The organism is Paenibacillus sp. Marseille-Q7038 (assembly GCF_965111595.1).
Window position 1 is genome coordinate 57,672 of record NZ_CBCOOM010000002.1, and the last position, 57,671, is coordinate 115,342.

General features: G+C 41.8%; 56 protein-coding genes (2 of these 56 cut by a window edge). 24 read left to right on the forward strand and 32 right to left on the reverse strand.

The features are described from left to right. The 4 genes from ACWPWY_RS17360 to ACWPWY_RS17375 all read right to left on the reverse strand — a co-directional run. Positions 1-2,260: the 5' portion of a heavy metal translocating P-type ATPase gene (locus tag ACWPWY_RS17360; RefSeq protein ID WP_454192968.1), read on the reverse strand. 179 nt of this gene lie to the left of the window's left edge; only the first 2,260 of its 2,439 coding nucleotides appear in the window; the start codon lies at positions 2,258-2,260; its stop codon lies off the left edge, out of view. Positions 2,261-2,415: 155 nt separating this feature from the next. Then, on the reverse strand, positions 2,416-2,616 hold the full coding sequence (locus ACWPWY_RS17365; protein ID WP_454192969.1) for a copper ion binding protein: 201 nt from the start codon (positions 2,614-2,616) through the stop codon (positions 2,416-2,418). Between the two features lie 62 nt (positions 2,617-2,678). Continuing rightward, on the reverse strand, positions 2,679-3,089 hold the full coding sequence (locus ACWPWY_RS17370; protein ID WP_454192970.1) for a metal-sensitive transcriptional regulator: 411 nt from the start codon (positions 3,087-3,089) through the stop codon (positions 2,679-2,681). 245 nt (positions 3,090-3,334) lie between these two features. Next, a complete protein-coding gene (locus ACWPWY_RS17375) occupies positions 3,335-4,024 on the reverse strand; it encodes a type 1 glutamine amidotransferase domain-containing protein (RefSeq protein ID WP_454192971.1) in 690 nt (229 codons plus the stop codon). A gap of 73 nt (positions 4,025-4,097) precedes the next feature. Here ACWPWY_RS17375 and ACWPWY_RS17380 point away from each other — a divergent pair, with 73 nt between their 5' ends. Continuing rightward, complete coding sequence (locus tag ACWPWY_RS17380) at positions 4,098-4,427, forward strand: MerR family transcriptional regulator (RefSeq protein WP_454192972.1); 330 nt, start codon at positions 4,098-4,100, stop codon at positions 4,425-4,427. Positions 4,428-4,576: 149 nt separating this feature from the next. Here the strand turns inward: ACWPWY_RS17380 and ACWPWY_RS17385 are convergent, their stop codons facing one another. From ACWPWY_RS17385 to ACWPWY_RS17410, 6 genes are all read right to left on the reverse strand, one after another. Further along, complete coding sequence (locus ACWPWY_RS17385; protein WP_454192973.1) at positions 4,577-5,308, reverse strand: nucleoside phosphorylase; 732 nt, start codon at positions 5,306-5,308, stop codon at positions 4,577-4,579. 1 nt (position 5,309) lies between these two features. Next, complete coding sequence (locus tag ACWPWY_RS17390; RefSeq protein ID WP_454192974.1) at positions 5,310-5,981, reverse strand: sulfite oxidase-like oxidoreductase; 672 nt, start codon at positions 5,979-5,981, stop codon at positions 5,310-5,312. Between the two features lie 25 nt (positions 5,982-6,006). Beyond that, positions 6,007-6,930: an ABC transporter permease gene (locus ACWPWY_RS17395; RefSeq protein ID WP_454192975.1), complete on the reverse strand. Its 924-nt coding sequence runs from the start codon at positions 6,928-6,930 to the stop codon at positions 6,007-6,009. Continuing rightward, a complete protein-coding gene (locus ACWPWY_RS17400; RefSeq protein WP_454192976.1) occupies positions 6,914-7,981 on the reverse strand; it encodes an ABC transporter permease in 1,068 nt (355 codons plus the stop codon). The genes ACWPWY_RS17395 and ACWPWY_RS17400 overlap by 17 nt, the downstream gene beginning before the upstream one ends. Continuing rightward, entirely contained in the window at positions 7,978-9,480 is a 1,503-nt protein-coding gene (locus ACWPWY_RS17405; protein WP_454192977.1) for an ABC transporter ATP-binding protein, read from the reverse strand. Before ACWPWY_RS17405 ends, ACWPWY_RS17400 begins: the two co-directional genes overlap by 4 nt. 158 nt (positions 9,481-9,638) lie before the next feature. Continuing rightward, on the reverse strand, positions 9,639-10,679 hold the full coding sequence (locus ACWPWY_RS17410) for a BMP family lipoprotein (RefSeq protein WP_454192978.1): 1,041 nt from the start codon (positions 10,677-10,679) through the stop codon (positions 9,639-9,641). 264 nt (positions 10,680-10,943) lie between these two features. Between ACWPWY_RS17410 and ACWPWY_RS17415 the strand changes: the two genes are divergently transcribed. From ACWPWY_RS17415 to ACWPWY_RS17425, 3 genes are all read left to right on the forward strand, one after another. Further along, positions 10,944-12,320, forward strand: a complete 1,377-nt coding sequence (locus ACWPWY_RS17415; protein WP_454192979.1) for a hypothetical protein — start codon at positions 10,944-10,946, stop codon at positions 12,318-12,320. A gap of 148 nt (positions 12,321-12,468) precedes the next feature. Further along, entirely contained in the window at positions 12,469-13,068 is a 600-nt protein-coding gene (locus ACWPWY_RS17420) for a DUF5317 domain-containing protein (protein WP_454192980.1), read from the forward strand. Positions 13,069-13,305: 237 nt separating this feature from the next. Beyond that, complete coding sequence (locus ACWPWY_RS17425) at positions 13,306-15,168, forward strand: bifunctional diguanylate cyclase/phosphohydrolase (RefSeq protein WP_454192981.1); 1,863 nt, start codon at positions 13,306-13,308, stop codon at positions 15,166-15,168. Between the two features lie 81 nt (positions 15,169-15,249). Here the strand turns inward: ACWPWY_RS17425 and ACWPWY_RS17430 are convergent, their stop codons facing one another. Beyond that, positions 15,250-15,420: a hypothetical protein gene (locus ACWPWY_RS17430; RefSeq protein ID WP_191799918.1), complete on the reverse strand. Its 171-nt coding sequence runs from the start codon at positions 15,418-15,420 to the stop codon at positions 15,250-15,252. A 370-nt stretch (positions 15,421-15,790) separates the two neighbouring features. Between ACWPWY_RS17430 and ACWPWY_RS17435 the strand changes: the two genes are divergently transcribed. Both ACWPWY_RS17435 and ACWPWY_RS17440 read left to right on the forward strand, forming a co-directional pair. After that, on the forward strand, positions 15,791-16,633 hold the full coding sequence (locus tag ACWPWY_RS17435) for a sensor histidine kinase (protein ID WP_454192982.1): 843 nt from the start codon (positions 15,791-15,793) through the stop codon (positions 16,631-16,633). Continuing rightward, positions 16,630-17,286, forward strand: a complete 657-nt coding sequence (locus ACWPWY_RS17440) for a response regulator (RefSeq protein ID WP_454192983.1) — start codon at positions 16,630-16,632, stop codon at positions 17,284-17,286. Before ACWPWY_RS17435 ends, ACWPWY_RS17440 begins: the two co-directional genes overlap by 4 nt. A gap of 70 nt (positions 17,287-17,356) precedes the next feature. Here the strand turns inward: ACWPWY_RS17440 and ACWPWY_RS17445 are convergent, their stop codons facing one another. Both ACWPWY_RS17445 and ACWPWY_RS17450 read right to left on the reverse strand, forming a co-directional pair. Beyond that, entirely contained in the window at positions 17,357-17,755 is a 399-nt protein-coding gene (locus ACWPWY_RS17445; protein WP_454192984.1) for a TIGR02328 family protein, read from the reverse strand. Between the two features lie 17 nt (positions 17,756-17,772). Next, positions 17,773-19,023, reverse strand: coding sequence for a DUF445 domain-containing protein (locus tag ACWPWY_RS17450; RefSeq protein WP_454192985.1), 1,251 nt, complete (start codon positions 19,021-19,023; stop codon positions 17,773-17,775). A 519-nt stretch (positions 19,024-19,542) separates the two neighbouring features. Between ACWPWY_RS17450 and ACWPWY_RS17455 the strand changes: the two genes are divergently transcribed. After that, on the forward strand, positions 19,543-20,007 hold the full coding sequence (locus ACWPWY_RS17455) for a hypothetical protein (RefSeq protein WP_454192986.1): 465 nt from the start codon (positions 19,543-19,545) through the stop codon (positions 20,005-20,007). A 57-nt stretch (positions 20,008-20,064) separates the two neighbouring features. Here the strand turns inward: ACWPWY_RS17455 and ACWPWY_RS17460 are convergent, their stop codons facing one another. Then, a complete protein-coding gene (locus ACWPWY_RS17460; RefSeq protein WP_454192987.1) occupies positions 20,065-20,280 on the reverse strand; it encodes a hypothetical protein in 216 nt (71 codons plus the stop codon). 118 nt (positions 20,281-20,398) lie between these two features. Further along, positions 20,399-21,163 (reverse strand): 2,3-diphosphoglycerate-dependent phosphoglycerate mutase, encoded by a 765-nt coding sequence (gene gpmA / locus ACWPWY_RS17465; RefSeq protein ID WP_454192988.1) that lies wholly within the window; start codon positions 21,161-21,163, stop codon positions 20,399-20,401. A 303-nt stretch (positions 21,164-21,466) separates the two neighbouring features. Between gpmA and ACWPWY_RS17470 the strand changes: the two genes are divergently transcribed. The 3 genes from ACWPWY_RS17470 to ACWPWY_RS17480 all read left to right on the forward strand — a co-directional run bounded on the left by ACWPWY_RS17470 (position 21,467) and on the right by ACWPWY_RS17480 (position 22,941). Then, positions 21,467-22,282: a transporter substrate-binding domain-containing protein gene (locus ACWPWY_RS17470; protein ID WP_454193885.1), complete on the forward strand. Its 816-nt coding sequence runs from the start codon at positions 21,467-21,469 to the stop codon at positions 22,280-22,282. Positions 22,283-22,357: 75 nt separating this feature from the next. Next, positions 22,358-22,666: a hypothetical protein gene (locus ACWPWY_RS17475; RefSeq protein WP_454192989.1), complete on the forward strand. Its 309-nt coding sequence runs from the start codon at positions 22,358-22,360 to the stop codon at positions 22,664-22,666. A 119-nt stretch (positions 22,667-22,785) separates the two neighbouring features. Then, a complete protein-coding gene (locus ACWPWY_RS17480; RefSeq protein ID WP_332085622.1) occupies positions 22,786-22,941 on the forward strand; it encodes a hypothetical protein in 156 nt (51 codons plus the stop codon). A 107-nt stretch (positions 22,942-23,048) separates the two neighbouring features. On the opposite strand, the gene ACWPWY_RS17485 is transcribed toward ACWPWY_RS17480, so the two are convergent. Then, positions 23,049-23,798 (reverse strand): Crp/Fnr family transcriptional regulator, encoded by a 750-nt coding sequence (locus ACWPWY_RS17485; RefSeq protein ID WP_454192990.1) that lies wholly within the window; start codon positions 23,796-23,798, stop codon positions 23,049-23,051. Positions 23,799-23,991: 193 nt separating this feature from the next. On the opposite strand from ACWPWY_RS17485, the gene ACWPWY_RS17490 reads away from it, so the two are divergent. The 3 genes from ACWPWY_RS17490 (at position 23,992) to ACWPWY_RS17500 (ending at position 26,346) form a co-directional block, all read left to right on the forward strand. Then, on the forward strand, positions 23,992-24,450 hold the full coding sequence (locus tag ACWPWY_RS17490) for a GAF domain-containing protein (protein WP_454192991.1): 459 nt from the start codon (positions 23,992-23,994) through the stop codon (positions 24,448-24,450). A 134-nt stretch (positions 24,451-24,584) separates the two neighbouring features. Then, a complete protein-coding gene (locus tag ACWPWY_RS17495) occupies positions 24,585-25,238 on the forward strand; it encodes a response regulator transcription factor (protein WP_454192992.1) in 654 nt (217 codons plus the stop codon). Further along, positions 25,231-26,346 (forward strand): PAS domain-containing sensor histidine kinase, encoded by a 1,116-nt coding sequence (locus ACWPWY_RS17500; protein ID WP_454192993.1) that lies wholly within the window; start codon positions 25,231-25,233, stop codon positions 26,344-26,346. The genes ACWPWY_RS17495 and ACWPWY_RS17500 overlap by 8 nt, the downstream gene beginning before the upstream one ends. Before the next feature lie 90 nt (positions 26,347-26,436). On the opposite strand, the gene ACWPWY_RS17505 is transcribed toward ACWPWY_RS17500, so the two are convergent. Beyond that, positions 26,437-26,919, reverse strand: a complete 483-nt coding sequence (locus ACWPWY_RS17505; RefSeq protein WP_454192994.1) for a hypothetical protein — start codon at positions 26,917-26,919, stop codon at positions 26,437-26,439. 323 nt (positions 26,920-27,242) lie between these two features. Here ACWPWY_RS17505 and ACWPWY_RS17510 point away from each other — a divergent pair, with 323 nt between their 5' ends. The 3 genes from ACWPWY_RS17510 to ACWPWY_RS17520 are packed head-to-tail and all read left to right on the forward strand — an operon-like array spanning position 27,243 to position 28,902. Continuing rightward, positions 27,243-27,743: an Lrp/AsnC family transcriptional regulator gene (locus tag ACWPWY_RS17510; RefSeq protein WP_454193886.1), complete on the forward strand. Its 501-nt coding sequence runs from the start codon at positions 27,243-27,245 to the stop codon at positions 27,741-27,743. 13 nt (positions 27,744-27,756) lie between these two features. Beyond that, the gene (locus ACWPWY_RS17515) at positions 27,757-28,344 is read left to right on the forward strand and encodes a chromate transporter (protein WP_454192995.1); all 588 of its coding nucleotides are present in this window, start codon (positions 27,757-27,759) and stop codon (positions 28,342-28,344) included. A gap of 3 nt (positions 28,345-28,347) precedes the next feature. Next, positions 28,348-28,902 carry a chromate transporter gene (locus ACWPWY_RS17520; protein ID WP_454192996.1) on the forward strand — a complete coding sequence of 185 codons (555 nt, stop codon included), beginning with the start codon at positions 28,348-28,350 and terminating at the stop codon, positions 28,900-28,902. 76 nt (positions 28,903-28,978) lie between these two features. On the opposite strand, the gene ACWPWY_RS17525 is transcribed toward ACWPWY_RS17520, so the two are convergent. Continuing rightward, complete coding sequence (locus ACWPWY_RS17525) at positions 28,979-31,354, reverse strand: Ig-like domain-containing protein (protein ID WP_454192997.1); 2,376 nt, start codon at positions 31,352-31,354, stop codon at positions 28,979-28,981. 1,026 nt (positions 31,355-32,380) lie between these two features. On the opposite strand from ACWPWY_RS17525, the gene ACWPWY_RS17530 reads away from it, so the two are divergent. Then, on the forward strand, positions 32,381-33,157 hold the full coding sequence (locus ACWPWY_RS17530; protein WP_454193887.1) for an MBL fold metallo-hydrolase: 777 nt from the start codon (positions 32,381-32,383) through the stop codon (positions 33,155-33,157). Positions 33,158-33,241: 84 nt separating this feature from the next. Here the strand turns inward: ACWPWY_RS17530 and ACWPWY_RS17535 are convergent, their stop codons facing one another. Then, a complete protein-coding gene (locus ACWPWY_RS17535; protein WP_454192998.1) occupies positions 33,242-33,691 on the reverse strand; it encodes an Lrp/AsnC family transcriptional regulator in 450 nt (149 codons plus the stop codon). 117 nt (positions 33,692-33,808) lie between these two features. On the opposite strand from ACWPWY_RS17535, the gene ACWPWY_RS17540 reads away from it, so the two are divergent. Further along, a complete protein-coding gene (locus tag ACWPWY_RS17540) occupies positions 33,809-34,363 on the forward strand; it encodes a cysteine hydrolase family protein (RefSeq protein ID WP_454192999.1) in 555 nt (184 codons plus the stop codon). Between the two features lie 240 nt (positions 34,364-34,603). Here the strand turns inward: ACWPWY_RS17540 and ACWPWY_RS17545 are convergent, their stop codons facing one another. After that, on the reverse strand, positions 34,604-34,945 hold the full coding sequence (locus ACWPWY_RS17545; protein WP_454193000.1) for a winged helix-turn-helix transcriptional regulator: 342 nt from the start codon (positions 34,943-34,945) through the stop codon (positions 34,604-34,606). A 351-nt stretch (positions 34,946-35,296) separates the two neighbouring features. Between ACWPWY_RS17545 and ACWPWY_RS17550 the strand changes: the two genes are divergently transcribed. The 4 genes from ACWPWY_RS17550 (at position 35,297) to ACWPWY_RS17565 (ending at position 39,199) form a co-directional block, all read left to right on the forward strand. Continuing rightward, a complete protein-coding gene (locus ACWPWY_RS17550; RefSeq protein ID WP_454193001.1) occupies positions 35,297-36,169 on the forward strand; it encodes a hypothetical protein in 873 nt (290 codons plus the stop codon). A gap of 53 nt (positions 36,170-36,222) precedes the next feature. Continuing rightward, positions 36,223-37,065: a Sir2 family NAD-dependent protein deacetylase gene (locus ACWPWY_RS17555; RefSeq protein WP_454193002.1), complete on the forward strand. Its 843-nt coding sequence runs from the start codon at positions 36,223-36,225 to the stop codon at positions 37,063-37,065. Between the two features lie 22 nt (positions 37,066-37,087). Further along, positions 37,088-37,669, forward strand: coding sequence for a hypothetical protein (locus ACWPWY_RS17560; protein WP_454193003.1), 582 nt, complete (start codon positions 37,088-37,090; stop codon positions 37,667-37,669). A gap of 63 nt (positions 37,670-37,732) precedes the next feature. Next, positions 37,733-39,199, forward strand: a complete 1,467-nt coding sequence (locus ACWPWY_RS17565) for a nicotinate phosphoribosyltransferase (protein ID WP_454193004.1) — start codon at positions 37,733-37,735, stop codon at positions 39,197-39,199. Positions 39,200-39,266: 67 nt separating this feature from the next. Here ACWPWY_RS17565 and ACWPWY_RS17570 read toward each other — a convergent pair whose 3' ends face one another. Further along, the gene (locus tag ACWPWY_RS17570) at positions 39,267-39,545 is read right to left on the reverse strand and encodes a hypothetical protein (RefSeq protein ID WP_454193005.1); all 279 of its coding nucleotides are present in this window, start codon (positions 39,543-39,545) and stop codon (positions 39,267-39,269) included. Beyond that, positions 39,532-41,475 (reverse strand): hypothetical protein, encoded by a 1,944-nt coding sequence (locus ACWPWY_RS17575; protein ID WP_454193006.1) that lies wholly within the window; start codon positions 41,473-41,475, stop codon positions 39,532-39,534. Before ACWPWY_RS17575 ends, ACWPWY_RS17570 begins: the two co-directional genes overlap by 14 nt. A gap of 162 nt (positions 41,476-41,637) precedes the next feature. Between ACWPWY_RS17575 and ACWPWY_RS17580 the strand changes: the two genes are divergently transcribed. Both ACWPWY_RS17580 and ACWPWY_RS17585 read left to right on the forward strand, forming a co-directional pair. Then, on the forward strand, positions 41,638-42,675 hold the full coding sequence (locus ACWPWY_RS17580; protein WP_454193007.1) for an immunoglobulin-like domain-containing protein: 1,038 nt from the start codon (positions 41,638-41,640) through the stop codon (positions 42,673-42,675). Positions 42,676-42,779: 104 nt separating this feature from the next. Next, on the forward strand, positions 42,780-43,526 hold the full coding sequence (locus tag ACWPWY_RS17585; protein WP_454193008.1) for an alpha/beta hydrolase: 747 nt from the start codon (positions 42,780-42,782) through the stop codon (positions 43,524-43,526). Positions 43,527-43,621: 95 nt separating this feature from the next. Here the strand turns inward: ACWPWY_RS17585 and ACWPWY_RS17590 are convergent, their stop codons facing one another. The 10 genes from ACWPWY_RS17590 to ACWPWY_RS17635 all read right to left on the reverse strand — a co-directional run. Then, a complete protein-coding gene (locus ACWPWY_RS17590) occupies positions 43,622-46,687 on the reverse strand; it encodes a glycoside hydrolase family 2 TIM barrel-domain containing protein (RefSeq protein WP_454193009.1) in 3,066 nt (1,021 codons plus the stop codon). A 157-nt stretch (positions 46,688-46,844) separates the two neighbouring features. Continuing rightward, the gene (locus ACWPWY_RS17595) at positions 46,845-47,669 is read right to left on the reverse strand and encodes a carbohydrate ABC transporter permease (protein ID WP_454193010.1); all 825 of its coding nucleotides are present in this window, start codon (positions 47,667-47,669) and stop codon (positions 46,845-46,847) included. Then, the gene (locus ACWPWY_RS17600) at positions 47,666-48,538 is read right to left on the reverse strand and encodes a carbohydrate ABC transporter permease (RefSeq protein ID WP_191800315.1); all 873 of its coding nucleotides are present in this window, start codon (positions 48,536-48,538) and stop codon (positions 47,666-47,668) included. The genes ACWPWY_RS17595 and ACWPWY_RS17600 overlap by 4 nt, the downstream gene beginning before the upstream one ends. Positions 48,539-48,736: 198 nt before the next feature. Then, entirely contained in the window at positions 48,737-50,038 is a 1,302-nt protein-coding gene (locus ACWPWY_RS17605; RefSeq protein WP_454193011.1) for an ABC transporter substrate-binding protein, read from the reverse strand. 254 nt (positions 50,039-50,292) lie between these two features. Next, positions 50,293-52,110, reverse strand: coding sequence for a cache domain-containing sensor histidine kinase (locus ACWPWY_RS17610; RefSeq protein ID WP_454193012.1), 1,818 nt, complete (start codon positions 52,108-52,110; stop codon positions 50,293-50,295). Further along, positions 52,107-53,681 (reverse strand): response regulator transcription factor, encoded by a 1,575-nt coding sequence (locus ACWPWY_RS17615; protein WP_454193013.1) that lies wholly within the window; start codon positions 53,679-53,681, stop codon positions 52,107-52,109. The genes ACWPWY_RS17610 and ACWPWY_RS17615 overlap by 4 nt, the downstream gene beginning before the upstream one ends. A gap of 183 nt (positions 53,682-53,864) precedes the next feature. Next, positions 53,865-54,863 carry a FecCD family ABC transporter permease gene (locus ACWPWY_RS17620; protein WP_454193014.1) on the reverse strand — a complete coding sequence of 333 codons (999 nt, stop codon included), beginning with the start codon at positions 54,861-54,863 and terminating at the stop codon, positions 53,865-53,867. Next, positions 54,863-55,870 (reverse strand): FecCD family ABC transporter permease, encoded by a 1,008-nt coding sequence (locus tag ACWPWY_RS17625; protein ID WP_454193015.1) that lies wholly within the window; start codon positions 55,868-55,870, stop codon positions 54,863-54,865. Before ACWPWY_RS17625 ends, ACWPWY_RS17620 begins: the two co-directional genes overlap by 1 nt. 21 nt (positions 55,871-55,891) lie before the next feature. Continuing rightward, entirely contained in the window at positions 55,892-56,857 is a 966-nt protein-coding gene (locus tag ACWPWY_RS17630; protein WP_454193016.1) for an iron-hydroxamate ABC transporter substrate-binding protein, read from the reverse strand. A gap of 253 nt (positions 56,858-57,110) precedes the next feature. Then, positions 57,111-57,671, reverse strand: partial view of an NAD-dependent epimerase/dehydratase family protein gene (locus ACWPWY_RS17635; RefSeq protein ID WP_454193017.1) — the 3' portion only. The gene runs 228 nt beyond the window's last position; only the last 561 of its 789 coding nucleotides appear in the window; its start codon lies off the right edge, out of view; the stop codon is at positions 57,111-57,113.

A 57,671-nucleotide genomic window follows, 5' to 3' on the forward strand; every position in this document is an offset into this window, starting at 1 on the left:
TCATCATAATTGCATCAGGAATACTGTTCAGATCACCGCGCATCAGCGTAACATCTGCTGCTTCCATCGCTACATCGGTTCCCGTTCCCATCGCCATGCCTGTATCTGCCGTTACAAGGGCAGGTGCATCATTGATGCCGTCGCCCGCCATCGCTACTTTTTTGCCCGTCTGTTGAAGTTTTTTCACTTCTTCGGCTTTGCCTTCCGGAAGTACTTCAGCCAGTACATGATCAATACCCGCTTCCTTAGCAACCGCTTCTGCCGTACGTTTGTTATCACCTGTCATCATAACCACTTCAATACCCATTTCTTTTAGACGCTGCACAGCAGCACGGGAAGTTGGTTTAATCGTATCAGCGACAGCAACGGTTCCTGCCCATTTGCCATCTATACTCACCAGCATTGCTGTTTTTCCTTTTTCCTCTAGTTGCTGCATACCAAGGTCAGCCATCTTACTGTCAACTTGATGCTGTTCTAACAATCGGCGTGTCCCGATAAGCAGCTCTTTTCCGTTAACCTTAGCTTTTACCCCGTAGCCAGGAATATTCTCAAAATACTCTGCTTCTGGAAAACGAATGCCTCTAGCCCCAATTCCCTGCACGATCGCCTGTGCTAGTGGATGCTCTGAAGCATTTTCGGCAGCAGCAACAAGGGATAGCAGTTCCTCTTCCGTTAGATCCTCGCGAGTAATAACATCCGTTAATTTTGGTTTTCCTTCCGTTACCGTTCCTGTTTTGTCGAGCACAACAATCTCTATTTCTTGTGCATGCTCTAAATGTTCTCCACCTTTAAACAAAATGCCATATTCAGCCGCTCTACCTGAACCCGCCATAATAGAAGTTGGTGTAGCCAGACCAAGCGCACACGGACACGCAATAACGAGTACCGCAATGGCTTTCTCAAGGGCATTTGCAAACTGTCCTTGTTCAACGAAGAAGAACCAGATCGCAAAGGTTAATACCGCTATTCCTACCACAATCGGTACAAAAATCCCGGAAATAAGGTCGGCAATCCGTTGAATCGGTGCCTTTGAACCTTGCGCTTCTTCCACCACTTTAATAATTTGGGCAAGAGCTGTATCCGAACCCACTTTGGTTGCCCGAACAGTGAGAGCACCGTTTTTGTTAATCGTAGCACCAGATACATTGTCCCCTGGTTTCTTGTCTACAGGAAGGCTTTCCCCGCTGAGCATCGATTCATCCACAGATGAGGAGCCTTTCTCAACGACTCCATCAACCGGAAACTTCTCCCCAGGTTTAACGATAAATAAATCACCTGCAATCACTTCTGATGCTGGAATCGCCTTCTCTTCCCCATCACGTATAACAAGAGCTGTTCTTGGCGCTAATTCCATTAGACTGCGGATTGCCTGAGATGAGCGTCCTTTCGCTACACTCTCAAACCATTTTCCGACGAGAACGAGCGTAATCAGGATGGCACTTGTCTCATAGTACAGCTCAGCACCATGATGTCCGCCCTCTATTGTCCACACAATACTCAAGTAAAGGCTGTAAAAGTACGCTGCCGAGGTTCCGAGAGCAACGAGAACGTCCATATTGGCGCTCTTGTTTCGAAGAGCACCATAGGCACCTCTATAAAATTGCCACCCAATCACAAATTGGATTGGCGTTGCAAGAATCCACTGGAACCAAGGATTCATGAACAGGTCAGGTACATACATCCATGAGGTGAACGAGAAATGGCCTACCATTGCCCACAATAATGGGATGGACAGGATTGCAGAAATGATCCACTTCCATTTTTTACGCTCCAGCTCTTTCTGACGAAGATCTGCTATATCTTCCTTCGCTTGCTGCGGAAGAGCTCCATAGCCTAGCTGCTCCACCTTTTTCACAAAATCGGAAGAACTTGCGGTGCCGGAAGCATATTCGATATGGGCTGTTTCCAGTGCCAAATTCACGTTCGCTTTCGTAACCCCAGGCATTCGGCTAATTCCTTTTTCAATCCGGGTTGCACATGCAGCACAGGTCATTCCCGTGATGTTTAGATCCACACTCTCGACAGCCGTTCCATATCCCAGGGAATCTATTTTATTCTTCAGATCATTTACACCAACCGCTGCAGGGTCAAAAGTAACCGACGCTTGTTCTAGCGCCAGATTGACATTCGCTTCCTTAACCCCCTCCATACGTGATAACCCCTTCTCAATTCGGGTTGCACAAGCAGCACAAGTCATACCTGTTATATTCAGTTTGGTTTTTTTATTATTCGTATTATTTGCTTCTGTCAATTCATTCATTACATTTCATCTCCTTTATACCCCATAGGGGTATATGTGTGAGGTAAAAAAAGCAGCCTTTAGTTGACCGCTCTGTATATTATAGTAAAGATAGAGCAGAAACGATCAACGTTAGATGCTGACCGTTTCTTTACTATGTTCATTTTAGAAGTCGATTAAACGACGTCATATCCTTGATCTTCAATCGCTTGTTTCATTTGATCCACTGTTACTTTTTGCTCGTCGTATTCGATACTTACCTTACCTGCAGCAAGATCCACATTCCCTTTCGCGCCAACACTTTCAAGAGCACCTTCTACTGCTTTTACACAGTGACCACAAGACATTCCTTTTACATTCAATGTTACGTTACTCATTATGTTTTCCTCCTTAAGGTTAGTGTTGAGCTCTACATTAGACTAAAAACAGTAAAAATCATTTACTTCATTAACTTCTTAACCGTAACCAGCAGCTCATCAATCACTTCGGAGTCTCCGGCCTGTATGCGTTCAATAACACAACTCTTCATATGACCTTCCAGCAAAAGCTTTCCAACTCCATTCAGCGCAGATTGTACAGCTGCTATCTGAGTAAGTACATCGTCACAATACGTATCACGTTCGATCATACCCTTGATTCCTCGGACCTGTCCTTCAATCCGATTCAGTCGTGAAGTGAGAATATTCTTCATCTCATCCGAGTGATGACTATGTCTTGGTCCATCGTTGCCTTGAGGCGAATGAGCATCATGACATGCGCTGACTGCAAGAGCCCCTTGTGGCGAACAACAATCCACCGTTTTATTCGTTAGTTCCTCATTGGGAGTATGGTCTACCTTGGACTCTTCCATTCCCATGACCTCCTTCGTCTCTCTGAAGCTATTGTATTATACCCCCATGGGGTATGTCAACATGGATATCTTTTTATAAAAGTCATAATAGATTTATTAAAGAAATGAAAATGACAAAAGGCATTGGAATTAATATTCCCAATGCCTTCTGTTTACCATACTAGGCACCCAAAATAGGTTGCCGATTATTCATCGATCAAAAAGTTACTTCAATAATAGTGATCTGTGAAACCACCAATAAGATATTAACGTTTTGAATTCAACAATTTAATTACTTCTTCTGCGACTTCACCACCGGAAGCCGGATTTTGGCCGGTTACAAGATGACCATCAACCACAACGAATGATGACCAGTCCGTTCCTTTTACATAATTAGCCCCTCTTTTAACAAGTTCATCTTCTGTTAAATAGGGAACCACTTTGTCCAATTCAATAGCTCTTTCTTCACTATTAGCAAAGCCTGTAACCTTTTTATTAGCAATCAGATACTCTCCGGCCTCATTCTTAATGTTCACTAAACCAATAGCGCCATGGCACACTGCGGATACAATGCCACCATTTTCGTATATTTTTATAGCAACCTCTTGTAATTTTTTATTATCAGGGAAGTCCCACATTACACCGTGTCCACCTGTATAGTAAATAACATCATAATCTTCCGGATTAATATCTTCTGCAGCTAGAGTCGTGCCTAACTTATTTAAAAAATTGTTATTTTGGTAATATTTCCAGTCTAGTTCTGTCATTTGGTCTTTCTCTAAACTATGTGGATCGATAGAAGTATAGCCTCCGTTAGGGCTAACATAATCGATTTTATATCCTTCATTCTCCATTTTGTCTGCAAAGTGAACTGCTTCCCCTAACCATAATCCCGTTGCCCGCTCTAGATCTGGATATTTGGATACGTTGGTTACAACAACTAAAATTTTTCCCATTATGTTCACTCCTATTTGTATGATAATATGATTGTACGTGTTAAACCTTACTTTAAGTCAAGGAGGGGAAATTATGTATTCAATTCAGAAGGCCAGCGCCTTTTCCCAAATACCAGCAAGCTCAATTAGGTACTATGAAAAAATAAAATTATTACCTGCATTAAAAAGAAACACAAACGGAGTTCGTGTATTTGATGATAAAGACATTGAAATCTTGAAACTAGTAAAATGTTTTAGACGGCTAGGAATGCCTATTCAAGATATAAGAGAAAATATCTCGAATATAAACTTAGAATATGAAAGTATAGATACGAACGCTATTTTGTTACAACACAAAAAGAGTCTAGAAGAGCAAATCGTCATTCTAAACTCTTATATCGAAGAAATTGAAAACAAGATGTAACTTCGCAGATATATATACAACACAGCCTGTGTTACCGCAACTTGCTTGGTAGTACATACCATGTGGAACAGACCGATCCGGTGTAACGGAAGTCGGTCTTTTTAATCTACTAGCTGAATTTTATCTACTACTAATGAACACCTTTGGTTTTACGTATCTTGCTGAGCAAGAGTTACCATCGCTTTCAGCGCAGCATTCATCTCACGCTCTACAGCATCACTCACCACATTCGTATGTGGATCATACTCCGCTGCCAAGTCCTGATCAGCAAAACCGTCAATCGCTACGATCGCTCCAGCCCGCGCACCCCGTAGAGAGCTGATCACAAACAGAGCAGCTATTTCCATCTCCGCGGCAAGCGCACCTGCCTGTTTGAATTTCTTATGCGGAATTTCCTCAACTCCGTTAAAGAAAGCATCCACGGTTACGGTCATCCCTTTTCGAACCACACCCTGCATGGTCGTAGCAGCGTTATACAGAGCATTTGTCACCTCGTGATCTGCCACCGCAGGGAATCCATCCGGGACGAGCTGTCTTGTAAGGCCATCCGTACGAATCGCCGCTGTACTCACCACAAGACTACCTGCAGGTACATCTACGGTATAAGAACCTGCCGTTCCTACTCGAATCAAGGTTGTCACTCCGGCGCGAATCAGTTCTTCAAAACAAACAGCTGCTCCTGGGCATCCCACTCCATGACTTACCACAGCGATAGGAACACCTTCATACTCACCCACAAATGTACGGTATTCCCGGCTGAATGCAAGTTCTCTTGCTCCGGTCAGCTTATCGGCTATTTTTTCTGCACGGAATGGATCTCCACATACGACTGCGTATCGCGGCATATCTTCGGAATGAATCTGTAAAATGGGCAGTAACATATTAATCAAACTCCTTCTTCATCCACTCATCTTCTGGAATCGGCAGTTCCTCATCTGAGAAACGCTGCTCCTGAAATGGGTCAGCTGTATTATGAAATCCGTTGCGCTCCCAGAATCCATGGCGATCTTCGGTCATAAACTCAAAACCGCGAATCCACTTGGCACTTTTCCAAAAATAAAACTCAGGGACCACAAGACGCAGCGGCCAACCATGCTTTGGTGTTAAATCCTTGCCATCATATTTGAAAGCGAGCAGCACATCATCCCGAAGCAGTGCTTCAATCGGTAGATTCGTCTCGTAATCTTGATCCGCATGAATCATAACGTATTTTGCTTCCGGCTTGATTTTGAAATGTTTCATAAAGTCAGTGAACCGAATACCTTCCCAAGCCGTATCAAATTTAGACCAGCGAGTAACACAGTGAATATCACTCACCGTATTTATCATCGGAAGCTGTAGAAGGTCTTCATAAGAGAAACTCACTTCTTCCTCCACTTCGCCGTATACACGTAAATTCCACGTACTCATGTCATACTCCGGAACTTCCCCTTCATGCAGTATAGGAAATTTCTCGGTCAGGACCTGTCCCGGCGGCAGACGATGAGCTAGAGATTCATCAATATTCACCTTCGGTGATTTCGTTCCTTTTAGGCGCTCTGCTTTGCTTTTCATATGGTGTTGCTCCTTTCTGTGCTTGTTACCTCGAGCTTCCGCCCGCTTTCTGTGCATCCTCAGCATAACTCTTGTTCTTGAAGAAGAACATCGCGGCAAGTGTAATCACATAAGGAAGCATATTCGTAAAATGGGATGGAAGGGAGAAGCCTTGCAGACGAATTCCCAGTGCCTCCATAAAACCAAACAATATACTGGATGCCATAACAAGGATTGGACTGGATTGACCGAGCATGGTAGCAACGAGTGCAATAAATCCACGTCCTGCTGTCATTCCTTCTGTAAACATCGTCACTTGTCCAAGTGACAACTGTGCACCGGCAAGTGCACACAGTACGCCGCACATCAGTACAGCAAGGTATTGTGTCCGGCGAACGGGAATGCCGAGACTTTGCGCAGCAATCGGATTTTCCCCAACGGAGCGGAGCCGAAAGCCGGATACTGTTTTAAATAAATAGAAATGAAGAATGAAAACGAGAATAATAGCAAAATAGACAAGCGGTGTATGACCGGATATAACATCACCAAGCCAAGGAATATTTTGAATGAACGGAATATCCCATTTTGGTAAACCAATCATATCCTTATCGTAGTAAGCGCCTTTGACATCAAAAATAGCTCGTAAAGAAAAGGTCGTCAGTCCCGCCGCCAGAAAGTTGATGGACAAACCGACAACGATCTCATTTGCTTTTAGATTAATACTGACATAGGCAAACACGAGCGAGAAGAACGATACAATGAGAATAGCAAAAATAATGGCAAGTACAACGTTATGAAATAAATAATTACCTACAATAGAAGAAAAGGCTCCAATTAGGACGAGTCCTTCCAAACCTACATTGAACAAACCAACGCGGGAACATAATGCTGCTCCGAGCGCAGCAAGCAAGATCGGTGTAATCGAACGCAAGGTTGCATTAAATAAGGCTGCATCAAGAAGCTGTTCCATTTGTTTTGTTCCCCTTTCTCCGTTTTAGGAAGCTATAGCCGATTCTCGCAGACACAAAAAGAGTCAGTACTGCCTGAATTACACTTCCTACCTCAAGCGGTACCTCGGTATTCCGTTCCACACCCATAGATCCAGTCTGAAGAGCGGACAGCAGGATCGCAGAGAAAGCCGTACCGAGCGGATGTGATCCAGCAAGCAAAGTCGCCATAATTCCACTCCATGCATAACTCGCACTGCTTAGTGATCCATCAATATACCGATACTGGGTACCTAGAACTTCTCCAGCACCTGCGATTCCCGCCAGCGCACCACTGACAACCATGGACAACATCATCATTCGTATTCTTTTTACACCGCCAAAAGCAGCAAAGGAAGGATTACTTCCGAGCATCCGAATCTCATATCCCGGTACTGTTTTTTGCATAAAGAAGTAAATGACGACGGAAGCGATAATTGCAATCACGAATCCCGCATGAAGACCCATGCCTTGGAACAGTTTAGGCAGCCATACACTTTGATCAACCATAGGCGTTTGTGCCATGGCAGCGGACCCCGTTGTATCCTTGAGCGGATACGCAACCATATATCCAGCAAATAAAGTAGCTATGTAATTAAGCAGCAGTGTGGTAATCAGTAAGTTCATACCGAACCTGGCATCCAGCCAGCCTGCAAAAAGTGACCAGATTCCGCCGACAATCGCACCGGCAAGAATGGAAACAATCGTGACAAACCAGCCAGGACCTGGCAAATAGAGTGCAGTAAGTGCTGAAGCTAAAGCTCCCAATAGCATCTGCCCTTCAGCCCCCATGTTAAAAAATCCGGCTTTAAAAGCAAGGGCAACCCCAAGCCCTATCAGAATAATTGGGGTGGCTCGTGACAGTGTATTAGTGAAGAAATAGAAACTGCCAAAGGCACCTTTCCACATTTCTCCGTAAGTTTCAAATACGTTACCGCCCACAATCAGGATGGCAACTGCTCCAGCAAGCAAGCCGATCAACACGGCAAGCAGCGGCTGGATTAAACTTTTCAAATTATTCTTCAACATGCTCATGCTTGTTGTTTCCCCCCTGCCATCAGTAAACTGATGCTCTCTTCGGTCGCATTCTCAGTAAGAAGCTCCCCTGCGATTTCTCCCTCGTACATGACAACAACCCGATCGGAGAGTTGCAATATTTCTGACAATTCGGAAGATACAAGTAATACCGCGGCCCCTTGATCCCGCTGATGGAGCAGTTCTTTATGGATGGTCTCCATTGCCCCAATATCAACTCCGCGGGTCGGTTCAGCAGCGATAAGGAACGGGGCTTCATGAGCGAATTCCCGGGCAGCAATCAGCTTTTGCAGATTTCCTCCGGAAAGATACTGTGCTTTTGTCTCGACAGAACCTGTCTTTACTCCAAAGCGCTGAATCCATTCTTCTACTTTCTTACGTACCTTACGTGAGGATATAACCCCTTTGTTCTGCAGAGCATGATGGTGACCCATCATTCCATTGTCAAGAACGGACGCATCTTTTGCAGCTCCCCACATATAGCGGTCTTCTGGTATATGGGCAAGACCTGTTTCCCTAATGTTGCGAACAGACATCCGGGTAATTTCTTGGCCTGCTAAGCGAATCGATCCTTCACTAACCGGTCTAAGTCCAGCAATCGCTTGGATCAGCTCCGATTGACCATTCCCCGAGATTCCTGCGACTCCAATAACTTCGCCTGCATGAACTGTGAGGTTAATATCTCGAAGTGATGTTTGTTCTTTGGAACCTTTAATTGATACTCCTTCGATCTCAAGGACTGCATCCCCAGGGTGAAAAGGCTTTTTCACCATACGCACCAGTTCTCTGCCTACCATAAGTCTCGATAGCTGCTCTACATCTGTGTTTTTTGCCTCAAGTGTTCCCGTAACGACCCCATCTCGAAGTACCGTGATGCGGTCAGACACTTCCATGACTTCCTGTAATTTGTGCGTAATAAGGATGAAACTTTTGCCCAGCTTCGTTAGAGCACGAACATTAATAAGAAGCTCCTTTACTTCGAGCGGAGTAAGTACAGCAGAAGGTTCATCGAGAATAATGATATCTGCACCCTGGTACAATACTTTCAAAATTTCGACCCGCTGCTGCATACCAAGAGAGCAATCCCCCGCTTTTTTCCCAGGGTCCACCGGCATACCATATTTTTCGCCGAGTTCCATGACAATTTTGGCAGCCGCATTTCGATCAAAGACACCGCCATTTTTGGCTGGTTCACGACCGATCACAATATTCTCAGCAATTGTAAAGGATGGGAACAACATAAAATGTTGATGAACCATGCCGATCCCATTTGCGATAGCTTGTGAAGGAGTTGAAAAACTCACTTCCGTGCCGTTTACCCGAATACTTCCTGAGATCGGTTCTTCCATCCCGTAGAGAATACGCATCAGCGTGGTTTTCCCTGCACCGTTCTCCCCAACAAGTGCATGTACCTCGCCTGCTTTTAAGTCAAAGTTAACTTCTTTATTTGCTGTAAGTGTTCCATACTTTTTCGTAATCCCGCTCATTTCTAACAGCACGCGTATCCTTCCCCCTTCTCCTCTTAATGAAGAAAAAACCGACTACCTGTGTTGGGCAGCCGGCCAAATCTTGAAGAACTAACAATCAATCCGAGCTCTAACATAGCTGTAGTAAAGCACTTCTTACGTTTATACGTTGATTGGAAAATCATCATTACTTAGTTGCTTTGAAGCGGATCCGTGACTACAATCTCCCCAGATACAATCTGATCTCTGATTGCCTTCACTTTATCAACCACTTCTTGACCAATGAATGGACTCAGCGGGGATTCACTATCTCTTGTTACAAAAGTAAGTCCCACGCCGTCTTCTTTCAGACCATAACTTACATAGCCGAACTCAAATGATCCATTTGCAAAAGCCTTCAACTCTTCATAAGCAACGGAGTCTGTTGATTTAAGTTGTGAAAGAACAATATGCTCTGGGTCTTCTACCGTACGGTCTGTATCTTGACCGGAAGTATAGAAGCCTTTTTCTTTCGCTGCTTCAAATACGCCAAGGTCACCTACTGCGGAAGCTCCGGCAATAAAGTCAGCTCCTTGATCCGCTTGAACAATCGCCAGCTCTTTTGCTTTGGCAACGTCATTAAATCCACCTGCATAGTTAATTAGGAATTTCGCATCCGGGTTAACGGAAGCAAGTCCTTCTCTAAATCCTTCTGTATACTTCTTAATCAAAGGAATATCTTGAGCGGCAATCATGCCGACAATATTTGTTTTTGTTGCGAGGCCTGCTGCAGCCCCAAGAAGATAAGCACCTTCGTATTCTTTAAAGCCAACGCTTCGAACATTAGGTAGGTCAACTACAGTGTCAACAACGGCAAAAGACTTGTCCGGATTCTCGGCAGCCACTTTGGTAAGTGCATCTTCTGCTTGATATGTTGCTGTCATGATGAAATCATAATCCTCTGCTACAGCAGCACGAAGATTTTGTTCGAACGCTGCCGGGTCTGTCGATTCGATCGTCTTTACTTCGATCCCGAATTCTTCCCCTGCTTTTTTGAAACCTTCATCCATCTGTACGAAGAACGGATTGACACCAATTTTTTCAGGAAGTACAAGAACTGCTTTTTTTGAATCTTGCTCAGAAGCGGATGCGCCTTCAGACCCAGCTTTATCTTCACTGCTATCACTGCCGCAGGCAGCTAATAAAATGGAAAGCATTGAAATAATCAACACAAACGAAAGAGTTCTTCTCATAGTGACCTAATCCCCTTTTCCTATTTTCATAGTTCAATAATACGAACATTGTCGATGTATGTCAACGAATCTTTCGGTATTTACTATGTATGACGTTAAAAAATGTAAATATAAGCTATGGTTAATTAATGTAAGGCGAATGTTTGATTGACACCATTCTGAACCTAGTGGTAAGATGATCCCTAAATTTAGAAGATTAAACATACATAAATGGTAGGTTTAGTAGGATTATAACGCATTCAATCCAACTTGAGGAGTGTTCTTATGAAAAAAGTTTTATTAAAAACGGTTATTGCAGCAAGCGTAGCCCTTACGGTACTTCCCTCTACATCCATCTATGCTTCCATCCCAGTCACCAAAGCAGCATCCCTATCTACGGTAAGTCAGTATGCTGGAGCAGACTCAATCGAAGGTTATGTGCAATTTCTCAGTAACAAGTATGGGATTTCGTTTGGAACAGAACCAACAAAGGGCCATTTTATTGAAGCAGTTGCAAAAGTACTTCCTATAGATGTAGAGGGCGAAAATCCTGTGTTTACAGATATCGATTCCTCTGATCCGCTGTACCCATCAGCTGCTAAACTCTACAAGGCTGGGATCATTACAACAACCACAGTCCATGCGGATACGAAACTGACTCCAGTAGCAGCACTTTACATCGCAGTGAAAGCAGCTGGAATCCAGGAGCTTAGCTATACCTATCCATCAGCTAAAGTAGAAGCTTCTCTTAAAAAACTGGGTTTCTCTCCTTCACGCATTCAAGGTAAAGCTGCCTCCGAGATTGCAGCCGCGGTGGATACAGGTCTTCTCCCAACTTCCTTATATAAGGAAACCGTAACAGCCAAACAAGCTTCAAGTGAATATACAGCAGTTCTACTTGGACAAGTGCTCGAACTAAACGGAAATTATAAACACAGCATTGGTAAATCCAGCGATGCAGACATCTATTCCAAGCTTAGTGATGCTTATAACACATCCGATTTGATCTCTGCCCCCGATCTTCGTGCAATCGTAAATGAAGCACTGGAGAACAACGAAGTTACAGGTTATAACCTGAAGGATGCTAGGTTTAATTCTAATTTCATAGATTCATTAAAACTTACGTATGGTCATGATGATATTAAACATGCGAAGCAGTTAATCGGACTTTTGCGCAGCGAAGGAATTCAGGCGGATATTCAGTTCCAGCCTAAAACCTCAGCATTCATCTTCTTAAAAGAGTGGGGAGAGCCTAAGGAGAATGAAAATTATAAAGTAGAACAAATAGCGAATGGAAACTATATTGCTTACGCGAAAGAATACGATCTTGATTTTGAATTTAACAATTTTGATGATAAAAGCCGATTCAATGATATAGTGCTTGCTTATGCTAAAAAGAATAGCGATGAACAGAAGGATCTTCTATATGGATCTTGGTGGCAGCCGCTGTACTACTCGACAACAGCCCTTTCGAACTATAACGTCATCGTAAACAACAAGATTGCGAAAGGAAATTACTATGCTCAATCGTTTACTTTAGAAGAAAATGCAGAGAAAGTATCCGCTGCATTTAAAAAACTTGCCCCAGATGCCGATATATCTAGTTATAGATTGTGGGTCGATGTACCTTTCTATAACTATTTACAAGGTGGAGTCGAGTAATTCTCTAGTAATTCCTTAACACGCAAACAACAATTTTAGTATCGGACGAAATAACTAAAAAATATTTTGAAAAAAAGAAGGAATTTGTATATACTAGTCGAATATATCTATTTGACTGGAAAAAAATACGATATACGGAGATTAATACATGGTCTATGATGGTATAATTCTTGGACTTCTCGTCGGATTGTTCAGAGGCGGTCTAAAGAATGGTCTCATGCAGTTTGGTCAGATTAAGTTAAAGGGCGGACTTATCTTCCCGATCCTTCTACTCATTCAGTTTCTTATTTTCCGCTTTCAAGGAGATGCCTCCTGGTTAGCACCGGCTTCAGGATATTTCTTTATGTCCATTTACGTTATTGGGATGGCGTTTCTGTGGATGAATCGACAAAACAAAGGCTTTACGATCATTCTTGTCGGTGTTTTTCTTAATTTTCTTGTGATGGCTGTCAATGGCGGCCGGATGCCTGTATCACTCGATGCAGCCCAAGTATTGGGGCCATATTACACAGACCTTCTATCTAGCGGCGATGCAGTGTACAAGCACTATATGCTGGATGCCTCTACAAGATTGTCGTTTCTCGGGGATATTATTCCTCTCTCTAATCCTTATCCACGAACTCAGGTTATTAGTGTCGGAGATGTCGTTATGAACCTTGGCATTTTCTTGTACATCCAGAGTATCATGGTTCCCAAAAAGGATACTGAAGATCAAGATCTCGCACCTAGTTTACATACATCTAACTAATTTTTAAGGAGGATACATACTATGAAAAAAACTAACATTGCTCGCATCATCATGAATGCGGTTATCGTAGCTTCTGTTGTTGTTGCACTTACTTCTGGTTTTGCATTAGGTTAAGAACATGACGTTTTAAAGAAAAAAACAGGCCACCTAGCCTGTTTTTTTCTTTATCTATCAAATATTGACAATCTCATGATAAAATATGAATAGATGACGCAATTAATAGGAGACTGTAGGTTCATGGCAAAAAATTTTTCAAAAATAAAAGAACTAGATATTAGCCATTGGTATATCGCTTTCTTATGTCTTACGGGGATATTAACCTTTATATGGACTAACGGTTTCTCTTTTATTAATTATAGCAGTGAAGAATGGGTGAAACTTTATGTAATGTTAGGAGCAGCCCTAATTCTCAATAGCCTTACATTTCGGCTGCCCCCTGAGGGAAATGTTATTTCCTTTGATTCTTCCATCTATCTCGCGTGTATGTTTATATACGGAAGTCAATTTACACTCGCAGTGCTGTTACTCTGTTCTTTATCCTACATTATTTACAAACGTAATGTTCCTTGGTGGAAGAAACTAACTAATTTTTCTCTATACTCAATAATGATTGCTGTTTCATTTCAAGTTTTCCTTGCTCTTAATGGCACACTAGGTCCTGTAAATGATCACAATTTAGCTTCTTATATTTTAGCCCTTACTAGTTATTTTGGAATAAATACAATTGGTCTATTTATTTATTATTATCTCTTATACCGTAAAGATTTAGTTAATACGTTAAAAGGTTTCGTTAAGGACACCATACTTGTATACCTTTGTATGTTAATCCTCTCTCTTGTATTATGTGTCTTGATTGTAAATAATGGAACGCTTGGTCTCATTCTTTTTCTGAGCCTGGCCATTATGTTATCACATGCTTTCCGTCAATTATTCTCCATGTATCATCAAATACTGAATCGTTCTAATATTGATCAGCGTACAGCACTCTATAATCATAGTTTTTTTGAAAGTTCGCTTGATTATCACATTATAGAAGCTAAAGCTAATGATAGACCCCTTTCACTAGCCATGATCGATATTGATGATTTTAAAAAATATAATGACAGCTTCGGTCATTTAAAAGGTGACCTGCTCATCAGTTTTCTTGGCTCTATGTTGAAAGAGGAAACAAAAGACACTTCAATTGTAGCTTCCCGTTATGGCGGTGAAGAGTTCACTCTTCTTATGCCGGGATACGACTTTGAAAAGGCTCGACATTTTGTTGATAAGATGAGAAAAAAACTAAACGATACTCCTTTTGATGGTGTAGAAGTTTTTCCACATAAATGCTTATCTTTTTCCGCAGGAATCGCTCAGTACAGTATAGACCTATATGATAAATCGCAGCTTGTGGACCATGCCGATAAAGCACTGTACTATGCTAAGAAACAAGGAAAAAACACCGTACATACTTATGGCTGCGACTTAATTATGGAAGACGAACTAGATTTGTCACAAGAAGTAAATTACATCGAGCAACAACTCAACTTATTTATGTACAAAGATATAGATACATTCAAGCACTCAAAAAGGGTGTACAAATATGCATTAGATATGAGCAGTATTCTTACATTAGACAAAGAAGAAAAAAGAGAGTTTGTCCTTGGTGCGCTGATTCATGACATCGGAAAACTCGAGATCCCGTGGGGCGTCTTGAACAAAGAAGGAAAACTCACTCCTGAAGAGTGGGAGACCATTAAACAACATGTTACATGGGGAAAGAAAATTGCGCTTACCGATCCACGTTTTAGAGATTTAATTCCTTATATTGAGCTCCATCATGAGCGTTTTGATGGTAAGGGGTATCCTCATGGACTGAAAGGGAAAGAAATCCCTAAACTATGCCGGATGCTCACCATCCTGGATTCTTTTGATGCCATGACTACAGAACGGCCTTACCAGAAAACAAAAACGCTGCAAGAAGGTATTATTGAGCTTCGAGCTTGTGCCGGAACCCAGTTTGATCCAGAGCTAGTTGAGATCTTTATTTCCTACATCCTTGCCCAGTCACCGAAAAACGATCTGAATTTGCAAAAAGAGACTGCTCCTTATATGTTATAAAAAAGAATAGAACCCGGATTCATCAGCTTCTGCAATCGCCAGAAGCTGATGAACCCGGGTTCCTTTTGTATTAGTAAGTATTTAGCGTCTTTCTGTGTTCAACTCATGTGAAGTTTGATAGAGTTCTTTAATCATTTGTTGTAAAAACATGCTTTGCTGTCTTGTAATGCCCTTTTGATTTTCCCGAATTAGCAATTGCTCAATATTTTTCTTCAGTAGTTCACTGCGACGTTCCAACACTGCTAGACTCATGTTTCTACATACACTCCTTTTAATTCCTCTAATTTAGTAACCCTCATAGCTGCTGAATGAGAATAACTTGGATTGAAGCACCTCGTAATCAGCAACATCAATATTACCATAAGTATACAGAAGGACGGGGTACAAAGGAAAATTGCATTCTGCGTAAGAATACAGCATAACAGGAAGTGAGCAAGGTTGACTCTTCCCTATTGCCTTTTTTTCATACACATCCTTCCATATACTTGAAATCACGCACCATGTTTCTATTTACCCCTTCTCCCCGGACTGAAACTAACCCCTTTGCTTCATTTAGAAGGTATAATAAAAATAGGTAACGTAATTTTTTTGATTTTCCCTATGATAAGGAGTACGGCTGCTCATGAGCTATAAACATATAAAATGGATGATTCTTATCATCCCTACGATTACGGTCGGTCTATGGGAATACATTAGACATCAGTTTCTTATGCCCTATCTCTCGATGGAAGCCGGGAATTGGCTGACACCTATCATTATTTATCTTGTCAGCGTAACCCTGCTCAATAAATTATTTCAGGTCATGGAACGTGCTCAGGCTGAATTAGAGAAAGAAAAAGCGGCAAAGTCTGCTCTTGAGGCTAGAGAACAACTGGCAAGAGAATTGCATGACGGGATTGCTCAATCTTTATTTTTATTATCGGTACAAATGGATAAAGCGGACCGCAATTTGTCTGGTTCTGCTCATCAAGGTGAACTGCGAGATGCAAGAAAAACAGTGCATGAGATTCACCATTATGTGAGACAGGCCATAGCTCAGCTCAAGGTTCCGCCCGATTCCGGTGATCTTCCTGCACATCCTCAGCAGATGCTTAGACAGATTGAGGATCTAATTTACACCAGTCGTCTTGAATCGAAAATTAGCTGGAATATACCAGATGAGGACTTAACCACAAAAGAACAAATTGAACTAATCGCTTGTATTAGGGAAGCCGTTCTCAATATCCGCAAACATGCCAACGCAGGCTTTATTCAAATTACGGGTCAAGGAAATAAGGCATCGTGGACCGTATCCATTATGGATGATGGATTAGGATATAAGGGTGACCCTTGGGGCAGACCGGATCGATATGGCCTCAGGATTACGAAAGATCGTGCCGCTGAAATGGGCTGGGATTTTGCTTTTTATAACCAAGAACAAGGCGGGACGTGTATGACCATAATGAAAGGAGGACCGGATTCATGAACAATACACGAGTCCTGATTGTAGATGACTCTGCTCATGCGCGGGCAGCAATCGAGGCTATTTTATCAGAGGACCCTTCATTTGAAATTATAGGGAAGGCTACCAGTGGTGAGGAAGCACTCCGCCTTACTGAGGAATGGATGCCTGACCTCATTCTGATGGATATTAGAATGCCCGGTATGGATGGGCTGGAGGCAACGAGGCTGATTAAGCAGCGCTATCCCTATGTCATCATCGTGATGGTAACCGTCTCGGATGATGTGACCCATCTATTCGAAGCACTTAAACAAGGCGCTCAAGGCTACCTATTTAAGAATCTCTCTTCCTCGACCTGGCTGGAATACCTGAGAGCCATTGTATGCGATGAAGCCCCTCTCAGTCAGGAACTTGCCTATCAGATTCTGCAGGAATTCCCCAAAACGATGAAAACGGACGATAACCGTCCTCCCTTAACCAATAGAGAAAGAGAAATATTAAATTGGGTAGCATCTGGAAAAACGAACCGAGAAATAGCTGATGCACTTGGGATATCCGATCAAACGGTTAAAAATCACTTGAAAAACATTTTACAAAAGCTACAACTTGAGAACCGAGTTCAGCTTACCCGTTATGCAATTGAACAAGGACTGGTGGAGCGAGATTTCCCCCGATAAGCCCACAAAAAGAGCGCAACAAAAAAGCAGATCTCAATCATTCGTTGAGATCTGCTTTTTTTAATGTTATCTAGATCGCGGATCCTTTGTTCTTTTCCGCTATCACAATATAAATTCCTTTTGAAGCCAGGTTCTGCGTACATTCTTCCATATAGGCATCGTCATGCTCATCGTAACGGCCATACTCATCAAGTGAAGCTATGAATGCTTCTTCCCATGGCTCGCTCTGCTTTCCACGATACAACGGGTCTTCCCATAGAATGTCGACGTTGTACCCCCTGTTTTTCATTTCTTCAATGATAAGCAGATGATATCTAACTAATTTCATAGGGTGATATTCAAAAACATAATTTACGGTAGCGTGCTTCTTCCCCCAGCCTTTTCCGCGAAGTGCACAGCACTCCCGGTGCTGACCGAGCAGCTGAGCTCTGGGAAGTTGCCCAATCAAGTCTTCATGCCATAGGCGCATATTATGAACCCCTTCCTCTATACAAGAAGGATTTGAAGAACAGTGAGTACAACACCAATCAAGAATCCAGTAACTGCCCCATTAATCCGAATCCACTGCAGATCTTGCCCCACTTTATCTTCGATCATTTCAATCAGCGTATCATTATCCATTCGATCTACATTTTCTCTTACCAATGTTCCGATCTTAGAATGGTTGCGTTCTACAAGGTTTGTTACACTGTTTACGATTTTGTGATTAATGCGCTGTATCAATTCATCGTTAGCCTTCACTTCGGAAATAAGGGATTCAATGATAGGCAGTACGTGATCCGATACATATTTTCCATCTTCCATATATACAAGTGCCTGATCGCGTAGCTCCTGCATTTTATGTAACACCGTCATCTCCGCATCCCAATTGTCGAGAAGCGAGTCTTTCCAATCACTCAGCCCTGATACCACTTTATCTGAATGAGCTAGCTTGACCAGCTGTCCCCGTATACCTGCTAATACCTGATGTCGATTAGGGTGTCCCTCATATTTCAGATCCTGAACCTGTTCGTATAAAAAGCGCTGCAAAATTCCGCCAAGACGCTCTTCATTGAGATAACCCATAAGTGCATTCATGGCAAATTGCATAAGCCCATTTACTTGCACAGAGTTCAGAGCCTTCATTCCCATCTCACCAAGTGAATACATCGCTTCCGGTTTCATTAGCCATGCTTCTGCTTGGTCCAGTCCGTAATCAAGTGCAATTTTATCGTAGCCTTTGCTGGTAATCTGCTGTTCTGCTTTGGCTAGCAAAGAAGATACATCCATTTGCCCAATCTGACGTTTCATCTCGTTTGCCACGAGTGGAGCAATACGTTCCAGAGGAAGCGTAGCTACAATCCGTTTAGCGATGATATCAATGGCATCCTTAGTTCCCTTTGAATGCAGTTCTTTCTCTGCCATTTCAAGGATCATTTCACTGATCGGCATTCCTGATATTTTAGCGGAGATACTTTCCTTATTCAGTAAATTATTTTCTACAGCAGATACCAGACCATCGGTCATCTTATCCCGATTCTTCGGAAGAAGTGCCGTATGTGGAATCTTTAAACCGAGGGGATGGCGAAATAATGCAGTGACTGCAAACCAGTCTGCCAGTCCCCCCACGAGACCTGCTTCAAACGCCCCAATGAGAATTTTCCCGGTCAGGCTTCCATGAAAAGGCAAGGAAGCAGCAAACCCAGCTCCCATGATGACTAAGGACCATGCTGCTGCTTTTTTCGTCTGTTTAACCATATTTCTAGACTCCTTTGTATATATCTTAACTTTCATTTACTGTCGATATTCCACGATATGTTAAAGTTAGTATTCATCTTATCACCACAATGGCTATATTCCAAACCTGCTGTAACTACGCTCGCTAAAACGATGTTACTTTAAGCTCTATACGAAATTTTTATTCCTACTTAAGCCCTCTGTACCCATTTTCTTTTATGTATGTAAAGTAGGATTTATTCAAAAAGACAACGCTTTCACTGGACGTACGAAGGATGGGGACCCTATAATAGGCTCGAGGACGAATCTTAAGAAGACTTTCCTTCTTTTCTCATTAAATTCTAATGTTGCTCTTTCTTTATTCTCATTTAGCAAAGGTAATATGAATTTGTAAGCAAGTGAGACATGAAGAAACAAACGTATTGGTGAACAAGATTTTTAGTTTCTGTAATATCCTAATTATCTGATTCATAGCGATTCGTTGACCAGCATTTGGTGTTATGTGATTACATGAATTTTCATTGAGAGGGGAATATTATTATGCCTGATAATAAAATTGAAGATTTTGAGGTAGAGAAAGTATTCGAAAACCGTTTGCATGAGCGTCTAGCCTTTACTTTTAAGGTCAAAGAACAGGAATTTAAAGGGCATTACCATAACAATGAGATTCAATGGCTTAACCCTAGCCCCATACAAATGCTTGATGAATGTACTGTAGAACGTATTGAAGCGACCGTACATTCCTTTATGCAGCATTACTTGGTATTAAATGATATTCAAGAGATTGAAATCACACCTGTATTTGAGGATACTCCGCATGAACGTCATAAAGTTTCGATCCATGTACAAGGTGAGGAATATAAAGGCTTAGTCCACAATGGAGAGATTCAGTGGTTCCATCCACAGCCACTACAAAACCTTGATAAAGATACGGTTCAGGCCTTAGAGACAGAAATCCAAGAAAAAGTAGAACAACACGAACAAGATAAGTATGAAAATAAATAGGATAAAAATCAAAAGAGGAGATCTCTCTTGAGAGTCCCCTCTTTATAACGTTATGCCCTAAGAAGCACAGCTCTCACATTCTACAAAGTGGCCAGCTGCATCCATTATTTTCAGGAGGCTTCCTACAATCACATCTTCTATCTCTGTAAATTCGAGGTCGGCAATCCGATCACGAATTGCATCTCTTGCCTTCTCTTCTGATTCGGCAACCCAGCTGAATTCACTTTTGAATCCAGTAGATTTTAGTTCATACTCGAACAAATAACGGTTCATGTAAGTCCCTCCATTCTAATGATCCCTACCCTGATTTATATTATGAATAAAAATAGGATAAGCTCCATTTTATATGGTCCGCTCTACCTTGTCCACTTTAAAAAAAGAACCTCATGATTTATGCAGGAGGTCCTTTCGTCGTGCTCTCTTTACTTATATGTTTTGGAATGATTCCCGCTGGAAGAGGTCCTTCCATACCCAGATAGTAATGACGTATTGGCTTTAGCTCTTCATCCAGTTCATAAACCAGCGGTATTCCAGTTGGAATATTCAGATCGATAAGACTATCGCCTTCAAGATGATCCAAATGCTGAATTAAAGAACGCAGCGTATTGCCGTGAGCTGCAATAATAATATGCTTGCCCGAGCTGAGATCAGGTGCAATCCGTTCCTTCCAGTAATCCAGCACCCGCTGCTCGGTATCCAGTAGATTTTCGGTGCGCGGATACTCACCTTCCTTCATCACTCGGTACTGCGGAAGGGAAGCTTCATATCTAGGATCATCCAGAGAAAGCTCAGGAGGACGTACATCAATCGATCGACGCCAGGATAATACCTGCTTCTCTCCATACTTCACGGCTGTTTCTGCTTTATTAAGTCCTTGTAAAGCTCCATAATGCCGTTCATTCAGTTTCCATGTCTTATAGACAGGAATCCACATCATATCCATTTCGTGAAGGATGATCCCTAATGTACGGATCGCACGCTTGAGATAGGATGTATATGCTTCATCAAATACATAGCCATTTTTCTTCAGAATAAGTCCTGCCTGCCTTGCCTCTTCAAGCCCAGCTTCCGACAAATCGACATCGGTCCAGCCTGTAAAGCGATTCTCCAAATTCCATTCACTTTGACCATGGCGGACCAGTACAATTTTAATCATTCGTTCCCCTTCTTTCTGCTAAACACGTTCGCTTGTTACCAATTACCCTATATGAATTCGTTCATAACTCATTCCCGAATATTCCCACTTATAAACAAAAGGGAGCATCCATCTATGTTTTGTCTTACTTGACATAAACATTGCTCTGATCCCAAAAGGTATTGTATTATCTTAGTTGTATTTACTATATAATTCCTATTTGGATGATGTGCCTTTTCAAGCAGATGAATTATTCCGCCGGTTCCTGAGCCGGCTTATTTTCTCAATGTCCAGCCTAAACCTAAGGAGCTGAGTTTCATGGTAATGAACAAAATAGCGACAAAATGGCTGCTTTTGTTCCTGCTTTCTTTTACCATACTTCTCTCAGGATGCAATAACTCGGATTTATCTGATGAAACCGTTGATCCAGCAGAAGTATTTGACACCGTTGCCGTCATTCAAGAGCGCGGGAAAGTAATTGCCGGGGTTCGATTCGATACTCGCCTGTTCGGACTAAAAGATCCTGGATCTGGCAAGGTGGAAGGGCTTGATATTGACATGGCAAGAGCACTAGCCAAAAAAATTCTCGGGGACGAAACAAAAGTAGAACTAAAAGAGGTCACTTCCAGCACACAAATCCCCCTGTTAAAAGATGGGCAAATTGATGTCATTATTGCGGCAATGTCGATTACGGAAGATCGCAAAAAGGAAGTCGATTTTAGTGATGTTTACTTCTATGCCGGTCAATCTCTCCTCGTACCAAGGGGCAGTCCAATTACTGGATTAGACTCTTTGTCTTCAGATACTACGGTGATTGCTGTAAAAGGCTCTACTTCGGTGAAAAGTATAGAAGATAAGGTGCCTGAAGCAAAAGTTGTCGAATATGATAACTATCAAGAAGCATTTAGTGCGCTTACGTCTGAGCAAGGAGATGTGCTCACAGCGGATAATTCCATTCTGCTTGGGATGATGCGCGACGATACTAATTTTGAAATGGTCGGCGGGCTTTTTACAAATGAGTCTTACAGCATAGCCATTCATAAAGGCGATCAAAAGATGGTGGACACGGTTAACGAAATGTTGAAGGAATTGAAAGAAAGTGGAGAGTATACGAAACTCTATGAGAAATGGATTGAATAGCCTCCTAGTGAAGCCAATTAGTATGCGTCTCCCTGAATCTGTCCATACTTCTAACAAAAAGGAGGACTCACTCACGTGAACACATTTATGATTGCTGGCTTTATTCTATTTCCCTTTGTACTGAGCGGACTTTCGTTACTATATAGACCTTTGCAGCGCCTATTACACTTTATCGCGTTGTTCTGCATTTATCTTGCTGGTATCTCTCTTCTACTTGCTATTTATCATACGAATGCGAGCGGAACTACGTTCACTACTCAGGTTCATCATATTTTGCTGGACCCCATGTTGCTTATTCCTGGTGCCTTTTTAGGCATCTACATCCCGTTTCTCATCATTACTTATTTACTTCTTCCTAAAAAAGTAAGGAAAAACAACGATTAATGTTTGCATTTCCAAGAGAAACCATGCATAATAAAATTATTGATAATGATTATCATTATTGCGAGTTGTCTTACGTAGATAACCTGCACATTTTATTATAAAGGGGACTTAAGGACAGAATGAACATATCGGCAACCAAAACGAATTTGAAACTTGACGATTACTTGGACCTTCTCAATCTGGCAGTGTCCATCGGCGATGAAAAATGGCAAAAAGAAATTGTACGTAAATTGTCCTATACTTATCCTTCCAGCAAGCTGGTCTCAAATAAATAATTCCATTCTATTGTAGAGGAGCTATATGCTCTTTCTAGAATAAAAACATAGAAAAAGACACCAGCAGGTGTCTTTTTTATTTGCTCTATGCGCTATGATTTATGAAGTTACATCCGGCAAATTTTTGGCGAGCAAAGATTTCCAGCCGGGCAGCCGCAGATCTGATGCAGCTCACTGAGTTCACGAACAAGAATCCGTCCCTGCGATACTTCAACGATCCCTTGCTCTTTCCAACCACTCAGCGTCTTCGTTACATTCTCTCTCGTTGCTCCAATAAGCTCCGCTATATCTGCATGATTGAGTTTTTTAGTGATTAAAACTCCTTCGGGCGTCATCTTACCATAACTGTTACATGCTCTTACCAGTACCGAAGCGAGCGCGCCCGCTTTACCATTCATCAAAAGGTCACGCAGTTTATACTGTAGTATTCGTTGTGCGGTGCCCATCAAGCGAATAAATTCCAGAGCCATCTCCCCGTTTTGGCTAAGGTAGATCTCCAAGTTCCGGACCATGATGACACCCACCATGCCCGCTTCTACCACTTCTGCTTCAAATCCGTGAAATTCTCCTTCGATTCCTCCAAATTCCCCTACCAGATCATCTGCCTGCATGAACGAAAGAATAATCTCTTTCCCGTCCTCATTCGTCTTCGTCAGCTTCACACGGCCCGACTTCATGTAGTACAGCGCCTCTACCTCATCACCTTCATAAAACAGTCGATCCCCGACATTGATCGATTTAAGCTGCATCAAACCTTGGAGACCCTTTTTCAGTTCAGCTTCCCCTTGGCTAGTCTCATTCCCTCCGCACATGGTCACCTCTACCTCACGTCCTCTTCTGGCTAATACTAATGTCATCTTAAATCGCCCCTCGCTCTTCTAATATCTCTATTGTACTTAATCCCCCCATATTAAGGATCAGGGAATCACCTGATAAAAGTGCTAAAATTCCCCTAACTTTCTAATTTGGCTAAGATCTAGTGACATAATTCACAGCCTGTTTCTCGAAAACGAGTAATCTTAGTTTCATAAATCAAAACCAAAGGATGTGATGATGATGCAATGCTTATCCCCTGCAGAAGAGTACATTGTAGAGCAGCTGCAACATAGTCTACACGCAGACTTCACCGCCATCTTGCTCCTCTCCAAAACAGACGGAAAGCTGCATGTCATCTTTCAGACGGGAAGCCGCAGTAAGCGCACATCAAAACTAGCTTTTAAAACAAACGAAGGCATTGCAGCTCCTGTCTTCAAGTCAGGCCGCAGTTTTATCTCCAGTATGACTTCAGATCAAGCTTCTCTGTTGTTTCATACCTGTCCTCTCCTGCTTGCAGAGCGGCTTACCAGCATTATTTCTGTTCCACTCTTGCAGGATCAAACAACGTTTGGGATTCTCATTACTGGTCTTAGAAACCATTCTCGTACCTTTCAACCGAGTGAGATTCAAGTGGTACAACTCGAAGCCGACCTCCTCTCCTCTTCTATGACAAACATACTGAATGTGATATAACATGGTGAACCATTTATGTAAAAAAACGATGGTTTAGCTCTCTTTTTACGCAAAGATCGGTGCAGCCCTACTCTAACTGTAGTAAAATGTTACATACATCACACCGGACCTTGAAGGAAAGGGAGGAAAACCATTTGATTCGTATCGTGATTGCTGACGACCATATTGTAGTACGCTCAGGACTATCTGCTTTGCTGCAAGGGAAGCATGAGATTGAAGTGATTGGAGATGCAGCAGACGGAGACGAAGCTATAGCCAAAGCGGAAGAGCTGAATCCGGATGTTGTACTCATGGATTTCAGTATGCCCCCTGGCAAGGATGGTCTTACTGCAACCGCTGAACTAAAACAAAAAATGCCTCATGTCGGCATATTGATTCTAACCATGCATGATGATGAAGAGTATTTGTTCCGAGCCATTCACGCAGGTGCTTCCGGCTACATACTCAAAAGTGCTCCTCATGAGGAACTCATTGCGGCAATCCGCTCTGTAGCTGATGGGACTGCCTATTTATATCCAAGTGCAACCAAGAAGCTTATGAAGGAATACTCTGATATGATTCGTCGGGGAGAATCAGAGGGCCCTTTTGAAACTCTATCCGATCGCGAAAAAGAGATTATGGCCTGGATCGCCAAAGGGTATTCCAATAAGGAAATTGCCGAGCAGCTTATTATCAGCGTCAAGACGGTTGAATCCCATAAGAGTAATCTCATGGATAAACTCGGTCTAAAGAGTAGACCTGAGCTCGTCAAACTTGCAATGAAGAAAGGGCTCATGACTTATGACTGATACACAAAGCTTTACGTCTCCTTTTCAGAACTATTCCATTGATAAACTTGTAAATGAAGTAGAGCACCACATAGAGAACGATACAGTGAAGGATGAAGTGAAAAGCGCTCTCCAGGAGCTTACCGATCTTAAGATTGCCCTAGATGAATCATCTATTGTCGCTATGACAGATACAACGGGTAGAATTCAGTATGTGAATGATAAATTTTGCGAAATATCCAAGTACTCAAGAGAAGAACTGCTCGGGAAGGATCATCGTATTATCAATTCGGGATATCACGATGCTGCTTTTATGAAGGAGCTCTGGACGACCATCCGTAATGGTAAGGTATGGCAAGGGGAAATTCGCAATACAACCAAGGATGGAGATTTCTACTGGGTAAATACGACGATCGTGCCGCTGATGGATGAACAAGGAAAACCCAAAAAGTATTTGGCGATTCGTAATGAAGTAACGAGACTGAAGCAGACGGAAGCCGAGCTGCAATCTATGATGACCAAAGTCATCCGGATTCAAGAAGAGGAACGGAAACGTTTCTCCAGAGAGCTTCATGATGGGATTGGGCAAAGTCTCTACTCTCTCGTCATTCAGCTGGATCAACTCACTTCAAATGATTCGGTTGGTAAATCCGACTTACAACCTCTACGTGAACAGGTGACTGCGATCATTGAGGATGTAAGAGGTCTAGCTTGGCAGCTTCGTCCTTCCGTATTAGACGATCTTGGTATCGTTCCTGCGATCCGTACCTATATTGAAAAGTTCATAGGTTATTATGGCATTGATGTCTGCTTTGAGTGTCACTTACGCCGCAGACTGCCCCATAACCTGGAACTGGCGATCTATCGAATCATCCAAGAAGCACTGACCAACATCGCTAAACATGCCGATGCAGAAGAAGCGAAGGTTACGATCGATGACCGTGAAGCGAAACTGCTCGTCACGATCAGTGACAATGGAGAAGGGTTTACCGTTGGAGCAGCCGGCAGTGAAGCGGGAGTCGGCCTTTTTAGTATGGAAGAAAGAGCGAGAAGCGCAGGCGGCACGTTGACCATCACTTCAACTCCTGAAAAAGGAACAACCATCACCATCATTTTTGCTAAAGAATAGACGTGCATGCTATTAATTTAAAGAAACCAATGAGTCATCCGAATTTAGGTGACTCGTTGGTTTTTATTTTTTTAACAATTCGTATTTGTATTAATCCGTTCTATGATTTGAATACTCTTCAAATTCTTTAAACAGTTGATCTTTCATTGTTCTTGCTTTCACATTATCTAGGGAGCTAATATCCATATAATCCATAACTTTCTTTGTTTGTTCCATTAGAAATTCACGATCATCGTTCGTATTGAATCCATCATTAACCATTGAGTTAAAATTAATTTCAAGCCCTTCTAACATTGACCTTACGAATCTTCCATAATCCGCATATTTATCACTATTGGCCAAGCTAATTAAACCTTCGTTCAAGCCCAATAAATTAGTGATCGAACCATATAATTGGTGCAATGGCTCCGTAGTGTTATTCAGCTTAATTTGTATATTAGTCATGTATTCTTTTTGTTTATCAATTATCTCCTCTGCTTCAGAGCTGTTATTAAAGAAATGATAAGATAATACCAGAGCTACTACTCCCACGAAAACGACAAATACAATAAATCTTACATTTTTTCTAATCATCTACTTCTCCTTTATAAGGACTAACCCCCGGAAATATTGTAATTAACAGCTCACTAATATTACATAATAATATTAATTCTTCAAGGAATACTATGGGTTTTATTTGGTTCCCAAATATCTGTACTCCAAAACATCAGCTCTTCGGTCCATTGGGTCGGGGAGCTAATTTGCTTAATTAATGTTCAAATATACAAATAGTAAGAAATATATTATATAAATGAACAAATCGAACTCAAATCATTGACTCATCTTACGAAAAGTTATAAATATAGGTATATAAATTACATAAAGATCGTTTTGAATTAATGAAAGGTGGTCTAATGATGAGTGAAGATTGGATAGATCAGGTTTTCCCACCTGAGATACCCGGCATGCATAACCTCGATGACATTGATCGCAAAATACTAGCAGCCCTGCACCAGAACAGCCGTATATCCTATACCGATCTCGGTCAGCAGATTGGCTTATCCCGCGTTGCTGTTCAGGCACGAATTAACGCACTTTCCGAGAAGGAAGTCATCGAACGCTTTACGGTTGTGATTAATCCGGTGAAAGTAGGCTTATCTGTATCTGCCTTCTTTAATGTAGATATTGAGCCGCAGTATTTGGATGAAGTGGCAGAGAAGCTTGACCGAGAGCCGGCGGTTACCAGCCTGTATCATATGACAGGTCCGAGTACGTTACATATGCACGGCATCTTTGCAGATATGGAAGAGATGGAACATTTTCTACTAGAGAAAGTATATAAAATGCCCGGGATTGTGAAGGTAGAATCCCAGCTGCTGCTCAAACGCTACAAGAGCCGCATGGGCATGCGCTTATAGGAGGATATCAGTAATGAATATACAACCTTATAAAGAATTGTTCATTGGGATGGTGAGAACTGGTATTTTGGGATACGGGGGCGGACCCTCTGTTATTCCCCTCATCCGCTATGAAGCAGTTACCCGCTATAAGTGGATGGAAGATGAAGAATTTGGAGAAACCCTCGCTCTTGCTAACGCCCTGCCTGGTCCGATTGCAACTAAAATGGCAGCGTATCTCGGCTATAAGCGAAAAGGAGTCTCCGGTGCCATTGTCTCGGTGCTTGCTCATATCTTGCCATCGAGTATTGCCATTGTTGCTCTGCTCGGGGTGATGTACACCTTAAAAGACTCCAAATATATTGCAGGAATGATTGCAGCGGTAAGACCCGTTATCGTCGTTATGCTTGGTATTATGGCTTATGAGTTTGCACTGAAGGCATGGAAAGGTCTTGGAAAAGGATTTGCCATCCTGTTTGGAGTTCTTGCGTTTATCCTGCTCCAGTTGCTACAAATCCACCCAGGGATTGTAGTTATGCTCTTCCTTGGTTATGGCATGTTCCACCTAAACCTCGTGCAGCGATACAAACGTGACAAACAAAGCGATAAAGGGGTGTCATAAACTGTGGAGCAACTACAAACTTGGTGGGAACTGTTCTGGGGATTTTTTGTAGCCAATGTGCTTGGTTATGGAGGCGGTCCCGCATCCATTCCACTGATGCAGGAAGAAGTCGTGAACCATTATGCTTGGATGACAAACGAACAATTTGGTGATGTGCTGGCCATCGGAAATGCCCTGCCTGGGCCCATTGCGACCAAAATTGCTGCATTTGTCGGATATCAAGTAGCCAGCTGGCCGGGATTCATTATCGCTACCCTCGCTACTGTCGTTCCTTCCGCAACCGCACTCATTTTACTGCTTAGCCTACTTAATAAATACCGTACATCTAACGTAGTAAAAGGAATGACACTGCTTGTTCAACCTGTCATTGCTGTCCTCATGATTTTACTGACATGGGAAATGGGGATTGTCTCTATCGATACGATTAATGTGTGGCAAACGTTGATTATTGCTGGGATTGCACTATTTATACTCACAAAGACAAAGCTTCATCCCGCATTTGTGATCCTCATTGCTTTTGCGTATGGAGCGATTGTCTTGTCTCATACAATCGTCTAAATCCTATTTAAGCGATAAAAAGGCCGCTACCCCGATATGGGATAGCGGCCTTTTTCTGCTCTTAACATCGCTTGGATTACTCCGTAACAACAAGACTAACTTTTGATTTCTTGCCGGCAAAGCTAACCGTAATGGTTGCTTTTCCTTTTCCGGTTGCCCGTATCGTACCATCTTTCACTGTAGCGACCGTGATTCGGGAAGAAGTCCACATCGCTGGCTTCGATACGTCAGCCTCGGAACCATCCGCATAGGTTGCTTCTGCTGTAACCTTTACGGTTTGTCCTTTTTTCAGTGTCAGACTCACTTCATCGGTTTGCAAGTACTTGAGTGTGTCTACATCAACGGGAACACTTACTGATTTACTGCCGTATTTCGCTGTAATCTTGGCTTTTCCGTAATCTACTGCTTTCACTTTTCCTTTGTTTACCGTAGCCACTTTGTAGCTATTCGTTTTCCATTCTGCAGCGCTTGTCACCTCACGTGTAGAACCGTCACTGAGCATTACATTCAGCGTTAGATCTACAGTGTCGCCTGATTTCAGAGAAAGCGAGGACTCCGAAATTTCCATACGATCAATGACGTCTACTTCTACCGCAATCGTCACCTTTTGGTCACCGTACTCCGCTGTAATATTGGTTTTACCACTGCCGTATGCAGTAATAAATCCTTTTTTCACATCTGCTACACGAGCACTGCTTGATTTCCATGCTGCGTCATTGCTTACATCCTGCTCATTTCCGTATTCATCAGACGCAGTCAGCTTCAGTTGATACGTTTCTTTCGAAAGCAGTGCTACGATCGGAACGTCCGCTTGCAGGCCGCTCGCGAGTCCTACTTCTACCGCCATGGTAAGGGTCTTACCTTGATATTTTGCAGTAATGGTCGCTTTACCTGTCTTTATTCCTGTAATTAAACCACCCGAAGTAACCTCAGCAATCTTCTCATTGCTTGAGCTCCAATCTGCTTTATCTGTTACGATTTCCTCACGATCTTCTGTGTAAGTAGCAATTACATTCGCTTGCAGGGTTCCGTCTACAGGAACTACCCCTTTTTTATTTGCCAATGCTACTTTGGTCGGAATGTCTACACTAACTGCTACCTCAACCGTTTTACCGCCATAGGTTGCTTTTACCGTGGTTTTACCTGACTTATATGCTGTCAAATTCCCACTCTCTACATAAGCAACGCTCTCCTCGCTTGATGTCCAGGTTGCCTTGTTTGTTACCTCTTCTATTACACCGTTTGCGAAGGCTGCCATCACTTTAAACGTGTACGTTCCGCCTACTTTAAGTCCGAGTTCTTCCTTATCGATATCCAGATGACGAGCAACTTCTACATCGACTGGAATTTCAACTGTCTGATTGCTGTATTTTGCTGTAATCGTTACTGATCCAGAAGCATTCGCATACACCTTGCCATTAATGACATCCGCTATCTTTTCATTACTTGAAGTCCATACCGCTTTTTCTGTTACATTGACCTCGGTATCATCAGGATAAACAGCCTTTAAGTCAATTTGTTTTGTTCCGTTTACATTCATGAAAAAGCTTTGTTCGCTCGCAACCAACTTACGCGTCTTATCTACATCCACTTCAAGTGTGGTTGTCTTCGTACCGTATTCAGCTGTAATAGTTGCTGTACCTGCCTTGTAGGCTACAATATTACCTTTGAACGCATCAGCAACTTTCTCATTACTGGAGGACCATACGGCATCTGCCGTAACATCTTTCGTCTCTCCATCTGGGTACGTAGCTGTAAGGATTACTTTCTGTTCGTCCTTTAGTTTCCCGTCTTTTAAAAGCAGGGATAACTGCGTATGATTCATCTCAATTCGTCTTACAACCTCAACGCCAACTTCAATCGTCACACTTTGTTTACCTAGCTTCGCTGTAATGATTGCTGTACCTGCTGATAAAGCACGTACGGAACCGTTAACTACCGTAGCTACTTTGTTGTCCGAAGAAGTCCACTCCGCGATGCTCGATGCATCCTGTTCTGTGTTATCTGTATAAATTGCTTTAAGAGTAACACTTGCTTCCTGCTCTATACGCAGATCAAGTGCCTGTTTATCCTTCGTTAGTGCCTTTACTTTCTTTGTTACTTTTACATTAACAGCCTGTGACTTGCCATCATGTACGGCGACAATGGTTGCTGTACCTTCGCTTTTGGCTGTAATCGTGCCGTTATATACGGAAGCTACAAAACTGTTGTCACTAGTCCAGTTTGTGCTAATGGTTACATTATTAGATTTACCATCACTATAAACCGCTGTTGCTGTCAGTGTACTGCTATCCCCGATCTCCAAACTTAGTGAATCCGTGGACAAAACCAGTTTGCTGATCTCCGAATCTGCAGCGGACACCACGTTCACGGAAACAAGTCCTGTTGTCGTCATAACTAGAACGAGTGCCATAAATGCTGCCATTACTTTTGCCAATCTTAGTTTTATCATGATTTCCCCCCATATGAGTTGAGTAGTCTTCTTCTTTTGTCGGTCAGGGAACTAGCGATTATTAGATTTTAAGGTCTTTTTATTTATTAATTGGTAAAAATAATTAAATATCTCCTTATTTCTTTAATAAAAAGTCTACTATTTCAAAAAACCTAATAAAAATTATAATTTTGTCTCTTTTAACTAACATTTGATGTGTATAATAGCTAATGGTGCCATTTATTAATATCGTAAAAGGGAGTTTTCTAAAACATGATTCAAAAACTGGTGTTCTGGACTGTTGGGGTCGCTGTCCTTGTCAGTATCGTTATCTTGTCTATCTATTTCTCAAGCGGTGTTCTGCCACCTGCACGTTAAAGACAATTCATAACTAGATATAAGACATAAGTAAAGAGCGCGATGAACTGCTCTTTTTTAATGATTATTTATAGCACGATGTAGTCACCAGATAATGTATAGATCATTAATCCATAGAAAAATCAACATACATTCCACACAAAAACACATACGTTTACGTATGTGTTTTTGTGCTAAATGAATGAGCCAAAACCTATTTTTATAATCAACTTCAAATATATCTCAGCTTATGAAGGCAACTTACACTATCGTAATATATAGTATATGTCATAAAAGTGCATACTTGCCCACCTAACTATACCGACTATATAATACATTCAGACCCCAGTGGAAAACTCGTAAAGAAAGGAGAGGAATGTAAAAGAAGAATAAGCATAAGCCGGCTATAAGACGGAACGAGCGAGAGTTTCGCCTCTTATCTACTGCTTTCAGAACAAGTCCCCCCCATTGTGTCCTGTTCTGAGTTTAGATGAAAAAGAATTATAAAAAATTACTTACAATTTGAAATGAGGTTTTATGAAGATGAAAAAGTTTAAAAAGCCAGCTATGCTTACAATGACAGCGGTATTGATGAGTGCTATATTAGCTGCTTGCGGAACCACGCAGGAAGCAGCGCCTGTAGAGGAGCAAAACACTTCTCAACAACAACAGCAACAACAAGAGTATGAACTGAACTTTCAGCAAATTCGAAATGCAACAATTACCTTAGAATACGGTGGTCAAAAGTTCTTGGTTGATCCGATGCTATCTAAAAAAGGTGAATTTGATCCTTTCCTTCCTGCCGAAAGAGATGATCGTAATCCACTCGTTGAATTACCAATGTCCGTTGATGAACTTCTTGAAGGGGTAGATGCTGTCATTATCACTCATACACATGAGGATCACTTTGACCAAGCAGCAAAAGATCAGCTCCCTAAAGACATTAAGATGTTTATGCAAGATGAAGAGGATGCCAAAATGGCCAAAGAATCAGGATTCACGAATATTGAAGTTATGGAAGAAGAAGTAGCAATCGACTTTAATGGAGTTGAAATTACGGAAGTAGATGGTCGTCACGGATATGGAGAAACAGCAGAGCTCATGGGAAATGTGATGGGCGTTGTATTTGAACATCCGGAAGAAGAAACAGTCTATCTAGCTGGTGATACCGTTTGGTATGAAAAAGTAGAAGAGATCATTGATACCTATACACCAGAAATTATTTTGCTGAATGGTGGCGAAAACCATTTCACTGATGATGGTCCTGTTGGCAATCTTATTATGGGTAAAGAAGACATCTATGAAGTATACAAGGCTGCTCCTGAAGCAACCATCGTTGTTAGCCATCTAGAAGCAGTTAACCATTGGGGACTGTCCAGAGAAGAATTAAAGAACTTTATTAACGAAAAAGGCATCCAGTCTAGTGTATTGGTACCCGATGATGGAGAATCCTACACATTTGAATAATTAATAACTAAGCACTACGATTATCCTAGTGTCTTAAAGCAAGATAGGTATAATAACTTCAAGTTATTATACCTACTTTGTTTTTTATATTTGTAACCTATTAGTCAGCGGATTGCGTTTTTTTATATTTTGTATAGATAAATACATTTTGTAATTTCCATAATCAAGAATTTTATTAAGAAGAACATTCAATTGTTCTTGAGAATCTACTTTTATACTCAAATGGTAACAACCTTCACCCGATACTCGGTGAGCTTCTACTACCTCTTTTTGTTCATTAATAAACCGAATAAATGAATCATGATTCGCTGTTTTCATATAAATAATGACAAACGCTGTATAAGAGAACCCTAATTTCATTTCATCTACGATTAGAGAGTAGGCTTCAATCACACCGCTTTCCTCCAACTTTTTAATGCGATTCCCTACTGCTTGCCCGGTCATATGGATTTGTGCCCCCAGGTCCTTCCATTGGATGCGTGAGTTTTCGGATAGCAATCGGAGGATCTGAAAATCGATGTTATCAAGTTCCATAGTAACTTCCTTTCATCATGAAATGATTAGATGCAAAAGTCTTTCATCAAAGTCTCGATAAAAATCATGAACTTATTTATCATTGATTATACTAAAACGATTAACGAGGTGGAAAAAATGAGCACAGCTTTAATTATTGTAGATATCCAAAATGACTATTTTCCAAATGGAAACATGGAATTAAGCAACCCTGAAAAAGCGGCAGCTAATGCAGCTAAAATTCTGGAGTGGTTCAGACAGAATAACAAAGATCATATTTTCCATGTTCAACATGTCGCAAGTGACCCAGCAATGGGCTTCTTTGTTAAGGATACAGAGGGAGTTAAGATACATGAATCTGTTCAACCATCGGAACACGAAAGTATCATCATCAAACATTTCCCTAACAGCTTTTTAAATACAGATTTAGAGCAACAATTAAAAGAAAAAGGGATTACCAAGTTAGTCGTTGTAGGTATGATGACACATATGTGTATTGATGCAACAGTTAGAGCTGCCGTAGATCTAGGCTATGAAACTACACTTATTGAAGATGCTTGTGCAACAAAAGAATTATCTTATCAAGATAAAATCGTACCTGCTGAACAAGTTCATTATGCATTTGTCGGGGCCCTTCACGGTATGTACTGCAATGTAGTTTCGACTGCAGACTTCCTACAACTAAATAAATAATTAAAAGAGTGGTTAAAAAACATACCCTCTCTGTTAGGTAAACATAAGCCCTAACTGGACGATCGCTGTAAACAGCCAGTCCAGTTAGGGCTTTTTTGTCCTTTCATTTCCATAAAGAATGCACCCTGATCAATTTCAATAAAATTGATTATCCCATTAGAATATTGGGTTAACCAAAGGGGTTTCCCATGTCTATTCTACCGGGCACACTGCAAAATCTAGCTAGAACTACTATATTCTTTAATCTTCTTTATATTGTTCTCCCCACTGACACATCTCCTGAATGAGCGGCCAAAGCGTTTGTCCCTTTTCCGTTAGACTATATTCCACTTTTGGAGGGATTTGCGGATACTCCTCCCGATGAATTAAACCATCATTTTGCATTTCTTTTAGTGTTGTACTGAGGGTTTTATAAGTGATCTTTCCTAACATACGTTGAAGTTCGTTATAACGAACAGCACCGTTTTGTGATAAATGATAAATAATAAGCAGTTTCCACTTACCGCTAATAATAGATAAAGTGTATCCAAAAAACGGCTCCTTGGACTCATCGTTATTCGTAATTGAGTTATTTATATTCATATTCACGCTATCCTCCCAGATAGTATACGTTAATAAGTCGCATACGCATCCTTTATTATGTATTAACTATATTATATGTTTATAGTCTAGTAAAGCGGAGTTTCTTAATGAAGATACATTCCACCCCACATCTCGGTACATACATAGATAGCTCATCAAGCGTGAATGCGCCCGTTGTAGTGAGGATCATTTTATAATGGTTATTTGTTAGACATATACTATCCTATTAGATAGTATATGTCTTAAAAGTGCATACTTGTTTATAAGATCATACAGCTTATATAATATATTTAAATCCTATAACATCAGGATACGAAATTGACGAACCCTATTAGGAGGACAAATTAAATTATGTTATTACATCAGAACAATATAGATATATTACTTCAGAAAATGGAAGAAGCTGACGCGATCGTGGTTGGCGGAGCTGCTGGTATGTCGGAAGCTGCTGGATACAGCTATTATGAGAAAGGAGAGTTATTCAATAAGCATTTTGGGGAATTCGCAGAAAAATACGGAATGGAAAATTTATTTTATGGATTTTATCACCCTTTCCCAACGAAAGAGGAACGCTGGGCTTACCTAGCTACATTATATCAGAAGGGTATATATGATCTCGAAGCTGGTCAACCCTACCTTGATTTAGAAAAATTGCTTGAAGGCAAAAATTATTTCATTGTGACTACGAATCAAGATGCACAGTTTTCTAAGGTTTTCCCTCAAGATAAAGTGGCACCGATTCAAGGGGATTCACGTTATTTTCAATGTAATGATCGTTGTCATGACCAAGTTTATTTTAATAAAGATATGGTTGAAAAAATGTTTGAAAACATGGAAGGAACAAGTATACCTACCGAGTTGATTCCAACCTGTCCAAAATGCGGAGGCGATATGGAGCCATGGGTTCGCTCCTATGTATTCTTAGAAGGAACTGCTTATCGAACTGAACTTAAAAAATATAATGAGTTTCTCATCAAAAACAAAGATAAAAAGGTACTGTTTTTAGAATTAGGTGTTGGAAAAATGACTCCGATGTTTATTAAAGAGCCATTCTGGAATATGACATATAACTGGCCGGATGCCTATTATATTACGATTAATCCAAACGACGCAATATTGCCAGTCGAGCTTATGGATAAAGGACTTGCGATTCATGATGACATTGCTCAAGTATTGAAAACGGCTGTGAACGAACAAGAAAAACGAGCAAGAAATATCGAATAAGTATGGTTTCGTACCTAGAATCAGGTATTCAAGTATTTTAATTGGAGGAACTTATGAAAGAAACATATGCAACCGTCTTAAAAAAGATGGACGAAGCTGACAGTATTCTCATTGGTGCAAGTAACGGTCTTGCCATTTCAGGAGGCTATAATATTTTCGCAGAGAATGCGGCATTTATAGAGAATTTTAGTGATTTTCGTGAAAAGTACGGCATTCGCAGTATCCTGCAAGGCGCTTTTTATCCCTTCCCTTCTCAAGAAGAAAAGTGGGCATTTTTTAGCCGGATGTACATGTACTTTTTAGAGAACGAGGAAGTTAGTCCTGCAATGAAAAACCTATATGAATTAGTAAAAGATAAAAACTATTTTGTTATTACATCAAATACGGATGCTCACTTTGAATTGGCAGGTTTTTCAAAAGAACGTCTTTTCGAATTTGAAGGGAATTGTCGTAAGTTACAGTGTTCTAACAGCTGTCATGATGATATTTATTCCGGTGATCACGTATTACGTGAGATGGCACAAAAACAGCAAAATGGAAAAGTACCTTCCGACCTGATTCCACAGTGTCCAAAATGTGGCGGTCCGATGCAAATGCATGTAGAAGTTGACCGTAGTTTCTTAAGAGATACATCTTGGCAAGCCAGCTATGAAGCGTATCAGAATTTTATTGAGAACGCTCATGGTAAAAAATTAGTATTGCTGGAACTAGGCGTAGGTTTTAGAAACCAGTTGATTAAAGCTCCATTTATGAATATTACCAACAACGAGGAACACGCGACGTATATTACGCTGAATAAAGGAGAAATTTATATTCCGCAAGAAATCGCCTCCAAATCAATTGGAATCGATGGGGATATTTCCGCCGTATTAGAGCAATTAGTTCAGCTGAAATAAACCAATAGATGGGAGAATAAATATGCTTTTAGCAAATGTTCTAAATGAGCCTGATTTCCATCCAATTAAAGCGTATTACGAACGATGGTATACATTCATGGAGGGAAACGTCGAGTTTTGGCTGCCAGATAGTGAATGGCATACGAAAACACATAGTGCACGCGTGCTGTTACTTGCTCTTATCATCGGGCACCAAAAAGGAATTCGAGATGAAGGACTAAATGCACTCGGTATGGCGGCTGTTTTTCATGACACTCGTCGGTTGGATGATGGTATTGATCAAGGGCATGGTAGCCGGGGAGCTGCGTATTACAAAGAATATTGCGATGCAAATGACGAATTACCCTATGATGAAAAAACGTATTTTATGATCTATTACCATGACCAACATGATTCACTTGGTTTGTCAGAGATTGAAATTTCGTGTAGTGATCATGAAAAGGCTAAACTGCTCTATCAAATTTTCAAGGATGCCGATGCACTAGATCGTTTTCGTCTAGGACCAAACGGTTTGGATGTAAATTTTCTTCGGACGGAAGAAGCACGCCGACTCGTTGAGTTTGCTAAACATCTCTTACGTCAAAGTGAAGAAACTAAAAACTAATGTCATAAAAAACGCTGTATAATGAACAAACCTGACCGTATTTTGTTAGGTTAGGAGGTAATAATGATGAAGAATTATGTGGACGATAGCTTCGCCCTACACACGGACCTGTACCAAATCAATATGGCTGAATCCTATTGGGCAGACCATATTCATACCAAAAAAGCGGTATTTGATTTATATTTTCGGAAATTGCCTTTTGGAAACGGATATGCGATTTTTGCGGGATTAGAAAGAATTATAGAATATATTCAAGCATTTCGTTTTACTGAAATTGACTTGGATTATTTAAAAGAACTTGGCTATCAAGAAGACTTTGTCGACTTTTTGAGAACGATACGTTTTACAGGAACCATACGTGCCATGAGAGAAGGAGAGGTTGTCTTTGGAAATTCACCGATCCTTCGTATCGAAGCACCTTTAATAGAAGCACAACTTATTGAGTCGGCCTTATTAAATATTGTGAACTATCAAACACTCATCGCAACCAAAGCGTCCCGAATCAAACAAGTGGCGGGTGACCAGCCCATCTCCGAGTTGGGTACTAGACGTGCACATGAATTCGATGCTGCCCTATGGGGTACGAGAGCTGCCTATATTGGTGGGTTCTCTAGTACGAGTAATGTTCGAGCAGGTAAGTTATTTGGTCTGCCTGTCTCAGGAACCCATGCCCATTCCTTTGTCCAAGCATATGGAGATGAATATATCGCTTTCCATAAATACGCAAAACGTCACAAGAATTGCGTATTCCTCGTGGATACGTACGATACGCTAAACTCAGGTGTTCCGACGGCAATAAAAGTGGCAAAAGAATTAGGTGACCAAATCAATTTTGCCGGTATTCGTATAGATAGCGGGGACTTAGGTTACCTCTCCAAAGAGGCAAGGAAATTATTAGACCAAGCTGGATTTGTTGACACGAAAATCTATGCTTCGAATGATCTCGATGAATACACGATCATGAGTTTAAAAGCTCAAAAAGCAAAAATCGATATATGGGGAGTTGGAACGAAAGGTATAACTGCCTTTGACCAACCTGCCTTAGGAGCTGTCTATAAACTGGTCTCCATTGAAGACGAAAATGGACAGATGAGAGATACGATCAAAATATCTGCAAGCCATGAAAAAGTCACCACACCAGGAATAAAAAAGGTGTATCGCATTATCAACAACCACACCAAAAAATCAGAAGGCGATTATATTGCCCTTGCTTATGAACAACCGGAAAATGAATCTGAACTTCATATGTTCCATCCCGTGCATACGTACATTAGGAAAACAGTCAAAAATTTTACGGCGATCGATTTGCACGAAGTGATTTTCGACAATGGCAAACTTGTATATGAATGTCCAAAGGTTCAAGAAATCCAACTTTTTGCACAACAACAGCTTGATCTTCTATGGGAAGAATACAAACGTTCCTTATATCCAGCCGAATATCCTGTAAATTTAAGTCAGGCTTGCTGGGACAACAAAATGAAAAACATTGAAGAAGCCAAAAAATCGAGCAAAAAACCTGTAACAGTATAAGTTTAACCCGTTTTTAAACAGACCTTATCGAATGAGATAAGGTCTGTTTTTTTGTTACTCTCAAGGATCATTTTCTAGAAGTGGCAAAGCGGAAAATAATGAGAATAAATGTGAGCAGCGAAGTCAGGAGCACTAAAATAGCGGATGAATGATATGCCTGTTTAAACGATTCTACTGACCAACCATCCTCTGCTATTAAGAGGGATGCAATTAAATTTGATATTCCTATACCTTCACTGTTCGTAATAAGACTGGCAGAATAATTTTGAGCTAAAGCGATATTTGCAACTATAAATAGGGAGTTAACTGCTAGAAGCATCAATATAATCAAGTCAACTTTCCGCATACAATCCCTCCGAAATAATATCTTCTATCTCAAACTGGAGCTGGCATTTGGTTTGTTTGCCCTCTTGCTCCTTGCTTACAAGTGAAGTCGTATAAAAAGTATACGGTTCGCCTTCATGGGTGAAGTGGGCTGTTGCTATACAAGATGCTGCCCACAAGACTGGATCATAGCGCAGGATCAACCTTGCTCTGCTACCGCTCCATATCACCGTATCTCGCTCGAAAATAGGCTCGATTCGGCTAATCAGCCTTTCTTCTATCGACTCCGCTATCCCCTTCCACGCGAACACATCCTCCAGTTCCAATATGGATCTCTTTTCACCTGCTGGATATTGGAAGTGAACAGAACGGGTAAAGCAGTGAATTGGAGCATCACCATAAGCATGCGTGAGATCAAGCACTACCTGAAGTGCCTCCTCGCTGCTCTTTGTCGTTAGAACCTTAGCCGAATACGAACGACCTGACTTCTGCATATGCCCACCAATCATAGGGACACTATGACCGCCCGAAGAGATATTAATAATCGACTCTCTTCCTTCTTGAAAATAAGCTTTGGAATACATCCCTGCGCCCAGATCGCAGAGAAGATTTTCCCCGCCGCCATGAATAATAAACTGTCCTAGATCATTGTGATTATGTGGTTCCCCATTATGACCCCCTTTTAATGCGAAACCACTCGACTGCCCTCTGCTCACCCACCAACCGAGGTTCGGGAATAGGGCGGTTCTAAGACCCGTTCGCTCGGAAATGTCGGATGTAGCTGCAATTTGATTCTCAATCTGCTTTTCGCCCTTATTCTGATTCATATCACTCCATAAGAAGTTGCGAATCAGGTGCGCCCATCTCCGCACAGGATCATCCAGCATCCCAGGAATAATAAAAGGAATATCGTGGATGCATCCCGTTCGCTCTGCGATTCGGTTAAGTAGTCCTGACGGAAGCACCTCCCGCTCACTGCTATCCGAAAAATTAACATACACTCCATCCGAAAGATGAATAGATGCGGGAAAGCGCGCGATTGACCGCACATGCTCTGTTGCAAGCAGATCTATTTTCCCATGCGAATATTCCCTCAGCATCTCAGCAAAATAGGTGAAGTACCCAAAACCGTATACCCAGTAACCCAGCCCTTCTGCACAGCCTCCATCGGCTTCATAGCCGCTCAGAAAAGATTGCATAGACCCCAGCGTCTGCATCATCGCATCTGTCTTCTCTTCCGGATCATTCATGAAGATAAGTGCAGCCATCCCGCTCCCGCCAGCACATACGGCCGACCAGTTATGATCTGCACTTCGCCAAAAGAAGGGTCTTTTCTCGGTGAAAACCGGGGTAAGCACCCGTCTTCTCACCTCAGATCGGATCCGCTCAGCAATCCTCACATCCAGTACCTCTTGGTGCATTGCATAGATTTCAGCGAGTGTCTGTGCTGTCTCAGCCGCAAACAAATCTACCTCCTGAGAAGGGTCTCCTTCCCTTGGCAGGTGCGCGGTTAAGCACCACGTATACTCACCGCATATGTCCCATATCACATTTTCTAATGAAGCCAGATATTGTTGATGCTCCTGCTTATCTGTGATTACTGCAGTTACCACAGCAAGTGCATTCAACCTCGCTCTCCGTTCAAAATAAACATCCTCATATGCTTTACGCTCTCCCGTCTCGGCAAATTGCTTAAAGATCGCAAAAGAAAGTTCCGGAAGTGGTTCATTTCCAGCCTGGGTAGCTTTCCATCTAATCTGCTCCCAGCTCTTATTGAAATGAGGTCCTTCTTGGGTGCGTCGTAATCTTTGTCTCCAATTCGTGATTCCAAAAGCAAAAGCAGCTGAATCTGCCTCGGATTTTTTAACCCTTGCTGACAAAGCCTCTTTTAAATATTCTCTATCTACATAGAGACTACTTCCTTTATCGTTGTCCGTTCTATTCATTTCCATGGGGGACCAAACCACCTTCAAGAAATTTTTGTGTGCGCTTTCATTGTACCTTAAGGGTGGAAGTTGTTGAAGTATCTCTTATCTTTTTGAATAATAGGGAACGAGATCCATCTTAACTGCGTCAAAAGATTATAGAAATAGATGAGAAGGAGGATATGCGATATGCCGAATAACAATAGAGTCATGATACACAGAAAACAGCTGCTTTATTTGCTGCTTATCACCGCAGTAATGCTCCTGCTTGTCTCCTGTCAAAAGGACGTATCTACAACGGGTTCCGATGTCAACTCTAGTGGATTCAAGCAAGGAAAAGAGTCTATATATACAAGAGCACAAATACAAGAAGACGAGAAACTTAATCTTCGACTCGTAGAACAACAACTTCAAGAAGGAGAAGCAATCTCTTATGAGCTGTTGAATCATTCTGGTCATCCGATATTTTATGGTGCAGATCTTCGGATGGAAAGGAAAGTGGGAGAACGCTGGTTCGAGATTTATTTTGAAAACGAAGCGGTTATCAGTATTGGATATGGTCTCGACTCAGGTAATTCTGAAATCTATCCCTATAAAAGATCACTCCCTGCAGGGCAATATCGCCTAACGAAAGAAGTGTCACTCCAAGATCCATCAGACAGCACCCAAAAAGAGTCAATTACCCTCATTAGTGATCCATTTACGATTAAGAAAAGAGCTGACTCTGATCAAGAGGCAATGAATAAATCAGCTATGTTCAATAGTTATACATCATCCCTCATAGATCAAATCGAAGAAGCAGAAGGAGTTAGTCTTGGCAAGCCATCTACACTTACTCGTTCAGAACGAGAGGATATTAAACTTAATCTCATAGGTTCTGAAATCGTAATGTGCGGTTTGTCGGAAAAAGAATATCTGGAGGGCAATGTGGTTTCATTCCGTCTAAAAAATAATACAGACATGACACTCCACTATGGCGAATTTACAGGAGTCGAAGCGGACATCGATGGAGTATGGACAGAAGTGCATGTCGATCTTAACTGCAAAGAACCTCTATATCTACTGGAACCGAATAAAAAAGTAGAGCTTGATGCTCATATGACTGAAAAACTTCCCGTCGGAAGATATCGTTTGACGAAGGAAGTATCACTTCACAACACATCAGACATCACTACTCAGGAGGAAGTTGTACTTATCAGCGATCCATTTATGATTAGGAAGGATTAATCCGGATTTTGTCCATGGAAGGCCTTACTTATTTTTCTTATGCTAGAGCACAGAGCCATATCACCCGTTCTCTATTGTACTCATATAGATAAGGAGTTTCGTTCATGAGAAATATGTATCAGCAAGAAGTCGTGTTAGATAAACAGATATCCATCTATCTCCCGCCTTCCTATAATGAAACTGAGAGCTCCGTCAGATTTCCTGTTGTGTATCTTCAAGACGGAATAGATCTCGTCAGCCAAGTATTTAATTTATTGAGTCATAAATTCCGAGTAAAAGAACTGCCTGAACTTATTATTGTTGGGATTGAACCAAACAACCGAATTCATGAATACACCCCTTGGCCCGCCGCTTCTCTTCGAGGGGCAGGTCATCCCCGTTTCGGGGGGAAGGGTCCTGAATATATTGCTTACATCACCGACGTTCTGAAGCCTCATATGGATAAAACCTATCGTACTTTGACTGACCCAGAACACACCGGAATCCTGGGCGCCTCTCTTGGCGGCCTGATTTCTCTCTATGCTGGCTATCAGCGGCCGGATGTATTCGGCAAAATTGGAGCTTTATCGGCTTCCTTCTGGTATGAAGAAATGTTGTCTTTTATAGAGACTAACCCGCTTCCCTTACACAAAGAGGGAAAACTTTTTTTATCCGTTGGAAGTCTTGAAGGAGTCTATAAAGAAAATATTCAGCGCCACATGGTTCCATACACCATAAGAGCCCATGAACTGTTATTGGAAAAGGGTATGACCACAGATCATCTCAAATTTGTACTTGAAGAAGGCGGAACTCATGATGATGTCTTCTTCGCAAAACAATTTACCGAAGCTCTGCAATGGATGTTTGCTTAGTTGAAATCAGTTGATCAGCGTCTATAAGAAAGAGCCTTTCTCTTTTCCAGAGAAAGGCTCTTTGTGTTTATACTAAAACACCGTCAATGATTGAATTAACCCTGATTTCGGATTGTAAACTGGAAGGACAATTCACCTGATGGATCAATTGCAAATTCGTCTAGCACAGGCGCTCCCCAGCTGTCATCTCCGCCAACACCCATTTGGCAGCCGGCAATCGTGACTACGGTATGATGCACATTTGGCAGTTCATAATGATGAGTTGCTTGTTCCAACTCAAACGCCGTGTACGGCGATATCCCTGCTTCGACAGGCTGTGATGCCGGAGCAGTAATAAGAATTCCTTTTCCGGTGTCATTCGTAATCGCAACTTGACGTACTCCCATACGATTACCTGATTCTTGCGGAACGAGATAAGCAGAAACATTATCTTCGGCACGGTTTTTGAAACGTGTGAGTCGTGCTCCTTCCGCACGGTCTGCATAATTCTCTTCTGGTCCTTTAGCATACCAATCCAGGTTCGCATAATCTGCTGGCACTTTAAAGGACAATGCGAAGATAGGGAACTTCGGTAATCCAGACACCCCTTTATACGAGGAATCTACCTGAATACTTCCGTCTGCAGATACGGTATATGCTACCTTCACTCGTACGTCCTCATGAACACTCAGTTTATAGGTGTATGTTATCGTTGCTTGTCCTTCTGCTTCGGCTAATTCCCAGCTTAGTGTACGGCGAGTAAGACTTGCTGCATACCAAGCGGAAGAATCAAAGTGGAAGCCTGCGCCTTTATCGTTATCCGTCATCGCTCTCCAGAAGAGCGGTGCTGGCGGAGCCGAGATCATTTCACGACCTCCATAGTTTACCGAGATGAGTGTTCCAGCCTGCTTAGAGAACATGATGGAGAAGTCACGGCCGTGTACGCCGATATTCACATCCCCTTCTACCACGCGGAAATCATTTGATAGCGCGGAAGCTTTTGCAGAAGGTTCTTCTTTAGCTTCTTCCACAAGGAACACATGCTGACCAAAGCACACTTCATACCCCGCTTCAGCCCATAAGGTTTCTTCCTTGAGTACTAGGGAACAATCTACGCTATACTCGCCAGGCTGAGTACTTACCTCCGGCAAAGTAAACGCAATCTGTTTCTCTTCTCCCGCAGCCACATCAACATCCATTCTTCCGGTGAACAACTGCTTTCCTTCTTTGTTTAGCGTGTAGACGAGTTCATAAGCATCGGTGCTAACAAAAAGATTCTCATTTCGAATGGTAACTCCCGTCAGGCTTGGTGTAAGCTTCACATTCTGATATACGAATTTCACTTCCTGCATTTTTGGAGACCAACGGCGGTCTGCATATACAATCCCATTACCGGAGAAGTTGTAGTCTGTAGAACGATCGTCAAAGTCACCGCCGTAGGCCATAAATTCCTTGCCATAACGGTCTTTTTTTATAAGAACCTGATCCATGTAGTCCCAAATAAATCCACCTTGGTACATTGGATACTTCTGTTCAAGTTCGGTGTATTTATGGATACCACCTAGTGAGTTCCCCATCGCATGCATATATTCACAGCTGATATACGGTTTACCCGGATTGTCATTTAGATACTCTTCAATATCTGCTACCTTCGCATACATGCGGCTCTCCATGTCACTCGTTCTATCATAATTCCGGTCGTAAAATACTCCTTCATAATGTACGAGACGAGTGCTGTCTTTCTCCCGGAAATAATCCGATACATTTAGGATCACGTCCCCCGCATAGGATTCATTACCGCAAGACCATATGAGGATGGAAGGATGGTTTTTGTCCCGCTCTACCATAGATATAGCGCGATCCATTACGATATCCTGCCATTCCATATTGTTTCCTGGTACATTCCACGATGGCTCAACTGCCCCCATCTTCTGCCATGATCCATGGGTTTCCAGATTCATTTCATCAATGACATACACACCGTACTCATCACAAAGTTCATACCAGAGCGTCTGGTTCGGATAGTGGGAGGTACGAACCGCATTCATATTCCCCTGCTTGATTGCTTTGATATCCCAAAGCATATCTTCTTTTGTTATATTCCGTCCTTGACGAACATTGAATTCATGTCTATTTACCCCTTTGAAGACAATACGTTTCCCATTTAGATGCATTACTTTATCTATCATCTCAAATTTACGGAAGCCTACTTTTTGAGGTACCACTTCAACAAGTTCGCCTGCCTCGTTATATGTTGAAATATAAAGCGTATATAAGTACGGCGCTTCTGCGCTCCATAAATTAACATTTCCGGCTGCTAGACGAACCGAGAGATTGTCTTCGGGAGATGCTACTATCTGCTCCGCTATCACTTTACCTTCCGCGTCTTTTAGTACAAATTCCACTTTTGAAGCTGGCTTACCTGTTAGCTGCAGATCAGTAAGGAGTGTACCTGCTACATACTTCTCATCCAGGTCTGTCTTTACAAATAAATCTTGAACATGCACTTCTGGAACCGTGTACAAATATACTTCCCGGAAAATCCCTGAGAACCGCCAGAAATCTTGATCCTCCAGCCAGCTTCCTGTGCTGCGTTGATACACCTCAACAGCCAGTTTATTCTCTCCGTCCGTTATATAGGGAGTAAGATCAAATTCACTTGGCGTAAAACTGTCTTCACTGTAACCGACAAACTCTCCATTCAGCCATACATAGAAAGCCGACTCAACGCCTTGAAAAGAAACATACAGCGGACGGTCTTCCCATCCTTTAGGTACGTCAAAATATTTCACATAGCTGCCAACCGGATTATGGTCTTCTGAAACCATTGGTGGGCGGAGGTTCTCATGCCCATCCCATGGATACATCGTATTTACATACTGCGGGTTTCCGTACCCTTGCAACTGAATATGTCCGGGAACTTCGATCTGAGCCCAGCCCCGGCAAGAAACTTCTTTCTTATAAAAGTCCGCTTGACGTGCAGCTGGCTGAGCAGCATAACTGAATTTCCAGCTTCCATTCAGACTATGGCGCAGCGGCATCTCTCCGCACTGCTGTGCCTCTTCCGCTGTAGCATAATATTTGTGATCGGAATGCGCAGGCACTCTACCTACGGCGAATACGCTTACATCGGATAGCCATGCCGTACTAGGATTTGCTTTTTGCTCCATTACTTGTTTCATTATTCTTCCTCCATTTCTATATGGGAAAGGACTGCCTGACATCAGTCTCTACTTGCTCTCAACTGATGCCAAGACAGCCTTTCCAACTGCTTGAATCCCTATCATAATACATGCAACGAAACGTGTATTGCGAAATCGGATTCGATACCTATTTAAATTACTTAACGGACCCTGTCATTCCTGCTACAAAGTGTTTTTGCATTACAAAGAATACAAGTGCAGTTGGCAACGTAGTAATGACAATCGCAGACATAATCATTCCATAATCCGGTGCATATCCTGAACCAAGGTTAGAAATCAGGAGCGGCACTGTCATATTCTCAGGTGACTGCAAGACGATGAGCGGCCACAGATAGTTATTCCAGCTGCTAAGGAATGTAATGATGGCAGCTGCTGCATACGTTGATTTCATTGTCGGCATATAAATTTTAAAGAAGAGTCCAATTTCAGTCAGACCATCCATACGCCCTGCTTCCAGCAAGTCTCTAGGGAACATCTTAGAGCTTTGGCGGAAGAAGAAGATCAAGAATGCCGTAGTGAATGTCGGTAAAATAACTGCTGATGCGGTGTCAATACCAAGAAACGGAATGACACTCGATACCTTCGCGAACATTTGGTACAGCGGTACCATAATGGCCGCAAATGGAATCATCATAGATGCCAGCAGAATGTTAAACACAATATCTTTGGCACGGCTGCGATAAATCTCGAATCCATAACCTGCTGCGGATGCAATAAGCAAAGAGAGAATCGTAGTCACAATGGAAATTTTAGCTGAGTTCCAAAGCGCCTGCCACATATCTACACTATTAAATAGATTTCTTACATTATCGATCAGATGTGATCCCGGAAGGAGTCTTCCTTTCGTAACTTCTACTGACAGATTCGTCGAACTTGTAATCATCCATAAGAATGGGAAGATCGAAATTAGGGTAGCAAGGATAAGAAATGCATACGTGAAAAATTTCTTCGGTTTACTCATTTTTTATCGCCCCCAATTTTATTCTGGATGAGTGTCAGTATGATGACCATAACCACGATCGAGTAAGAAACGGTTGCTGCATAGCCAAAGTCTGGTGTGTACTCAAATGATAAGTTATAAATATACTGTGAAATCGACATGGTTGAGTTACCTGGTCCGCCTTTCGTGATGTTTACAACTTCATCAAATAACTGCAGCGTACCAATCGTCGATGTAATCGTCGTAAATAAGATCATCGGTTTTAGTAGAGGAATGGTAATTTTAAAGAATTGGGTAAAAGCATTCGCTCCATCAATTCGAGCTGCTTCATATACTGACTTATCAATATTTTGCAAAGAAGAGAGATAGAAAATCATGTTATAACCTGTAAAGCGCCAAGTGATTGCAATAATAATTGTAACTTTCGCCCAGAAAGGATCTGAGATCCACTGGATTGGTTCTGATATCAGATGGAAATTCATGAGCATCTTGTTAACAATGCCATCTCCGCCAAACATGTATTTAAATACAACGGAGTATGCTACAAGTGACGTAACGGTAGGTAAGAAAATGGCGGTTCTGAAGAAACCTTTAAATTTCAAGTTATCATCATTAAGTAGAACGGCAATAAAGATCGCAAGGACCAGCATGACAGGAACTTGTATGATGAGATAGATGAATGTATTTTTTACTGCGGTAATAAAGTTGCTGTCCTGGAACAAGCGAATATAGTTATCGAATCCGACAAAATCCAGATTCATGCCTCGACCTGATTTAAAAGAAAGAATCAGCGCCTGAATCATGGGATAAAAATAGAATAAACTGATTGCAAGAACCGGTACGAGAATAAATAACCAGCCTGTTATATTTATACGTCTCTGACTGCCCATGCCCTTAGGACTTCCGGTACTCGCCGCGGTCTTCGCAGTTTTCACACCACTCCACACCCTTCTCTACTGTTTTCTTAAGTATGTTTTTTGTTTCTCTCTCTTTTTCTTCATAAAAAGGACCCTTGCCCTTTCCCTCCATCCATAGAGTTTTCTCTAAAGGAGAAGCAGAAGGAACAAGGGCCCGTATTCATTCATGAATTAACGAATTTGAGTGTCTGCTTGAGATTGCGCATCCGTAAGTACGGAATCAATATCTTTGCCGCTTAGATAACTTTGCATTGCAACAACCAAGATATCCTCGACTGCGTACGTATTTAGACCATAATTCACGTTAGGAATTTGTTCTGTCCAAGCAGCGAAGTCAGATACCACTTTTTGTCCTTGGAAATACTCATCTCCTGCTTTATAAGCTTCACCCTCGGAAGCTGGTTTGAACGTACCGATTACTCCTACTTCTGTATTCAATGTTTGGTACAGATCTACGTCGGTGCCGAAAGTTGCAGCTAAGAATTCTGCTGCTGCTTCTTTACCGTCTACGTTCATTACATACCAAGAGCTGCCGCCAAGGTTTGAAGCATTTACCGAAGTTTCTACACCAGGTAGTTTCGGTGTTGGAGCTACTGCCCATTTTCCGGACTGAGAAGCCTCTGCTTTGATCGATGGAGTAATCCAGTTTCCTGTTGGAGTGGATGCAACATCGCCGCCGTTAAGAGCCCCAACCCCTTGACTCCAGTCAGAAACGACTTTGACGATACCGGAGTCCATCAATTTCTTGTAGGTTTCGAATGCTGCCTTCATTGCTTCGTTATTCGCAATGTTTGGCGTTTCACCATCTTCGGTGGTATACCAAGATCCAGCGGATTGAATCATCAGACGAACGAGTCCAAGGTCATTCGGATCTTGTGTCAGCATGAATTTCCCTGTTTTTTCTTTGACATCTTTACCAATTTCGATGTACTTATCCCAATCAATATCTTGTAGGTCGTCGAGCGTGTACCCTGCTTCCTCTAAGTAATCTGTTCTTACATACATTCCAGTAGCGCCAGAATCAAAAGGAACTCCATACTGTTTGCCATCTACGCTTGTAGGTCCCACTTTATAATCTGCAAAATTAGCAATATCGATGACATCAGTCAGTTCAAAGAAAGAATCCGGATAGGATTGCAGGAAGCTTTGTGCCCGGTAATCCTCAATCAGCACAATGTTCGGAAGACCTTTTGTAGACCCAGAGTTGAGGCCGGTGTTCAGCTTCTGCACGACATCTGCTTGTGCGTTCTCTACAACATTAATCTTAAGATCAGGATTTGTTTCTGCGTAAGCCTCTTTCGCTTTATTCATTGCTGCAATGTTAAACGCTGGGTCCCATGCCCAGACTGTAATCTCTTTCGTATCTACACTAGATCCTTCACTGGATTCTCCATTTGAACCCGTAGAACAAGCAGATAGAACGACCGCACTAGCTAACAGTACGGAAAGTACTTTTGGTAATTTGTTTTTCAATGAAATAACCCCCTCAAGGCTGTAGTAAATATGAATTAAAATTAAAATAAGATGGAAGCGTTTACTTTCTACACCCCCATCTTATCACTCATGTATGCGGTTTCTTTAGGATTATCTTTGTTAGCTTTGGTGCTTTTCTTAGTTGCCTTGTTCAATTCACTGCTTTATGCATGTACTTTTTTTAGGTTTTGGTTCTTTATTTAGATTAATTCCACATTTTTGAAATTAATTCACCCTTTTTATTCCTTTATTATCTATCTGCTTTTCTCGTCTTGCTCTTCCTCTTTTTGAAGAGGTATCGTGATTTTGATCCGAGTGCCCTCACCAATGACACTGCTGATATCTACTCCATAGCTGTCTCCATACATGAATCGGAGCCGATGATCCACATTCTGTATCCCGATACCCGAGAATAACTTACGATTTCTCTTTGTCATGGGTAACGTTCTTCCTTCCGCATTTTCTGCCGATTCCAGATCCATTCCATCTCCGTTGTCATTTACTTCACAGACCAAATGATCATTCTGAACCGAAATCATAATTAAGATCGTTCCCTCTTCTTTATGATTGAAAGCATGGAAAAACGCGTTTTCAATAAAAGGCTGCAAGATAAGTTTGGGTATTTGATAGTCCATGCTATCTGGTTCTATGAAATAATTGACACGAATTCTTTCACCATATCTTACATGATTGATAAACACATAATTTTTAAGTGTGTCGAGCTCTTGACGGACAGTAACGGTACTCTGTACGTTGCTCACCGTATTTTGCAGCAACGTAATTAAGGCATTGATCGTATCAGCCGCTTTCTCTTTATTTCCTTGTTGTACGAGGAATTTAACAGAAGCCAGCGTATTATATAGAAAATGCGGATTAATCTGCATTTGGAGCGCCGCAAGTTCCGCCTTCCGCTGCTCTTTCTGAGTCTCTACCAATCGATCTACATACAAATTTAATTCATCGAGTACATAGTTGAACGCATTGCCAAGCTCCTCAACTTCATATCCGCTTTTGGATACATCTACTCGCTGGTTAAATCCATTCGTTGGAATCTGTGACATATGACGGACGAGCCCTCTCATCGACTTGGTCATTTTCCTTGTAATAAGATAGACAACAACCAGAGACAAGAGAACAACAGACATGATCATGAGGGTAATGGTTTTTACATTGACCATCTCACCCATCGCTGTTTCTCGGTCTAATAGGTTCACCAAATAAAAATCAAACTCCGGTAAATACTCGGATAATACGGTAAACTCACTTCCTTCAAAAGGAAGGCTCGTACTGCCGAGTCCACTCCTCTCCTGCTTACCCACTGCGTGCAGCAAAGCAGGAACTCGCTGACCGATTAACTCACTCCGATTACTGGAGATAATCTGTCCCTGTGAACTCATCAGCAGCACATCATTGCCTTCACTCGTGAAATTTTCATAAAAAGACTGAAAATCTTGGTCACGAAATGTGATATACAGGGTTCCATATATGTTCCCGGTATACTGCTCATATAGAGCTTTTGAGGCAACCAGCACAGGTTTTTGTTCTGTTCCCGCCTGATCCTGATCATAATAAAGCTGATATAGAATCTCCCGCGGATGCGCTCTTGTCTGTTTTGTTATCTCATGATTGTTTAATTCATCTACCGTTACTGACCAGTACCAAGGATCTGTTGTATAACTTCGCCCATTGGCACCAACCAGTGTTACACCTACATCATAAGCACTTAGGTTCGTTATAATTGTTTTAATTCGCTGCGTCATTGCATAAGTCTGCATTGATAATGATACTGAATCCGTCTCACTGCTTGTCAGGTAAGTGCGGACCCCTCCGCTTTGTGCAATTAAGGTTGCACTCGTGGCAACCGCATTATTGTAGGCTTCTAGATCTGATTTGACCTGTCCCAGCAACTTTTCATTTGTAATACTAAAGGTCCTTAGAAATAAATTCTCAGACATGCGAATCGTTATCGCCACTGATAACAGCGAGACCGTAATAATACTGATTAAAGTAACTAAAAACAGCTTTACAAATAGACTTTTTTTGTTCAAATTTGCAAGCTCCCCCCTAATCATATATTTTGGTTCTCCTGCACCTGTTCTTTACGATACTGACTTGGTGATACCCCGGTCATCTTCTTAAAAACTTTTGTGAAATAACTCTGGTCAGAGTAACCTACACGGTCACTAATTTCGGAGATCGACTCTTCGGTTGTTACCAGCATTTCTTTTGCTTTCTCAACTCGTACCTTGTTCACATATTCACTGAATCCTTCATTATTGTTAGCGGAAAAATAACTCGATAAATAAGACGCGTTAAAATGAAATTTCTTTGCCACTTCCGTCAGGGTAATCGGCTCCGCATAATGCTCTTGTATATAATTTAGCAGGCGATAAAAACTAGGGTTTGTTGAAGTGTCCGTCTCTCTCGTAATGCTCTCCGCTTCTTGGATAAATTCCTCGATGAACTGGATCGCTTCACGTGCGTACACTGCCTGGTCAATCTGTCTGAAATAATCATATTTTCTTTTTTCGAGAGGCGTGGTTTCAAATTTCAGTTTACTTAGTGTGTTTGTAACATTAAATATAAAATTACCAAGCAAGGCTTTAAGTTCAGATAGATCGGTCACATAATCTAAAGATTTCGTATGGATATGTTCTAAGAAAGAGGAAAAGGTTTTTTGGAATTGTTTACGTTTTAATCCTTCAATCAGCTCCGCCATATCCATCGCTGGTATCCTAGTAGGTAAAGCAGGTAAATGTTCTCCTTCAATCACTGAATACGTCGGTAAATAAAAAGGATAACGTTTCAGTCTCTCATATTGTTTACTATAAATGTTGCCCAACTGGCAGAAATCTTCGAATCGGTCACTAATAATAAAATGCAGCGTCTCTAGATGCTCCACCTCTTGAGGAATACGGGAAAGATTCTGTATCAATTGCTCTATACGTTCGGCCCAGGGATCATCCGCATTGAGTAAATAGAGTAGCGTGCCTGGAACGGATTCTAATTTCATATACTCCGCTTGCCCTGATTGTAGAAGATGAAGATACTGACTTACGCTTTTTTCGATCTGTTTCTTCGCTGATTTATCCTTTACGGGATTCAGATCTACACCCAGTAGCACAAACTTAGGATAAGGGAACCGGCGGCGAATGGTTTCGGTTGGTATCTCTGCCTCATAGCCAGATATCATCTTATCCATCGCTTGCACGATCTGTGTTTCTTCCGATCGCTCTTCTTTTACCGGTATGCCGAGTCCTTCTATTTTGGCTGCTGTTTTGTCTAAAATGGAGAGTAGATATTCTGCTTCCAGTTTAGGTTTCAAAATATAGTCGGCTACTCCGTTCTGAAACGTAGAACGTACATAATCGAATTCGCTGAAGCTGCTCAATACGATAACCTCGATAGCAGGATAACGCTCTTTTACCAGCCGTACTAACTTCTCGCCATCCATAATAGGCATCACGATATCTGTAATCACAATGTGAGGTTGTAACTCTTCTACCAATTCTAGCGCTTCCAATCCATTAGAAGCTTCTCCCACAATATAATAGCCAGCATGTTCCCAGTCCAGAAGATGTTTGATCCCCTGTCTAACCAGCATCTCGTCATCGACGATAAGAACTTTGCATAATGATCTCATCCCTTGACCCCCTCTGAACTCCGGTTCTCTTTTTCTTTTATCATACACTTTCGTTCATAATTAATAAATGCGCTTTATATTCCCATATATAACCATTTAAATTCTGTAAAATGAATAAAAAAGACGAAATCAGCGTAATTGCTGTTTCGTCTTCTCTTTTTCAAAAATATATTCCCTTACTTTTTAAAAGAAATATACAAAGTAAGGAGCTCCAATAAGTGCCGCGATCACGCCGGCAGGTATTCCATCAGGATCTGCTATATTTCTACCTATGGTATCTGCCAGCAGCAAAAGCCAACCTCCGGTTAAGATAGATACAGGCAGCAACGAAGCATTTCTTGGTCCCACGAGTGCCCTTGCAATATGAGGTGCCATAAGACCGATAAAAGCGATACTTCCCGCAACAGAAACGGCAGCAGCAGCAAGTGCTACAGCCGCTACAAGCAGAAGAATTCTCTCTTTATTAATAGAAACTCCAAGGCTAATCGTTACTTCTTCACTGAGTCCCAGCAGATCTAACCGTCTTGCCTTGTACAAAGCGAAGGGGATTAAGATCAGCAGCCACGGTAGAATGGAATAGATAAAAATCCAGTCCGTTCCCCAGATATTCCCCGCCAGCCAGCGAGAAATAAAACTAACTTTTTTCTGATCCGTGGAGGAGATGAGTACGATCATAATTCCAGACAGCGCCATGGAGAATCCCACTCCCACCAGCACGAGCTTCATCGGAATCAATCCAACGCCTCGCCGATAAGAGAACATATAGATCAGGGTTGCTGTCAGCATCGCCCCTATGAAAGCAACTACTGGAATGAAATATGTTAAATTCCCTGCCTCGATCGGTACAAATAAGAAGAAGATAGCAACCGCTACGCCCGCACCTGAGTTAATCCCGATGATCCCTGGGTCTGCAAGATCGTTTCGAGTTATTCCTTGCAAGATTGCTCCCGATAAAGCGAGGGCAAACCCAGCAAGTAGAGTTATGATGATTCTGGGAAGCCGAATCGAGAACAATACGAACTCTTCCTTAAATGTCCCTTCCCCAAAAAAGGTCGGAAGTAGCCGGTTATACGATAGAGAAGATGCTCCTAGACCCAGACTAACCAGTAAAGTGAACAAAATAAGGATTGTAAGTCCCGTAAGTGTCATGCTTACTTTTCTTGATTTTTGAATTTCGAGCATCAGTATCCTTTCCCTCCTTTATGTACAATGAGCAGAAAGAAGGGCAAACCGAGCATAGCAACAATCGCGGCAACAGGGGTTTCATAAGGTGCATAAATCGTACGGCCCACTGTATCGGCAAGCAGCATAAAGGTAGCTCCGCAAATAGCGGACATGGGCAGCACGAATCGGTAATCCGTACCGACGATGAAACGCACAATATGTGGAATCATCAGACCGATGAACGCCATGCTTCCGACAAGAGCAACAGAGGCACCCGCAAGAATGATAATAAGAAGTAGGAGAACAATTTTAATAGATTTCGTGTTCTGACCCAGGCTTGCTGCTACCTCTTCATTCAGACTCAAAATAGTAAGCTGTCTTGATAGAATAAGCGAAATAAGTAAGCCTAGCAGTATAAAAGGAACCACTAATTGAAGCTGACTCCAGGTCGTGCCGATTAATCCTCCCGATGTCCACATAGATACATTTTTCGAGATTCGAAAATATAGACTAATTCCTTCTGCAAGCGCATAGAGCATAGCTGAGATAGCAGAGCCAGCAAGAACCAACTTCACCGGTGTAAGTCCGTTCCTTGCTACCATTCCAATGCCAAAAACAAGGAGCGTACCAAGAGCTGTTCCAGCAAAGCAGGCTAACATGACTGTAAAATAATTAGCCGAAGGAAGAAAGGCAAGCGTGACGGCCAAAGCAAAATTACCACCGGCGGTAATGCCAAGCAGTCCCGGATCAGCTAGAGGATTGCGTGTCATCCCTTGCATAATTGCTCCGGAGACCGCCAGTGCTGATCCAACGACGACAGCCGCTACTTCTCTTGGAAGACGAATTTCACGAATCATCGTGACCGTCTCACTCGCACTTCCAAAGGTAATGGCTGACCAGGCATCTCTCAAACTCGTATCTGCTGCTCCCAGCACGATAGACAGCATAAATACAGAAATAAATACAAGAACTCCAATGACAAACTTGCCGATCATCGGTATGCTTACGGTTTTATTTTTTATCATTTGTCGTCTGTTCTTTCTGCTTTAGTTACCGAGAAATTGTTCGCGGAAGAATTCCAGCTGATAATCCAGCGTTAACGCATCATTAAACAAAAACTCATTCGCATTCGTTTCAAATACATGACCATTCTTTACCGCAGGAATCTCTTTGTATGTTGTTGTCTCCTGAAATGAATTGTCTTGTTCTGCGTATTTACTGATCACCAGGTAATCTCCAACGTATTCAGGAAGAACTTCAGTAGAGACCGCATAGTATCCATCCTTGAGTGCCATTTCTTTTACTTTCTCCGGCATTTTCAAACCCATTTGCTGATAAAGTATTTCCGTTCCGCGACCCCAGTTGTCTCCAAATATGTACATTTGTTTATCAAAACTTTCAAGGACAGTGACGGTAGCATCTTCACCAACTTTGGCTTTGATCTCCTCACCTAATGCTTGAGCACGTTTCTTGAAGTCATCAATCCACGCTTGTGCCTCTTTTTCCTTGTTGAGCACCTTGCCAATCTCTAAATGTTGTGTGAGATAATCCACTTTTCCATAGGTGTAAGTTACCGTTGGTGCGATCTCTTTTAGCTTGTCTAGATTCTTAGCATCCGTCGATCCGAGAATAAGGTCTGGTTCCAGTTCGATAATCTTCTCCAGATTCTCATCTGAAACTTCCACTGCACCCTGTAATTTATCTTTGAATCTAGCGTTAGCCATTGACCAGGAATCAACGCCAACTATGTTCACGCCTAGAGAAATCGCGTCTCCTGTATAACCAGACAGAATAACAACACGCTGTGGATCAGCAGGAACTTCTACAGGCCCGCTCTCTGACTCATATGTAATTGTACCGGATTCTGCAGCTTGTCCAGATTCGTCCGTTTGCCCAGATCCATTGCTCGTAGATGCAGGAGCATCTGCAGTGGTTGTTCCACTTCCCGCATTACCGCAAGCACTTATAATAAGCACCATAATTAACATAAAAGGAACGAATATCTTCTTCATCTTTTTTATCTCCCCCGTAAATGGTTTACTATTGTATACATCGACACTTAATTGATAATGATTATCAATATCTGCATTAGTGAATGTTATTCCCATTTACTAAATCTGTCAATCACTTTATTTGAAAATAGTTCCTTATGTTTAACCGCTATTTTGATCACTCTTTTTACCAAGCCAAAAAGACGAAGCAATATGAACTCTGCTCCGTCTTCTTGATTGGGTGTGATAAGAACTAGAATAAACAGCCACCCCTTTATATATCGCCGCCCTGATACTCTGTTTCATCTTGCTTTACCTGTTGTCCCTGGCGCTCGAACTGTTCCATGAGTTCTGTTGCATCATCCTGAGGTTCATACCCGATCAGCGATTTAAGGTAACGAATATCATAATAGTTATCTGTGTTGGCAGAAGTGCCATAAAGACTTAAGAATTTATGTATCTCTGGTGCTTCTATACATTTATCGGCAAGCTGTACTAAATCTCGCTCTGAGATCCAAATATGCGCAGCACGCTCGGAATGCGGTTTGTTATCACCTGGGAAATTACCAATTCGTATGTTAATAGAAGAGATCCCGTGTTTATCCGAATATAGTCTGCCAAGAAGTTCGATGTAACACTTGCTCAGTCCATAAAAACTATCGGGACGATAGGGGTCATTTACATCGACTTCTTCTCCTACTTTATAAAATCCGGTGGCGTGGTTTGAACTTGAGAAAATAACCCGCTTTACTCCGTTACATCGAGCTGCTTCATATAAATAATACGCTCCCGTTACATTTATCGGCAGTACTTTACCGAGGAAGTCTTCCTCATC

Bases quoted from the DNA above. Each gene is read 5' to 3' on its own strand.
- ACWPWY_RS17365 (WP_454192969.1), bottom strand. From the start codon at position 2,616: ATGAGTAACGTAACATTGAATGTAAAAGGAATGTCTTGTGGTCACTGT.
- ACWPWY_RS17370 (WP_454192970.1), bottom strand. From the start codon at position 3,089: ATGGAAGAGTCCAAGGTAGACCATACTCCCAATGAGGAACTAACGAAT.
- ACWPWY_RS17375 (WP_454192971.1), bottom strand. From the start codon at position 4,024: ATGGGAAAAATTTTAGTTGTTGTAACCAACGTATCCAAATATCCAGAT.
- ACWPWY_RS17380 (WP_454192972.1), top strand. From the start codon at position 4,098: ATGTATTCAATTCAGAAGGCCAGCGCCTTTTCCCAAATACCAGCAAGC.
- ACWPWY_RS17385 (WP_454192973.1), bottom strand. From the start codon at position 5,308: ATGTTACTGCCCATTTTACAGATTCATTCCGAAGATATGCCGCGATAC.
- ACWPWY_RS17390 (WP_454192974.1), bottom strand. From the start codon at position 5,981: ATGAAAAGCAAAGCAGAGCGCCTAAAAGGAACGAAATCACCGAAGGTG.
- ACWPWY_RS17395 (WP_454192975.1), bottom strand. From the start codon at position 6,930: ATGGAACAGCTTCTTGATGCAGCCTTATTTAATGCAACCTTGCGTTCG.
- ACWPWY_RS17400 (WP_454192976.1), bottom strand. From the start codon at position 7,981: ATGAGCATGTTGAAGAATAATTTGAAAAGTTTAATCCAGCCGCTGCTT.
- ACWPWY_RS17410 (WP_454192978.1), bottom strand. From the start codon at position 10,679: ATGAGAAGAACTCTTTCGTTTGTGTTGATTATTTCAATGCTTTCCATT.
- ACWPWY_RS17415 (WP_454192979.1), top strand. From the start codon at position 10,944: ATGAAAAAAGTTTTATTAAAAACGGTTATTGCAGCAAGCGTAGCCCTT.
- ACWPWY_RS17420 (WP_454192980.1), top strand. From the start codon at position 12,469: ATGGTCTATGATGGTATAATTCTTGGACTTCTCGTCGGATTGTTCAGA.
- ACWPWY_RS17425 (WP_454192981.1), top strand. From the start codon at position 13,306: ATGGCAAAAAATTTTTCAAAAATAAAAGAACTAGATATTAGCCATTGG.
- ACWPWY_RS17430 (WP_191799918.1), bottom strand. From the start codon at position 15,420: ATGAGTCTAGCAGTGTTGGAACGTCGCAGTGAACTACTGAAGAAAAAT.
- ACWPWY_RS17435 (WP_454192982.1), top strand. From the start codon at position 15,791: ATGAGCTATAAACATATAAAATGGATGATTCTTATCATCCCTACGATT.
- ACWPWY_RS17440 (WP_454192983.1), top strand. From the start codon at position 16,630: ATGAACAATACACGAGTCCTGATTGTAGATGACTCTGCTCATGCGCGG.
- ACWPWY_RS17445 (WP_454192984.1), bottom strand. From the start codon at position 17,755: ATGCGCCTATGGCATGAAGACTTGATTGGGCAACTTCCCAGAGCTCAG.
- ACWPWY_RS17450 (WP_454192985.1), bottom strand. From the start codon at position 19,023: ATGGTTAAACAGACGAAAAAAGCAGCAGCATGGTCCTTAGTCATCATG.
- ACWPWY_RS17455 (WP_454192986.1), top strand. From the start codon at position 19,543: ATGCCTGATAATAAAATTGAAGATTTTGAGGTAGAGAAAGTATTCGAA.
- ACWPWY_RS17460 (WP_454192987.1), bottom strand. From the start codon at position 20,280: ATGAACCGTTATTTGTTCGAGTATGAACTAAAATCTACTGGATTCAAA.
- gpmA (WP_454192988.1), bottom strand. From the start codon at position 21,163: ATGATTAAAATTGTACTGGTCCGCCATGGTCAAAGTGAATGGAATTTG.
- ACWPWY_RS17470 (WP_454193885.1), top strand. From the start codon at position 21,467: ATGAACAAAATAGCGACAAAATGGCTGCTTTTGTTCCTGCTTTCTTTT.
- ACWPWY_RS17480 (WP_332085622.1), top strand. From the start codon at position 22,786: ATGAACATATCGGCAACCAAAACGAATTTGAAACTTGACGATTACTTG.
- ACWPWY_RS17485 (WP_454192990.1), bottom strand. From the start codon at position 23,798: ATGACATTAGTATTAGCCAGAAGAGGACGTGAGGTAGAGGTGACCATG.
- ACWPWY_RS17490 (WP_454192991.1), top strand. From the start codon at position 23,992: ATGATGATGCAATGCTTATCCCCTGCAGAAGAGTACATTGTAGAGCAG.
- ACWPWY_RS17500 (WP_454192993.1), top strand. From the start codon at position 25,231: ATGACTGATACACAAAGCTTTACGTCTCCTTTTCAGAACTATTCCATT.
- ACWPWY_RS17505 (WP_454192994.1), bottom strand. From the start codon at position 26,919: ATGATTAGAAAAAATGTAAGATTTATTGTATTTGTCGTTTTCGTGGGA.
- ACWPWY_RS17510 (WP_454193886.1), top strand. From the start codon at position 27,243: ATGAGTGAAGATTGGATAGATCAGGTTTTCCCACCTGAGATACCCGGC.
- ACWPWY_RS17515 (WP_454192995.1), top strand. From the start codon at position 27,757: ATGAATATACAACCTTATAAAGAATTGTTCATTGGGATGGTGAGAACT.
- ACWPWY_RS17525 (WP_454192997.1), bottom strand. From the start codon at position 31,354: ATGATAAAACTAAGATTGGCAAAAGTAATGGCAGCATTTATGGCACTC.
- ACWPWY_RS17535 (WP_454192998.1), bottom strand. From the start codon at position 33,691: ATGGAACTTGATAACATCGATTTTCAGATCCTCCGATTGCTATCCGAA.
- ACWPWY_RS17540 (WP_454192999.1), top strand. From the start codon at position 33,809: ATGAGCACAGCTTTAATTATTGTAGATATCCAAAATGACTATTTTCCA.
- ACWPWY_RS17545 (WP_454193000.1), bottom strand. From the start codon at position 34,945: ATGAATATAAATAACTCAATTACGAATAACGATGAGTCCAAGGAGCCG.
- ACWPWY_RS17550 (WP_454193001.1), top strand. From the start codon at position 35,297: ATGTTATTACATCAGAACAATATAGATATATTACTTCAGAAAATGGAA.
- ACWPWY_RS17555 (WP_454193002.1), top strand. From the start codon at position 36,223: ATGAAAGAAACATATGCAACCGTCTTAAAAAAGATGGACGAAGCTGAC.
- ACWPWY_RS17560 (WP_454193003.1), top strand. From the start codon at position 37,088: ATGCTTTTAGCAAATGTTCTAAATGAGCCTGATTTCCATCCAATTAAA.
- ACWPWY_RS17565 (WP_454193004.1), top strand. From the start codon at position 37,733: ATGATGAAGAATTATGTGGACGATAGCTTCGCCCTACACACGGACCTG.
- ACWPWY_RS17570 (WP_454193005.1), bottom strand. From the start codon at position 39,545: ATGCGGAAAGTTGACTTGATTATATTGATGCTTCTAGCAGTTAACTCC.
- ACWPWY_RS17575 (WP_454193006.1), bottom strand. From the start codon at position 41,475: ATGGAAATGAATAGAACGGACAACGATAAAGGAAGTAGTCTCTATGTA.
- ACWPWY_RS17580 (WP_454193007.1), top strand. From the start codon at position 41,638: ATGCCGAATAACAATAGAGTCATGATACACAGAAAACAGCTGCTTTAT.
- ACWPWY_RS17585 (WP_454193008.1), top strand. From the start codon at position 42,780: ATGAGAAATATGTATCAGCAAGAAGTCGTGTTAGATAAACAGATATCC.
- ACWPWY_RS17590 (WP_454193009.1), bottom strand. From the start codon at position 46,687: ATGAAACAAGTAATGGAGCAAAAAGCAAATCCTAGTACGGCATGGCTA.
- ACWPWY_RS17595 (WP_454193010.1), bottom strand. From the start codon at position 47,669: ATGAGTAAACCGAAGAAATTTTTCACGTATGCATTTCTTATCCTTGCT.
- ACWPWY_RS17600 (WP_191800315.1), bottom strand. From the start codon at position 48,538: ATGGGCAGTCAGAGACGTATAAATATAACAGGCTGGTTATTTATTCTC.
- ACWPWY_RS17610 (WP_454193012.1), bottom strand. From the start codon at position 52,110: ATGATTAGGGGGGAGCTTGCAAATTTGAACAAAAAAAGTCTATTTGTA.
- ACWPWY_RS17615 (WP_454193013.1), bottom strand. From the start codon at position 53,681: ATGAGATCATTATGCAAAGTTCTTATCGTCGATGACGAGATGCTGGTT.
- ACWPWY_RS17620 (WP_454193014.1), bottom strand. From the start codon at position 54,863: ATGCTCGAAATTCAAAAATCAAGAAAAGTAAGCATGACACTTACGGGA.
- ACWPWY_RS17625 (WP_454193015.1), bottom strand. From the start codon at position 55,870: ATGATAAAAAATAAAACCGTAAGCATACCGATGATCGGCAAGTTTGTC.
- ACWPWY_RS17630 (WP_454193016.1), bottom strand. From the start codon at position 56,857: ATGAAGAAGATATTCGTTCCTTTTATGTTAATTATGGTGCTTATTATA.